Here is a 57,671-nt window from a genome sequence, read left to right on the forward strand (position 1 = left end):
AATGGTCAGCTGTACACGTGCCTGTTTAACGGGAACGGACATGATATAAGGGATTTTATGAGAAACGGCGCAACTGATGAACAGTTGCAGGAGCGAATTGTGAATATCTGGAATAATCGAAAGGACCGGTATTCTGATGAACGCACTGCAGAAACAGCAGCGCAGCAAAAAAAAATTGAGATGCCCTTTATTGGCGGCTAAACCTCCTGTTGAAAGGAGGTTTTGTAATAATTTCTGAAAGATTCTTTAGGAGCTGATGTTGATGGTTGAAAGGAGAACTCCAATTCCTGTCGGGGAAGCCGTAAAAAAAGTGATGGAGTTCGCAAAAAGCGGTGAAACTGAAATCATTTCTATTAACGACAGCCACGGCAGATTTCTTGCAGAGGATATAAAAGCAACACACGATGTGCCCCGTTTCGACCGTGCCCCGTACGACGGATTTGCCATCAGAGCGATTGACACAAAGGAAGCATCTCAAACCAATCCGGTTGAATTTGAAGTCATTGACCATATTGGAGCAGGAATGGTTTCTTCAAAAACGGTCGGTCCATTTCAGGCTGTCAGAATTATGACCGGTGCCGAAATGCCTGATGGGTGTGATGCGGTTGTTATGCTGGAACTGACAAAAGAAGTAGAGAGAGATGGAAAAAAGTTCATGTCGATAAAGCGCCCTTTTAAAAAAGGGGAAAATGTTTCGTTCCGGGGAGAGGATGCAAAAGAAGGACAAGTCCTTCTAAAGAAAGGAACGAAAATAAATCCGGGAATACAGGCTGTATTGGCTACTTTTGGGTACTCAAAAGTGCCTGTTGCAAAAAAACCCGTTATTGGGCTGTTTGCAACAGGAACAGAACTTCTGGAAGTTGATGAACCGTTGCAGCCGGGAAAAATCCGAAACAGCAATGCTCATATGATTGCCGCTCAAATCGACAGGGCCGGAGCGGAAGTGCGTTACTTCGGCAAACTCAATGATAATTTTGAAACGTGCTTTGAAGCAGTCCGGAAAGCGATCGATGAAGTAGATCTATTGGTTACGACAGGCGGAGTTTCCGTAGGTGATTATGATTATCTTCCTGCCATTTACGAAAAACTTGGTGCAGACGTATTGTTCAATAAAGTCGCGATGCGGCCGGGAAGTGTAACAACCGTTGCACAGTTTGAAAGGAATTTATTGTTTGGACTGTCCGGAAATCCATCTGCCTGCTATGTCGGTTTTGAGTTATTTGCTAGGCCGGTCATTAAAACAATGCTTTTTTCGGAAAAGCCTCATTTGAGAAAAGAAAAAGCAATTCTCGAGGTGGATTTTCCAAAAGCCAACCCATTTACCCGCTTTGTTCGAAGCACATTAACGATTCGGGACGGTAAACTTGCCGTTTCGCCAAGCGGGCTTGATAAATCAAATATAGTGACAAGCCTTGCAGAAGCCAATTCATTAACAATTCTTCCCGGAGGTACAAGAGGATTTAAAAGTGGAAGTGAAGTTGATGTTTTAATGCTTGAAGATGAAACCGGGAGCGAGTGGCCTTGGTAAGCTCTGTTGTCTTTCAGATTGCCGGGTTTCAAAACAGCGGCAAAACCACATTCATGGCAAAGCTCATTAAAGCACTGTCAATTGAAAAACAGCGTGTCGCAACGATTAAACACCACGGGCACGGCGGCAAACCCGATGTGATCGAAAATAAAGATTCAAGCAAGCATGCTGCTGCAGGAGCGGTAGCAACGCTTGTCGAAGGGGAAGGAAACATACTTCTTCATGCAGAAAATACGACTTTGACACTAAAGGACCAAATTAATCTTCTTTCTTTTTTAAATCCAGATGTCATTTTAATTGAAGGGCATAAAAAAGCAGAGTTTGAAAAGGCTGTTATTATTAGAGACGATGCTGACCTCCCGCTTATTAAGGAGCTGGCAAATATAAAACTGATCCTTTGCAGGGATTCACAACTCGCTTTAAAGCTAGCGGAGAAGAAAAATATTCCGGTTTTTTACATAGATGATGACAGCGGCTTATACTGGCTGCTCAATTATTTAAAATCCCGAATAATTGAAAACAGAAATTCAAATTAACTATAAAAAAATAAGTCGGCCTACTTTCGGCCGGCTTTTTCATTTAAAAATATTTTAAATTTCAAAATAATGATTGATTTTAGTTTCCTAAGTTTTTATAATAAGAGAAACAATTATACATAAATATAAAATTAATTGATTAAATATACAACATGACTGAAGGTGGAAAGAATGAAAGTTTCTATTATCGGGACGACAGGATATGGGGGTGGCGAACTCCTGAGGATCCTGAATCACCATCCTGTATATCATATACAATCTATTCATACAACGAGAGAAGAAATTGCAATAAATGAGGAGTATCCTCACTTGAGTGGAATTATCGAACAAAAGCTGGAAAAGATTGATCCATACAAAATCGCTAAAGAAAGTGATTTAGTGTTTCTTGCAACGCCATCAAGAGTGTCAGGGAAATTGGCTGAAGCTTTTTCAGAAACCGATATACAAATCGTTGATCTATCAGGAGACTTGCGTTTAACAGATCCGGATGAATATCGAATTTGGTATAAAGATGAACCTGTTAAAGAGGAACTTCTGCAAACAGCTGTCTACGGATTAAGTGAATGGAATCGAGCTAAGATTGCTTCAGCAAGAATTGTGGCCAATCCCGGATGCTATCCAACCGCTGCGCTTTTAGGGCTTGCACCGCTTGTAAAGGAAGAGCTTATTGATCCAGGCAGTATCATTATTGATGCAAAATCAGGTGCTTCCGGGGCGGGAAGAGGCGGTTCTAAAAGCATCAATTTTTCCGAAGTAAATGAAAACTTGAAGATTTATAAGGTGAATGAACACCAGCATATACCGGAAATTGAGCAGCAGCTAAAAAAATGGAGCCCAAAAGTGAAGCAGATCACCTTCAGTACTCATTTGCTTCCCATTACAAGAGGGATTATGGCAACAATGTATGTTCAGCTTTTAGAAGAAAAAAGTACCGGGGAAATTCTCGAACTGTACCGGGAAACATACGCGGACAGTCCTTTTATTCGCATTAAGCCTAGTGGCCGATATCCATCGATAAAAGAGGTCAGCGGTTCAAATTTCTGTGACATTGGCCTTCATGCAGATCAGAGAACAGGCAGGGTTACGATTGTATCCGTTATTGATAATTTAATGAAAGGAGCAGCCGGCCAGGCAGTGCAAAATGCCAATATTATGAATGGGATCGATGAAAAAGCAGGGCTCGGTTTTGTTCCTTTGTATCCGTAAAGAGGGGGGATTGTTCCAATGCAAACTTTAACAGAAAATGAAGAAATACAGTTCATAACTGGAGGCAATATTTTAACTCCGAAAGGATTTAATGCAGACGGAGTGCATGCAGGACTTAGATATTCAAAGAAAGACATTGGTGTAATTGTAAGTGAAATACCTGCTAATTGTGCAGCCGTATACACAACAAGCCATTTCCAGGCTGCTCCGTTAATAACAACGAAAGACAGTATTGCAAAGGAAGGTCTTCTGCAAGCTGTTGTCGTTAATAGCGCTTGTGCAAATGCATGTACCGGGGAAAGAGGTTTAAATGATTCCAATAGAATGAGAGAATTAACCGCAAAAAAATTTCATTTGAAGGAACATTATGTCGCAGTTGCCTCTACCGGGGTAATTGGAGAGTTTTTGCCGATGGACAAAATCGAGCAAGGGATTCAATTATTGTCGCCGGGAAATGACGATCAACATGCAGAAGCTTTTCAAACAGCGATTTTAACAACCGATCTAGTCCAGAAATCATGCTGCTATTCTGCCAATATTGACGGAAAAACCATTTACATGGGAGGCGCGGCGAAAGGTTCCGGTATGATTCATCCAAATATGGCAACGATGCTTGCTTTTATTACAACCGACGCTGCGGTCGAATCAAGTGATTTGCATATAGCTCTTAAGGAAGCAACAAACAAATCATTTAACCAAATAACCGTGGACGGAGATACATCAACAAATGATATGGTTTTAGTTATGGCAAATGGAAAAGCGGGAAACAGTCCATTGAACAAAAGCCACCCCGATTGGCCAATTTTCGTGCAGCTATTAACAAACACTTGCGAAAACTTAGCAAAGCAAATTGCAAGAGACGGTGAAGGGGCAACAAAATTGATTGAAGCAGTAGTAACAGGTGCTGAAACGGATGAGGATGCTAACAAAATTGCTAAGCAAATTGTCGGATCAAATCTCGTCAAAACAGCGGTTTACGGTGCGGATGCAAACTGGGGAAGAATCATTGGTGCTGTCGGCCAGAGCGATGCAAAAGTTGTTCCTGAAAAAATCAATGTATTAATAGGAGATATTGTTATGCTTCAAAACGGAGAGCCTCAAGCCTTCTCTGAAGAAGAAGCAACTGAATATTTGAAAAACGAAACGGTAAAAATTTCCGTCGATCTCCAAATCGGGAATGGAACAGGCCGGGCTTGGGGATGCGACTTAACCTATGATTATGTCAAAATTAATGCCAGCTATCGGACATAGGGGAGAGTGGAAATGAAAAGAATTTTGATTAAATGTGGAGGAAGTGTCATCGATTCATTAACTCCGGAGTTTTTTTCAAGTTTGCAAAAACTGATCTCTCAAGGCTATCAGTTAATTTTTGTCCATGGCGGCGGTCCAGATATAAATGAAATGCTTAATCTCTATCATGTTAAGCCGGAATTTCATAACGGCTTAAGAAAAACAACCGAACAAACAATGAAAGTAGTCGAAATGGTACTGTCCGGCCATACGAATCGAAAACTCGTTCATCTCCTTGAAGCAAATGGACTTACCGCTTTCGGATTAAACGGCAGCGACGGAAAATGCCTTCAAGCAAAATACATCGATAAAGAACAGCTCGGATTGGTAGGAGAAATTGAGGCTGTCAATCAGGAAGTCATCTTAATGCTGCTGCGGGAAAATATCATACCGGTTATTACTCCAATAGGCATTTCTAAAAGCGGCGAAAAATTAAATGTGAATGCTGACCATGCTGCAGCCGCTGTAGCGCGAGAGTTGAACTGTCAATATTGTTTATTTGTCACTGATGTTGACGGGATTTATATTAATGGAAACTTGCTTGCTGATGTAAGCGAAGAAGACATTTATACGTATATAAACGAAGGGGAAATCACCGGAGGAATGATTCCTAAAGTGAAATCTGCTCTTGCTGCAATTGAAAAAGGCCTTGAAAGAGTAATGATTGTTTCCGGAAAAAAGGCATTTTTTGACGGACAAAACTGGATGGGTACAAAAATACATGGAAAAGCGGGGATTTTACAATGAGCTATTTATTTCCGACCTATCAAAAGTGGGAGATCGAACCTGTTTATGCCAATGGGTGCAAATTAATGGATGCTGACGGAAAAGAATACTTGGATTTTTCATCTGGAATCGGGGTTTGCAATTTAGGCCACAGGCCAAAAACAGTTGAAGAGGCAATTGAAAAACAACTGAAAAAATTTTGGCATGTATCAAACCTTTTTCAAATGAAAGAACAAGAAGAAGCTGCAAAGCTCCTTGCGAAAAGTGCAGAAATGGATTTAGTTTTCTTTGCAAACAGCGGTGCGGAAGCGAACGAAGGAGCGATTAAACTCGCAAGAAAATATACGGGCAAACATAAAATTGTAACGTTTGAAAAATCGTTTCACGGCCGTACTTTTGCGACGATGGCAGCTACCGGACAGGAAAAAATTAAACAAGGATTCGGTCCGATGCTTGAAAGCTTCGTTTACGTGCCTTTTAACAACACGAAAATGTTAAAAAATGTTATGGATGACAGTGTTGCAGCGGTTATGCTCGAAATTGTTCAGGGCGAAGGCGGAATCCATATTGCCGATGAAGGATTTTTAAAAGAAACTGAAAAACTTTGTAAAGAGTATGGTGCATTATTGATTATCGATGAGATTCAAACGGGTATAGGACGTACCGGAAAACCGTTTGCATTTCAGCATTTCGGCCTTAAACCTGATATCGTTACAGCTGCAAAAGGTTTGGGAAGCGGTTTGCCAATTGGTGCCGTAATCGGAAATAAAGAGTTAGAGCAAGCGTTTGGTCCCGGAAGCCATGGATCTACGTTTGGAGGAAATCCGATTTCAGTTGCTGCCGCAATTGCAACAATGAAAACCATTTTTCAAGAGGAATTTTTGAAGAATGTAACCGAAAAAGGTGAGTACTTAACCACGAAATTAAAAACAGTTCTTGGTAAATTCCCCGTCATTTCCGAAATAAGAGGGATGGGGTTAATGATTGGGATTGAGATAAAGGCGGAGGTTCAGCCATTATTAACAGAAATGCGAAAAAAAGGGCTGATTGCACTTCCGGCAGGCAACAATGTTTTAAGGCTCTTGCCTCCATTAACAGTAACGGTGGATGAAATTGATGAAGCTGTTGCAAAAATTGAAGAAACCATTCAACAATTTGTGGATACTGCTGTAAAGGCATAATTTTTTAGTTCTTAATGTATAAAAATAATTTTGTTGTTATAAATATTCAAACATGAGGTGCGCTAAATGGACGGATACCTGCATTTGAAAAATGGAGAAACATTTAAAGGCATTTGGCTTACCGAATGTCCGCAAAACGATATCGAAGGAGAAATTGTTTTCTATACCGGAATGACTGGTTATCAAGAAGTATTGACAGACCCTTCATATAAAGATCAAATCATCGTTTTTACCTACCCGCTGATCGGCAATTACGGTATAAATGAACAAGATTTTGAAAGCAAGCAGCCCCATGTTGCGGGTGTGATTGTATATGAATCAAATGATGCGACAGGACATTATGAAGCGAAATATTCCCTTAAGCAATTTTTACAAAAATGGAACATACCAATGCTTGGGCATGTTGATACAAGGGCAGTTGTAAAGAAAATTCGCGATTTTGGAACAATGCCGGCTGTTCTGTCAGTAAAAAAAGAATCAAAACAGCTGAAATTTTTGTTAAATACAAGCCAAAAAGTGTGCAAAGTATCGGAACCGGAAACTCGCTCTTATGGAAAGGGCGACATTCATATTGTTCTTATTGATTTTGGTTATAAAAGATCGATTCTCGCTTCATTATTAAAAAGAAATTGCCGGGTAACAACAGTGCCATATAACACTTCTTATGAGACGATTAAACAATTAAATCCAAATGGGATACTTCTATCAAACGGACCAGGCGATCCAAAAGATTTATCCGCAATATTGCCGACATTGAAAAAGATAATAAAAGAATATCCTGTTTTCGGAATATGTCTCGGCCACCAATTAGCGGCTCTCGCTCTTGGGGCAGATACAAAAAAACTTCCTTTCGGGCACCGCGGTGCCAACCATCCGATCATGGATATGAAACAAAAAACTGTCTTTATGTCTTCACAAAACCACAGTTATGTTGTAGATGAAAAAAGTTTAACAGGAACCGGTTATAAAATTCGGTTTTACAATTTGCATGATCAGTCGATTGAAGGGCTTGTTCACGAGAATTTGCCGGTTCAAACCGTGCAATTCCATCCGGAAGCCAATCCCGGCCCGAATGATGCTGATTATCTTTTTGACGATTTTATTGAAATGGTTAAGGCTTACAATGGGAGAGAAATAGTATATGCCTAAAGATCACACTATAAAGTCTATCCTCGTAATCGGGTCCGGTCCGATCGTCATCGGCCAGGCCGCTGAATTTGATTATGCAGGAACACAAGCATGCCTTTCCCTTAAAGAGGAGGGTTACCGGGTAATACTTGTGAACAATAATCCTGCAACCATTATGACAGACCATACGTTTGCTGATTCGATTTATTTTGAACCGCTTACGGCAGATGTATTAGAAAAAATCATTGAAAAAGAACGCCCGGATGGACTCCTTGCGACGCTGGGCGGACAGACCGGATTAAATTTAGCCTTTCAGTTGAGTGAAAACGGAGTTCTTGATAAATATCAAGTGAAATTGCTGGGCACCTCTATTGAATCAATAAAAAAAGGTGAAGATAGAGATGCCTTCAGGCAATTAATGAAAGACCTCGGGGAGCCTGTTCCGGAAAGCAAAATTGTTCATAAAGCTGAAGAGGCTCTCCAGTTTGCGGAAGAAATCGGATTTCCTATCATCGTCCGTCCGGCTTACACGCTGGGAGGGTCAGGCGGGGGTATTGCCGGAGATATGAAGGAGCTTTCTGCTCTCATAACAAGAGGACTCAATGAAAGTCCAATCGGGCAATGCCTCGTTGAAAAGAGTATTGCCGGGTATAAAGAAATTGAGTATGAAGTGATGAGAGACTCAAGCGGCACTTGCATAACAATTTGCAATATGGAAAATATTGATCCTGTCGGCATTCATACCGGCGATTCAATCGTTGTTGCTCCCTCCCAAACATTAACGGATGACGAATATCAAATGCTTCGGTCAACAGCGATCAAAATTATTTCAGCACTGGAAATAATCGGAGGGTGTAATATCCAATTTGCACTTGATCCTAACAGCAAACAATACTATTTAATTGAAGTCAATCCTCGTGTAAGCCGTTCTTCGGCTCTCGCTTCAAAAGCGACAGGATATCCGATCGCAAGAATGGCAGCTAAGCTTGCGGTCGGCTATACTTTATCAGAATTGATTAATCCGGTAACCGGGGACACATATGCAAGCTTTGAACCAGCTCTTGATTATGTAGTTGTTAAATTTCCAAAATGGCCGTTTGACAAGTTCCCGAACATAAACCGAAAACTCGGAACACAGATGAAAGCAACCGGTGAAGTAATGGGAATCGACAGAAATCTTGAGCGTGCTTTATTAAAAGCTCTTCATTCTCTTGAAATAAATAATTCCGACTTAAAGCTTCCTGGACTGGAACTTAAGTCAAAAGAGCAATTGGCAGAAATTTTGAACGGACAAACAGATGAACGGTTCTTCGTTGTTTTGGAATGCATTCGCAGAGGTTTTACGTTGGAAGAAATCCATAAAGCAACGAAAATTGACTCATTCTTTTTACAATGTTTTGAACGGCTGATCGACCTTGAAAAACAAATCAAGTCAGTGACTATTGAAAGTGTTTCAAAGGAACAACTTGCTCTCTTTAAAGAAAAAGGTTTTAGTGACAGGTATTTAGCTGACGAATGGAACGTAACAGAGAAAGAGATCAGGAAAAAACGAAAAGAATTCGGAATATTACCGGTTTATAAAATGGTTGATACGTGCGCGGCAGAATTTAAAGCAAATTCAAACTACTATTATTCAACCTATTTTGGCGAAGATGAACAATTGCCTTCTAATAAAAGAAAAGTGCTTATTATTGGCAGCGGTCCGATCCGCATCGGCCAAGGCGTTGAATTTGATTATTGCTCTGTCCATGGCGTTTTTGCATTAAAGCAAGAAAATATTGAAACCATAATGGTGAACAATAACCCGGAAACAGTCAGCACTGATTTTGCAACGGCAGATCGACTTTATTTTGAGCCGTTGATTCTGGAAGATATTTTAAACATTATTGAATCCGAAGGTATTTCCGAAGTCCTTGTCCAATTCGGTGGACAAACGGCACTAAACTTGGCGAAAGAGCTTGAAGACAGTGGTGTAGAACTTCTCGGTACAAATTCTGACACAATTGATGTATTGGAAGACAGGGAACGTTTTTACGAACTGCTTGATCGAGTAAAGATCCCCCATATCAATGGAGATATTGCATACAGTTTAGAGGAATTGCCGAAAAAGGTAAAAGAAATCGGCTATCCTGTCCTATTGCGCCCCTCTTACGTAATCGGGGGCAAAGGGATGGAAATTATCAGAAATGACATTGATTTGAAATTGTTCCTGCAAAGAACGGATATTTCTTTCCCAATATTGGTGGATCAATTTTTGCACGCAAAAGAAGCAGAAATTGATTTAGCAGCTGACGGAGTAAACGTTTTAGTACCGACCATTATGGAACATATTGAAAAAACAGGCGTCCATTCTGGTGACAGCATGTCTGTCCTTCCTGCAAAAAATCTCTCTTCGATTGCTAAAGAAAAGATGCTGAAATATGCAGAAACAATTGTCCAAGAGCTTAAATATAAAGGTGTCATGAACATTCAATATATTATTGACGGTGATGATGTTTACGTTCTGGAAGTGAATCCGCGCGCAAGCAGGACCGTACCGATTGTCAGCAAAGTTACTGGCGTGCCATTGATCCAAATTGCGACAAAAATATTGCTTGGGAAATACACTTTGTCGGAAACGAATCTTAGCATGGAAACCGCTCCTTTCCATTGCATTAAGTATCCGGTTTTTTCAAACTTTGCTTTAAACGGACTCGACCCGAAAGTTGGGCCTGAAATGAAATCTACGGGTGAAGGAATATGTCTTGCTCAAGATTTCGAGGGAGCTTTAAGAAAAGTGTTCCATCCGGTTTTAAGAGACAGATCGAAGAAAAACCGAGTTATTTGCGGGACCGGGGAAAATCTTTCTGAACTCCGTCCATATGCTGAAAGTCTTGGAATTGAACTTAAGCCAGCAGACGAGTTACAGAAAGAAGATTACCAATCCGGCGTACTCGCGTTTTATAGTACAAATGAATCTCTTGAAGATTACAAATTGAGAGAAATTGCGACAAAAAACAGGATTCCAATCTTTAGCGAAAAAGAAACATTGATGGCCTTTTTCTCCGCATTGAATGCAACGAATTTGCAAGTGACTTCTATTAATGAATGGCACGATAACAGAATAAAGGATGTGACAATAGTATGATGTCAATTCAAGCAAATCCTATTGAGTCGGATTTAAAAGGAAAAGATTTCTTATCTTTAGCTGATCATTCTGCAGGCACAATTGAAGCTCTGCTTAAAAAAGCAGCAGAAATGAAAAGTGAACCGGAAAAATTTTCGTCTTTATTAAAAGGGAAAATACTTGGGATGATTTTTGAAAAACCGTCGACAAGAACACGCGTCTCTTTCGAAGCAGGGATGCTGCAGCTGGGAGGCCATGCATTGTACTTAAACAGCAATGATTTGCAGCTTGGCAGAGGAGAAACGATTGCAGATACTGCCAAAGTTTTATCCCAATACGTAGATGCAATTATGATCCGAACTTTTTCACACTCAATCGTGGAAGAATTGGCATATCATGCTGATATTCCGGTTATCAATGGACTTACAGATTTGTCACACCCATGTCAGGCTTTAGCTGATTTGTTAACAATTCAAGAGGTGAAAGGAACTTTTAAGGGATTAAAGCTTGTTTACATTGGAGACGGCAACAATGTCGCCCACTCTTTATTGATCGGTGCTTCGAAGATGGGCATTGATGTTACAGTTGCCAGTCCGCTTGGCTATGAACCTGATTCAAAGGTTGTTTCACTCGCGAAGGCGGCAGCAGCTGAAAATGGCTCCCAGGTTCACATTTTAAACGATCCATACGAAGCTGTCATAGAAGCGGACATTATTTATTCTGATGTTTGGACAAGTATGGGACAGGAACAGGAAAATCAGCAAAGATTAGAGGTATTCAAAGATTTTCAAGTTAATGAGCAGCTTGTAAAAAATGCAAAGGACGATTTTCTGTTTTTACATTGTTTGCCGGCCCACAGGGGAGAGGAAGTTACCGCCGAAATTATTGATGGCAGCCATTCAGCTGTTTTTCAGCAAGCCGGCAACAGGCTCCATGTCCAAAAAGCGCTATTGGCGGAAATATTGAAATAACAAACCAGGCCTTCTCTTCATCGGAGCAGGCCTGGTTTATTTTTTTAGGAAAAACAGTCCAGAGAATGAACTTGGAATGCAATGAAAATAATAAGCATGAGAAAGGCAAAAGGAGGTTTAGATAATGGGACAAAACCGTCATTTCCGTCCAGGCCAAAAAGCTCCCAATAATGGAATCTATATAGAAATCGGTGAAACAGGGAGCAATGTGAAAAATCCGCAGCTATTAAAGCTAAAAGCTGGAGATCGATTTCCGGAAACGTCAAACCATAATCGTATTTGGACATATCAACGAAAACCTTAATAATTCTTTTTCAGCCATCCAATGCGGGTGGCTTTACATATGTAAAAAGTTGTTTTTATAATATAGTTAATGGTCAAAAAAGGTCAGACAGGAGGTGCAACCATGGACATTAATCGCATGACTGAACGGATGCAGGAGGCTTTTTTTCGTGCTCAAACAATGGCGATTGAAAATCATCATCAGGAAATTGATGATGTGCATATATTTTTAGCTCTTTTGGAAGACGAGACTAGCCTAGTTCATTCCATTTTTGAAAAACTGCAACTTTCTGCCAGCGATATCAAGGACAGACTCGAAAGTTTATTAGCAAAAAAGCCTCAAGTAATTGGGAGCGGTGTTGATCATGGAAAAATTTATATTACTCCTGCATTACAAAAGGTGTTGGCAGAAGCTGAATCCCAGATGAAGATTTTTAAAGATGAATATTTGTCTGTTGAACATATCCTGCTTGCTGCTATTAATACAGATCAGTCAGCAGCAGGGCAAGTGTTAAAAGATTTTCGGGTCACAAATCAATCAGTATTAGAGGCAATTAAAGAAATTAGGGGGAATCAGAGAGTGACAACGCAAAACCCGGAATCTACCTATGAAGCATTAAAAAAATATGGAAGAGATTTAGTAGCGGAAGTAAAAGAAGGAAAAATTGACCCAGTGATCGGAAGAGACAGTGAAATTAGGAATGTAATTCGGATTCTCTCAAGAAAAACGAAAAACAATCCCGTTTTAATCGGGGAACCGGGAGTAGGAAAAACTGCGATTGTTGAAGGACTCGCACAGCGAATCGTTCGAAAAGATGTTCCAGAGGGACTGAAGGATAAAACCATTTTTGCTCTTGATATAAGCTCATTAATCGCAGGGGCTAAATTCCGGGGCGAATTTGAAGAAAGACTGAAGGCTGTCTTAAATGAAATTAAGAAGAGCGAAGGGCGCATTCTTTTATTTATTGATGAACTTCATACGATTGTTGGAGCAGGGAAAACAGAAGGGGCAATGGATGCAGGAAACATGCTGAAACCGATGCTTGCGAGAGGAGAATTGCATTGTATTGGAGCAACAACCCTTGATGAGCACCGGAAATATATTGAAAAGGATCCGGCACTGGAACGTAGGTTCCAGCCTGTGCTTGTTCAGGAACCGAATGTTGAAGACACGATTTCAATTTTAAGAGGGTTAAAAGAGAGATTTGAAATTCATCATGGAGTCAATATACATGATCGGGCGCTCGTTGCTGCCGCTACTCTTTCAGATCGTTATATTACCGACCGTTTTCTTCCAGATAAGGCAATAGATTTGGTGGACGAAGCATGTGCCATGATCAGGACTGAAATTGACTCGATGCCATCCGAGCTTGACGAAGTAACACGAAGAGTGATGCAGCTGGAAATTGAAGAGGCTGCATTAAGCAAGGAAACCGATGCAGCTAGTAAAGAACGACTAGAAGTTCTTCAAAAAGAATTAGCGGAAATGAGAGAAAAGGCAAACTCCATGAAAGCTAAGTGGCAGCTAGAGAAAGAAGCGATTCAAAGAGTGCGGGAAAAACGCGAAACACTTGAAAGACTCCGCAGGGAGCTTGAGGAAGCTGAGAATAATTATGATTTAAACAAAGCTGCCGAACTGAGACATGGGAAAATTCCTGCTTTGGAAAAAGAAATAAAAGAGCTAGAGAATGAGGAGAAAGAAAAACGGGGCACCCGATTGCTTCGAGAAGAAGTTACGGAAGAAGAAATTGCTGAAATTGTTTCACGTTGGACGGGTATACCGATCTCAAAACTTGTTGAAGGAGAAAGAGAGAAACTTCTCCGGCTTGAGAGTATTTTACACGAGCGAGTAATTGGCCAGGATGAAGCAGTAAACCTTGTATCAGATGCCGTTTTACGGGCCAGGGCGGGGATTAAAGATCCAAACCGTCCGATCGGATCGTTTATTTTCCTGGGCCCAACCGGTGTAGGGAAAACAGAGCTTGCCAAAACTCTTGCCCAGTCATTATTTGATTCGGAAGACCATATGATTCGTCTTGATATGTCTGAATATATGGAGAAACATGCCGTATCCCGGTTGATTGGTGCTCCGCCGGGTTATGTCGGCTATGAAGAAGGCGGCCAATTAACAGAAGCAGTAAGAAGAAATCCATATTCAGTTATCTTGTTAGATGAGATTGAAAAAGCGCATCCGGAAGTGTTTAATATCCTTCTGCAAGTGCTTGATGACGGACGGATTACGGATTCTCAAGGACGGACTGTTGATTTTAAAAATACGGTAATTATTATGACTTCAAATATTGGTTCATCTTTTCTGCTGGAAAGAACGAATATAGATGGTAAGATTACAGAAGAAACAAAAAATAAGGTGCTATCACAATTGCGCAGTCATTTTCGTCCTGAATTTCTGAACCGTGTTGATGAAATAATTTTGTTTAAACCGTTAAGACTTGAAGAAATAAAACAAATTGTAACAAAACTGATTTCTGATTTACAGAAAAGGCTTAATGATCGGGAAATCCGCTTAGTAATTACAAATGAAGCAATCGAATTCATTGCCGAAAATGGCTTTGATCCCATTTATGGAGCAAGACCGCTCAAACGTTTCATTCAGCGTCATGTTGAAACAAAACTTGCAAGAGAAATGGTGAAAGGCAGCATTAAGGAACAAGATAAAGTGGAAATCGGAATTGAAAATGGAGAGATAACTTTGAAAGTTAAGTAGAAAAGTCATCCTTTTTTAGGATGACTTTTTAATGTTTTTCAACAGGATCGTTCGGCAAAATTATCGGAACAATATAAATCAAAATCGTTGCCGCTACTGCTAAAATGGATCCGGTTCTTAAATCAAACTCGGTACCGATCATAGAACCAGTTACATAAACCAACATTTGAATAAGAAGAAAAGTCCAGAAAAATGTCCAGAAATATCGCACCGTATTCACCTCTTACGAATTAAAGTCCACTCTCATATTACCATATCACTATTAAATATTAAACGCTATTTTATTATTTTCACTTTTTTCAGGAAAATATGTTTCTTTACACACTTCTTTTTTGAATTTGGGCAATCTACCCTATCATCAACAGTAAACCTTCATACATTAATATGAACAAGTCTGTTAAAGGAGTGTTTGACATGGAGCACCGGAACTTTCAATTGGATACCGAATGGAATATCATCCATTATCCTGAAAGGCCTAAAGGTTTCGGTATCCTAATTCTTGGAGATGAACGGAATTTTGTGGATGAGAAAAGCAGTTTTTGGATTCAAAATGAAGGCAAAAAGGCGTTGCTTCGAACATTGAAGCGAGAGGGCTATACTGTATTTTATTCGAATTTGTACGGGAAGAACTGGGGAAGTCAAAAAGCGGTAAATCTGGCGAAACGACTATATAACCATATTATGAGAACGGAAATTATTAATGACAGAATCCATCTTCTAGCCGAAGGTATGGGAGCATTAACTGCTATAAAATTAATGGTGGAATTGAAACAAAATATTAGATCGGTTATTCTGTTGAATCCGATCCTATCTTTATCTCATCATTTAGAATATGAAAAGGAACGCAAGTTTTTTTACAAAAAGCTGCTAAAAGAACTTGCCGGAGCTTATGAAACAGAACCAAAAGAAATAGAGAAAATCATTCTTTCGGATAAGATTTTGACGGAGTTTCATTCTGGGCATCCAGTGAAAATCATTTACATTTTGTCAAGAAATCAAAACTTTTCCCAAAGAAACCTTTTAGATGATTTATCAACAAAATGGGAAAATGAAGATTCATCGATTTCGAAAACCTACCTAATCCCGGAAAAACAGCAACAGCTCGCCAATCAAATTGTAAGGTTTATGAATGAACATGAGAAAATCCTTTAATTCCACGGACTCCCTGAAAAGAAATAAATTATGTAAACCCGGCATAGGATAAAGAGAATGTGTTTCAGGGAGGCATAAATATGGACAAGGCAGTAGTAATTGGAACATACGAGTTTTTAGGTTTTAGTCTTTGTGAAAATTTGCTTGAAAAAGGTTATCAGGTTAAAGGGATTCATATAGACCTTGAAGAGGAAGATTTATTTCTTGAAGAAAAGCGTATGGAAGTAGGCAGAAATGCAAATTTCATCGAATTGTCATTGGAAGACTGGAAACAGCAAAACTTTATGGAGAGTGATTCGGTATTAATCATTTCAGTTTATGATTATTTTATAAAGAATAAAATCCAATCACTATTAAAAGACGAGCAGTTTTGGAACACAATTCTTCCTCGCATTGTTAAATCCGAAATTTTAATTCTTTGGCCAATTCAATTGTTAGCAAAAAATAAAGAAGAAGTTAGAGAAGAAGACGGATCGGACGAACTTCATGAATTTTTTGGGAAATTCACCCATCCGTCACTAACATCCATTTTTGTTCCCACTTTATTCGGTCCGTGGCAACCCCCAGAATTTATTTTTCAGAAAACCTTTCTTCATCGGCTTGGAAACAATGAACAGCCTGTTTTGAATAAGCGAGAATGGGTTTTTGACGCAATTTATATTGAAGACTGTGTAAATAAAATTATTGACATTTTTGAAAAAAAGAGGAACAAGTGCTGCTACTTAAGGAATACTGTTAATGACAGCTGGCTGAAATGCGCAATATCACTTGCGATTGAAACAAAAGGAGCCAGGGAAAATGGAAAAGAAGACCTTATAATTGATAGCAAAATCCCGGCTGAATCGGTCGAGGAAAGTGTAGAACTTTTAGACGGGATTAAGAAACAAAAAGACCATTTAGAACGCATTTTATCACTTAAGAATATGTGATTGAGAGTGCATTTTCAAACCGGGAGAGATGACCGGTTTTTATTTTAATTTGGAATAATATTGCAATAAAGGAAAAAAACTTTTCATTTTATTTGGTTGAAGGTAGAATGAAAGAAATAATTGTCTATATTGGGACGAATGTTTCGGTTTAAAAATATGTGGAAAAAGCTTTGTTTATTTCCATCTCTTCTTTAGCAGGAGAGGCTGAGTAAAGGAGATGCATTGGATGTTAAAACGATTCGGAGTCATTCTTATATGCCTACTTTTACTGGCTGGATGTGAGCAGCCGATCAAAACAGGAAAATTGGAAAAAGTGGGTTTGCTTGTGCCCGATACGGTAAACGACCAGGTTTGGGGTACAAAAGGCTATAAAGGAATGCTGAAAATCCAATCTCGTTTTAACGTAGATGTTTATATTAAAGAAGGAATGAATTCTGAAATGATTGTGGAACGTGCCGTAAAAGAATTTGACCAAAAAGGCGTTAACTTAATTTTTGGGCACGGAAATGAATACGCCGAGTATTTTAATAAAATTTCAAAAGATTATCCGCATATTCATTTCATTAGTTTTAATGGAGACGCTAAAAATAAAAATACAACAAGCTTAAGTTTCCAGGCTTTTGCGATGGGTTTTTTTGGGGGCATGGTAGCTTCTCATATGACAAAAAAGAATAAGATCGGTATTATTGCCGCTTATGAATGGCAGCCTGAAGTTGAAGGTTTTTATGAAGGAGCAATATTTGAAAATAAAAATGTAGACGTTAATATCCAATATGTTGGCCAATGGGATGATGACCAGACTGCAATGACGATCTTAGACAAAATGATCAAGAATGGTGTGGATGTCGTTTATCCTGCCGGTGACGGCTATAACGTACCGGTTATTGAAAAAGTCAAAGAAGAGGGGCTTTATGCAATCGGCTATATATCCGATCAGTCAGACCTTGGGAAATCAACGGTTTTGACAAGTACGATTCAGCATGTTGACAAGCTTTACGAATTAGCAGCAGAAAAGTATAACAACGGAAAACTCAAATCCGGAAATCTGCATTTTGATTTTAAAGATGGAGTCATATCTCTCGGGGAATTCAGCCCGCTGATAGATGATGACTTTAAAGCTGAAATAAAATCGTATATTGAAGATTATAAAAAAACCGGAAAACTTCCAAATGAGTAAGCATACGATGTAAAAAGCTGCCGCTTATTGATGGCAGCTTTACTTATTTTTTTTTATAAACTGATTAATAAAAGGTGTAATCTTATTTAAAAGAGGCTTTAATTGTTTGGCAGAATCCAGCAGCATATCGATATTTTCCATTAGCAGCATATAATCAATTTGATCCTCGGCATTATTTGAACGATTTTCCTGAGTTTTGCTTTCTGTTGGCCGTCTTCTCGTGCCAAACATGAACCTTTTGAAAGGATCCTCTTCCTGCTTATCAATTTCCGGTATATCCTTCGATACATTTTCCGTCGTTTTAATCTCAGGATTTTCTTTATGTGCATCTTCCAATGTCTGAACCTCCCTTAAATGAATTCCTTGTTAGTAAAATATGTAACAATCTATAGTTCGGTATAGACATTTGTTTGTAAAAAACGAATTGAGTCATAATATATTGCATCACAAATAAAAGATTTGATAAAATTAGTACCAAGTCATAATAATTGATAATAACCTGTACTGTTAATAATGTTTAAAATGAAAAAGGTAAAGGAGTTGTCTCCATGAACGCAGGAATCATTGGAATTGGCAGATGCTTGCCTGAAAAAATAGTAACAAACTTTGATTTGGAAAAGATAATGGATACCTCAGATGAGTGGATTCGGACTAGAACAGGAATTGAAGAACGCAGAATTGCTGACGACCAAACCGAAACATCGGATATGGCATACGAAGCAGCTGTAAAAGCAATTGAAAATGCAAACATATCCGCCGAAGAAATCGATCTTATATTAGTAGCGACTGTAACCCCGGATCAGCCATTTCCATCAGTAGCCTGTATGCTTCAGGAAAAATTGGGGGCGAAAAAGGCTGCTGCCATGGACATCAGTGCTGCGTGTGCAGGCTTTATGTACGGAATGGTAACGGCAAAACAGTTCATTGAGACCGGGGCTTATAAATACGTTCTTGTAGTTGGTGCAGAAAAACTCTCGAAAGTTGTGAATTGGGAAGACCGGAATACTGCTGTATTATTTGGAGATGGAGCTGGTGCTGCCGTCATGGGGCCTGTTTCGGAAGGAAGGGGCATTTTATCGTTTGAACTGGGGGCAGACGGTACAGGCGGAAAACACCTTTATCAGGATGAATATGTGATAATGAACGGCCGGGAAGTATTTAAATTTGCTGTTAGGCAAATGGGAGAAAGCAGCATAAATGTATTAGAAAAAGCCGGATTATCAAAAGAAGATGTTGACTTCCTGATTCCTCACCAGGCTAATATACGAATTATGGAGTCAGCACGCCAGCGTTTGGAGCTTCCTGAAGAAAAAATGTCGAAAACAGTTCATAAATACGGGAACACTTCAGCAGCATCGATTCCCATTTCAATCGTTGAAGAAGTGGAAGCTGGTAAAATAAAAGACGATGATCTCATCGTAATGGTAGGTTTTGGCGGAGGCTTGACATGGGGCGCCATTGCCATGCGCTGGGGTCTATAATCTACTTAAAAGCTGCTTATCTAAAATAAATTTTGGATTGCTCTTTTCACAAAGTCTGTTTCTATTGTTAAGATAGGAACAAAACTTCTATAATAAATATCAGAATCTATATAGGATTTTCCAATTTGCCGTGAAATGCACGCTGCGTTTGTTGCGGGATCAGACATCAAGCAACTCACAGGTTTTCAAAATGCAATCGTTTATTTGCAAAGGAATATTGTGCTCGATCGCAGGTCCGCGCCTTATGGTTTCTAAAAGCAAAAATTTTTTAGAAAAGAGCGTAAAAGGAGATGCAAAACAAATGGAAAAACGAAGAGTTGTTGTAACTGGAATCGGTGCTGTAACACCGCTCGGCAATGACGTTGATACGACTTGGAACAACATAATAGCCGGTGTATCGGGAATAGATCTTATGACGAGGGTAAACCGGGATGAATACCCTGCTAAAGTTGCCGCAGAAGTTAAAGATTTCAATCCGGAAACATTTATTGATAAAAAAGACGCAAGAAAAATGGACCGGTTCACTCAATATGCCGTAGCTGCCTCTTTAATGGCAGTTGAAGACGCCGGGCTTGTCATAAATGAAGAAAATGCGAACCGAATCGGAGTTTGGATCGGCTCGGGAATCGGCGGTATGGAAACCTTTGAACAACAGTTTGAAACGTTTTTAAGCCGCGGGTACAGAAGGGTGAGCCCGTTTTTCGTCCCGATGATGATTCCCGATATGGCAACCGGACAGGTATCGATCATTCTTGGGGCAAAAGGATTTAATTCCTGTACGGTAACAGCTTGTGCTACCGGTACAAACTCGATTGGAGATGCATTTAAGGTCATTCAGCGCGGAGATGCTGACGCAATGATCACAGGCGGGACTGAAGCACCGATTACAAAAATGGCGGTTGCTGGCTTCTGTGCAAACACTGCTTTATCAACGAATCCAGATCCAAAAACTGCGAGCCGCCCGTTCGACAAAAACCGTGATGGTTTTGTTATGGGAGAGGGTGCAGGAATTATTGTTCTTGAAGAGCTTGAGCATGCGAAAGCACGTGGAGCAAAGATTTATGCTGAAATTGTTGGTTATGGTGCAACAGGTGATGCTTATCACATTACGGCTCCTGCCCCTGCCGGTGAAGGCGGAGCACGTGCCATGAAAATGGCTATTGAAGACGGGGGCTTAAAACCTGAGGAAATTCAATATATTAATGCACACGGCACAAGCACGGAATATAACGATAAATATGAAACTCTGGCAATCAAAGAAGTGTTTGGAGATCATGCCTACAAATTGGCGGTTAGCTCAACGAAATCCATGACAGGCCATTTATTGGGGGCAGCCGGCGGAATTGAAGCGATTTTTACCATTTTAGCGTTAAAAGAAGGCATATTGCCGCCAACGATCAATTTGGAAACTCCTGATCCGGAATGTGATCTTGATTATGTTCCAAACGAGGCGCGCAAGCAGGAAATCGACGCTGCTATCAGCAACTCGCTTGGATTTGGCGGCCATAACGCGACGATTGTGTTTAAGAAATATAGGGACTGAAGTTGAACGGGGGTAACTCCCGTTCTTTTTATTTTGTCGAGCGGTTTTCACACACGAACGCAAATCCCCGGTTCACCATAAACTAGTATAAGCAATGCAGCAAGGGAGTGAATCGATCTGGGAATTATCCGCACTGACGAATGGCTGGAAAAGGATTTTGAACGTCCTGTGGACGTATGCAGCAAATTATTGGGGAAATTTGATGAACATGATTCCCGCAGCATCTATGAGTATTTGCAGCGGTTTGGAATGTACCGTCCGAATCCTCGCAGCCGAAGATGCTTTGAAGAATTGAAAAAGAAAGATTTTTGGACTAAAGCAGAACACATTTTTCAACGGTATAAAGTAAAATGGAGCGGACCGGACATTCCTGTCTATATTTTTCCGATCCATGTAAGAAGGAATATTTTTGGCGGAAATAGCGAAGGAAAGTCTGGGGTTTCTTTTAAAGACAAAATGTTTCTCTTTTTAACGCCCTTAAAAGAAGGAAAAGAATTAGAATCAATAATTGTTCATGAATATCACCATGTATGCAGGATGAACAGGCAAAAAAAGGACGCGGAAAATTATACATTGCTTGACTCGATCATTCTTGAAGGACTGGCTGAGCATGCTGTGCTGGAAAACTGCGGGAAAGAATATTTAGGTCCATGGTGCAATTACTATACAAAAAATGAGTTATCTTTCTTTTGGAAAAAATTTTTGTCTGACCACCTTTCTGCAAATCGAAATGAACACATACATGATCAATTATTATACGGTCAAGGAAGGTATCCGAAGCTGCTTGGGTATGCGTTCGGTTTTTACATGATTTCGCAATATAAAAGCAAACAGAAAAATTTCTCAGATAAAATTTCTTTTCTTTTGCCTTCGGAAAAATTCATAATTAATAAAGAGTATTAACAAATTGCTAAAACGCGTTAAAGGCCTAAACAATGGGCTTTTTTTATTTTTGACGGATTTTTGTTTGTTCCACAAGAAGAGATAAAAAAACCAATCACTTGCCATTATAGTAAAATTTAAGAAATTAATATTTCGAAATCCTTGAATACACCAATAGTTTGTAATATTATACAGTTAATAAATAAGAAAATACAAAAAATTTATACTTTTTTAGATTGTCAGAAAATCAAAAGTTTGATTTTTTCATATTTTGCCATATTGGCGGTGATGGTATATATGACAGTTTTATTGGAATTAAGAAACTTAAAAGTATATTTTAAGAAAAAAAATACCGATATTCCTGCTGTCGACGGAGTCGATTTAAAAATTCGGAAAGGAGAATCGGTTGCACTGGTGGGTGAATCCGGTTCAGGGAAAAGTATTACATCCCTTTCAATTATGCGTCTAATTCCAATTCCTCCCGGAAAAATTGTGGACGGTGAAATCTTTTTTGATGGAAAAGATCTTGTGAAGTTGCCGGAAGATGAAATGTGTAAAATCCGAGGAAATGATATTTCAATGATTTTTCAAGAGCCGATGACGTCATTAAATCCTGTATTAACAATTGGCGAACAAATTATCGAAATGTTGATATACCATCAGAAAATGTCTAAAGCATTGGCAAGAAAGAAAGCAATTCAAATGCTTGAAATGGTTGGTTTCTCGCGAGCAAATGAAATTATCGATGACTACCCTCACCGTTTGTCAGGCGGAATGAGGCAGCGTGTGATGATTGCCATGGCGATGAGCTGTAATCCAAAACTATTAATTGCCGATGAACCGACAACAGCACTAGATGTTACGATTCAGGCACAAATCTTGGAGTTAATGAAAGATTTAAGTAAGAAATTTGATACTTCGATCCTCATGATCACTCATGACTTAGGTATCGTATCCGAGGTTGCTGATAGAGTTGTCGTCATGTATGCAGGTCAGGTGGTAGAAGAGGCAACGGTTGATCATTTATTTGATGAGCCGCTTCATCCATATACAGATGCGCTTATCGGATCAGTTCCATTGATTGAGGGGGAGATTTCGAGATTAAAATCTATCGAAGGAAATGTTCCTTCACCGGAAAAGTATCCAAAAGGATGCCGATTTGCCCCGCGCTGCCCAAAAGCATTTGAGCGCTGTTTTAGTGAAATGCCGCAACTAATAAAGAAAAACGGTTCACGTTCTGTAAGATGTTTTTTACATGAAGGCAAGGGGGCTAACGAATGAATTCAACAAGCGAAGAAAAACAAAAACACTCCGCCGTAAACGATTCCAGCATAATACTGGAATTACAAAATGTAAAAAAACACTTTCCGATCAAAGCGGGGTTTTTGCAAAAAACAGTCGGCTTTATAAAAGCCGTTGACGGAATTAACTTAAAAGTGAAAAAAGGCGAGACAATAGGAATTGTCGGGGAGTCTGGATGCGGTAAATCTACCGCCGGAAGAACGATCATTCGTCTCTATGAACCTACTGAAGGAAAAATATTGTTCAAAGGAAGAGATATTTCCCATTTGAGCGAATCTGAATTGCGGAAAAGCGTTCGCAAAGATATTCAAATGATCTTTCAGGACCCTTTTGCTTCATTAAATCCAAGAAAAACATTACGGTCGATTATTCGTGAACCTTTAAATACACACAACATGTACTCTGGTAAAGAACGTGATCAAAAGGTAGAAGAGCTATTAGAAAAAGTCGGCTTGAATGCATCCTTTATTAACCGTTATCCACATGAATTTTCCGGAGGACAAAGGCAGCGCATCGGGATCGCCCGGGCGCTCGCATTAAATCCAGAATTAATTATTGCCGATGAACCGGTATCATCATTAGACGTTTCGATTCAAGCGCAAATTATTAATTTAATGGAAGATTTGCAAGAAGAATTTCGTCTGACTTATCTGTTTATATCCCACGATTTGAGTGTTGTAAGACATATTAGTGATAGAGTTGGCGTTATGTATCTTGGGAAAATGATGGAACTGGCTGATAAACATAAGCTTTACACCGATCCGCTTCATCCATATACACAAGCCTTGTTATCTGCGGTGCCGGTTCTTAGAAAAAAAGGAGAGGTCAGAAGGGAACGAATCATATTGAAAGGAGAAATTCCGAACCCCGCCAGTCCGCCAAATGGCTGTGTATTCCATACTAGATGTCCGGCTGCCACTGATTTATGTAGACAATTGGTTCCTGATTTCAAAGAAGTTAAGAGAAATCACTTTGTTGCTTGTCATCTTTACGAATAGGGAGAAGACATGCTCAATATACTTGCATTGAAAGGGGAAGGTAGATATTTTAAATCTTTTTCAGCTTTAATTTTCGAATAATTTAAAAAATAAGGGGGAAGTAAATTGAGTTTTAGAAAATTTTCATGGATGCTTTTGTGCCTAACATTTGTATTTTCATTATTCCTTTCAGCATGTTCAAGCAAGGAAACAAGTGAACACGAAGAAAATGACAATACTGGAAAAGAAAAAACAGTTGAACCGCAGAAAGGCGGAGATCTGATTGTAGGTTCTACCGGGTCACCAACTTTATTTAATTCTTTATATTCTACAGATACTGCAAGCGGTGAAATTGAAGATTTAATTTACAACGGATTAGTAAAAGCTGATACGAAGTTTAATGTTCAGTACGATTTAGCGGAAGATATTCAGGAATCAGAAGATGGATTAACATATACAGTAAAAATTAAAAAAGGAGTTAAATTCCATGATGGTGAAGAATTAACTGCTGACGACGTTGTATTTACGTACAGCATTCCGTTAAGTCCTGATTACGCAGGAGAGCGCGGCTCTAACTTTGAAATGATCGAAAGCATTAAAAAAGTTGATGACTACACAGTAGAATTTAAGTTAAAGAGAAAAGACGCAACTTTCGTTCCGACAACATTAGAATATGACATTTTACCTGAACATATTTTACAAGATGTTCCGATTGGTGAACTAGGTGAACATGAATTTAATACGAAAAAACCGATTGGAACGGGTCCATTCAAATTTGTTGAGTGGAAAGACGGCGAATATGTCAAAGTGGAAGCATTTGATGACTATTTTGAAGGCCGTCCATATTTAGACTCTATTACTTATAAAATTGTACCTGATGCAAATGCACTGATTGCCCAAATACAAGCTGGAGATATTGATTATTATGCAGCCGTTCCAGGTTCAGACCTAGAAACTGTGAAAGCGATTGATGGGGTAAAAGTAGTTTCAGATTTAGCTTTATCTTATACATTTCTAGGTTATAACGAGAAGAACCCGCTGTTCAAAGATAAAAAAGTTCGACAAGCCATTACACATGCCATTGACCGTGAGGCCATCGTTGAATCAGTCATGAATGGCGAAGGGAAAGTCGCCCACGTACCGGAGAGCCCGCTTTCTTGGGCTTATAGCGACGATGTGCCAAAGTTTGATTATGATCCTGAAAAATCAAAGAAATTACTTGAAGAAGCGGGCTGGAAAGATACGGATGGAGACGGCATCTTAGATAAAGACGGCAAAAAGTTTTCATTTACAGTCAAAACGAACCAAGGCAACAAAGTTCGTGAAGATATTGTCGTTGTTCTTCAACAACAATTAAAAGAAGTAGGTATTGAAGCAAAACCGGAAATCGTTGAGTGGAGTGCATTCATCGATCAAATTTCTGCACCGAACTGGAAATATGATGCACTTGTTCTCGGATGGGCTTTATCAACATTCCCTGACCAATATGATGTTTTCCATTCCAGCCAAAGGGAACAAGGATTGAATCTTGTTTGGTGGTCAAATAAGGAAGCAGATAAATTAATGGAAGATGCCCGGCAAATTCTTGATAAAGAAGAGTATAAGAAAGCATATAGCGAAATTTACAAAATTATCGCTGAAGAGCAGCCTTACACGTTCCTTTACTATCCAAAAGAGCATCGTGCAATGCCTGAAAACCTTCAAGGTTTTGAATTCCATGCAAGAAATCCATTCTGGAACGTTCATAAATGGTGGTTAAAACAATAAGCAGAACAAATCTTTGTTTCAAGCATAGGGAAGGGGAATTCTCTTCCCTCCTTTCATTGAAAATAGAAAACTAGACTATACACGGTCAGCATAATAAATAAGTTCGATTATTTTCAAAGGAGAAATTGCGATGTTATCATATATCCTCCGACGTACATTAACGGCCATCCCTTTATTGTTAGGAATTACCGTTATCTCCTTTGCGATTATTCAAATGGCTCCCGGTGATCCGGCAAGTCTTTTGATGGATCCTAATATAAGCGCTGCAGATAAAGAAAAATTTATCGAAAAGTACGGATTGAATGACCCGATACATGTCCAATATTTAAAATGGCTTGGAAATATGGTGCAGGGGGATTTTGGCACTTCATTAATAAGAAAGGGCACACCTGTCATCGAACTAATTATGAATCGTTTGCCGAACACGCTGCTGTTGATGGTAGTATCCTCTCTGATTGCACTCTTAATTTCGATTCCTTTTGGCATAATATCCGCTACAAAACGGTATTCAAAACTGGACTATTCATTAACAGTTGCTTCTTTTTTAGGGTTAGCTACACCAAATTTTTGGTTAGGTTTAATCTTAATTATGGTTTTTGCTGTTCATCTAAAATGGTTTCCAACAGGTGGTGTAGCGACATTAAATGCGCCGTTTAGCATATGGGATCGAATCCACCATTTAATCATGCCGGCGTTTGTCCTGGCTTCGGCTGATATGGCAAGTCTTGCACGTTACACCCGCTCAAGTATGATTGAAGTGATTAATCAAGATTATATAAGAACTGCCAGAGCGAAAGGTTTTAGTGAGCGAAAAGTCATTTACAAGCACGGATTGAAAAATGGATTAATTTCGATCATTACGATTTTTGGATTAATGATACCGGGATTTATTGGCGGTGCAGTTGTTGTAGAACAAGTATTCGGTTGGCCTGGTCTTGGAAAACTATTTTTTGATTCTGCATTCCAGCGCGATTATCCTGTAGTCATGGCATTAACGGTTATATCTGCAGTTTTTGTAGTAATAGGCAACCTTATCGCAGACATATTGTATGCGATATTTGATCCAAGAATCGAGTATTAAGGGGGGACAAGGAAAATGGCGCAAACAAATTTAACAAGAGATACAACAAAAGATATTTCATTACATGGTGTAAAAAGCAACCCCGATTCGCTGCTGAGAATTTTTGTACGTAAATTTATGAAAAATAAACTGGCTGTTGCCGGTGCAATTTTTCTCTTTATTGTAATCAGTGCTGCAATTCTTGCACCAGTCATTGCACCTTTTTCCCCTGAACAACAAAGTTTAGCAGATAAACTTAAACCGCCCAGTAAAGAACATTTACTGGGTACTGATAGATTTGGCCGTGATTTATTTACTCGATTATTATACGGTGCCAGGGTATCATTGTTAGTCGGTTTTGCATCAGTTATAGGTTCAATAACAATCGGAACGGTTGTCGGAGCTATAGCAGGTTATTTTGGCGGATGGATTGATGCTGTTCTTATGAGATTTGTCGATATTGTCCTTTCAATTCCCCAAATTTTTTTACTTATTACACTTGTAACGATTTTTCATCCTGGTGTAGATAAACTGATAATCATTTTTGCGTTGTTAGGTTGGACAACAACCGCTCGCCTTGTTCGAGGTGAATTCTTATCATTAAGATCAAGAGAGTTTGTATTAGCATCAAAAACGATTGGAACAAGAGCGCATAAAATTATTTTTTCTCATATTTTACCGAATGCGATGGGACCAATTATTGTTTCTGCTACATTGTCAGTCGGCAGTGTTATTTTAGCTGAATCAGCGTTAAGCTATTTAGGCCTTGGAATCCAGCCGCCAACAGCAAGTTGGGGAAATATGCTGCAAGATGGCCAAAGCATAACAATTCTGTTAAATGCCTGGTGGTACCCGCTTTTTCCCGGGTTAATGATATTATTTACCGTTCTCAGTTTTAACTTTTTTGGAGACGGATTAAGAGACGCGTTAGATCCGAAAATAAACGAGTAAAAGCCAAGAATTTCTTGGCTTTTATTTTTTTGTTTTATAAAAGAGAAAAAAGTAAGAAATGAAGGCGGACATGCATATGAATAGTAGAAAATAGGATTGGATAAGGGGCGATTGTTGCATGAAACGCGTTCTTGAAGAGTTGGAAAATGATAGTTAGATTAATTTTCTTTTTGCTTGGATTTAGTCTGGCAGTCTCCGGCGGAATCAGCACAATCGCCTATTTAAATTTGTTGGCAACTGGTCATGGGATGATCAATTATTTACAATTTATCAGTACTCGATTTGAATGCTATCTTCTTCCCTTCGGCTTAATTCTTATCTCACTAAGCATCTATTATGCACCGTTCAAAAAACAAGATAAATTTTAAAAATCGTTGTCAGGAAAAGAATAATTTGGAATATTTTTTTCCACCTCTGCCCATACTGATTGACAAACAGTTACTTGAAGTGAGGGGTTATGATCATGTTGTATCTTCATGATGTTTGGGTGAACTGGTTTGAAGGGGAAGAAAACGGATATAATGTCTGCCAATTTTATGAATGGAGAAAAGATGACTGTGTAGAATTATTAGACCAAGTACCGCTTTTAAAAATCGAAGCCGGTTTATTTCATTATATTGAAAACGATCTCTCTGAATTGCCTCAACAGTTTTTAGATGACATTTTCCAAAAAGCGTATTTACGGAGAAACCACGAAAGGATCCAACTTGATTATTGTTGTGTCGTCTCCGATGGGACAGGCATTATGGCCATTGATACAATAGGTTATAATATCCCAATCCGAAAAAGCCGGTTAATCCCAAGACAAGAGCAGTTAGTATATGAAATGATTGAAAATCAAGAAACCCTCTATTATGGATTTAATGATCAAACATCTTTGAAAAACTTCCATATTTTATCTCCTGAACCTGAATTAATGAGAGGCCTGACGAGGAAAGAAAGACAATTAAAACAATTGCTGTTTATGGCGCTCGATCAACTGAATTCTTCACAAAATGTCGCTGAAGTCCGCTACTGGTATACTGAGTGGTGTCCTGAAAAGTACTCGGAAATTCAGCAATTGCCATTCAATGATGTCTGGAAGATGCTATTTGAGGAAACAAAGCAAGGCTGGTCATACAAGCATGAGCAATTTTGTGAAAATATCATAAAAGGGCAGCCGTTCTTTGAAAAGTTGTGGGAAATGGAACACGGCCCAAAAGTAAATTAAAGGAGCTGAACATACAGCTCCTAATTTTTTTTGTACTCTTTATTTTCGTTTTCTTCCGAGGCCCATAGCATTTTCCATTTTCTTAAGCATTTTATTGGCAACATAATTCGCTTTTTCTGCACCTTGATCTAATATTTCGTCAAGCTCGCTCGATTCCATCAATTCATAATATTTTTGTTGGATAGGTGTGAGCGTATTTATAATTACTTGTGCAAGATCAGCTTTGAAGTCCCCGTATCCTTTTCCTGCATATTCCTCTTCGATTTCCGGAATCGGCTTATCGGTTAAAATCGAATAAATGGTAAGAAGATTGGAAATTCCCGGCTTATTGTCTTTGTCAAATTTTATGATTCCTTCTGAATCGGTGACGGCACTTTTAATTTTCTTTTCGATTTGTTTAGGGTCATCTAATAGAGTGATAAAAGCCTTTTGATTTGGATCAGATTTGCTCATTTTTTTAGTAGGATCCTGAAGAGACATGATCCGGGCACCTACTTTCGGGATTCGCACTTCAGGAATCGTAAAAATGTTATTGTATTTTTTGTTGAATCTTTCAGCTAAATCGCGTGTCAGTTCTAAATGCTGTTTTTGGTCTTCTCCAACCGGAACTAAATCGGTATTATACAGCAAAATGTCCGCAGCCATTAAAGGCGGATAGGTCAATAACCCTGCAGAAACAGCTTCCTTTCCTGCAGATTTATCTTTAAATTGGGTCATTCGCTCCAATTCGCCGATATAGGCAATGCATTGAAGCATCCACCCGGCCTGGGCATGTGCAGGCACTTCGGATTGAATAAATAAAGTTGCCTTTTTAGGATCGATTCCTACAGCTAAATATAGAGCTGCCAGACTTCTAATATTTTTCCTTAATTCGAGCCTGTCCTGTGGAACTGTAATCGCATGCTGATCCACAATGCAAAAATAACAATTGTATTCATGCTGCAATTCTACGAATTGCTTCATAGCACCAATGTAGTTTCCAAGCGTAATTGTGCCGCTCGGCTGAATGCCTGAAAATATTGTTTTCATTAAATTTCCTCCTTTAAATCCAGATCGCTGGCTTGAGCAGCAAGAGCTGTAAGGAGAGTAGGATGGAAACGAAATAAAAGAGACCATTCGTTCCTAAAAATAGGGACGAATGGTCCGCGTTGCCACCCTAATTACTCCTAAGAGTCACTCATACCCCTTTTATCAAGAAAAAGGGGGTCCCTTTTAACGCAAGGAACGCGCCGGAAAATACTTTATCGTAGGATAATTTTCTTCCCGGGGCTCAAAAGTCCATTCCGCTCGCCTGGTTGCTTGTTTCCACCTGCCACAAACTCTCTGAAAACCGATGGACGAACGTACTACTCTTTATCATTGCCGCTCTGTAATTATTAGTCTTAAGTAATAAATAAAATATCCTAAATAAGTAAAAAAATCAAGAGGAGCAATATTTATACGAGTTACAGGGAATATTTTCCTTTTATTATTTTACCACACTAAGTCCATAAAAATAAATTTTTTAAAAATGTTTTTAAAAATTTTGTCGAAAAAATTCTTGATTTCAAGATACTTTTGCCGATATTTTTGTCTATATAATATTTTCTGAAATGAAAACCTACTTGCAATAATTTTTTTAACTATTTATAATAAACCTATCAAACGCTTTCATTACGAAATTGTTACAATTTCTTCAAAAAACTGTAAATCTCAGAGGATACTAGAAAGTTTATAACTATTGATCACACTTTTAACTCTGAATTTTCAGAATAAAAAGTATGATTGATAGAATATTATAAACTTGTTTTTTCTGTATATTCTAAATAGTCTTGGAATTCATGTGATTTAAATTGACAGATTATTTAAGAAATATACCTGAGGCGTACAGTTGTTTATAGAAGAAAGGACATATCGTAAAGAGCGTTTGTGGAATTTTTATAGGGGGGTAAAACCGTGAAAAAAAGATTATCAATCTTTTTCAGCATGTTGCTTGTTCTGAGCATGTTCCTCGCTGCATGCGGCGGCGGAGACAGCGCGGACGGTGACAAAGGTAAAAAAGGAGACGGCGGGGCTAATCCTGATGTTCCTCAAGAATTTCGTGTAAACATTAAAACAGAGCCGTTCTCTTTACATCCTGGGTTGGCAAACGATTCTGTTTCCGGAAACGTATTACATCAAACTTTTGAAGGTTTAACTCGGATTGACAAAAATGGTGAGCCTCAGCCTGCTATGGCAGAAGAAATCACTACATCCGATGATTTAACAAAATACACTTTTAAAATTCGCGAAGATGCGAAATGGACAAACGGAGACCCAGTCACTGCCCAAGACTTCGTTTATGCTTGGAAATGGGCTCTTGATCCTAAAAATGAATCTCAATATGCCTACCAGCTGTACTACATAAAGGGTGCACAAGCTGCCAACGAAGGCAAAGGTTCCCTTGATGCAGTAGGCGTTAAAGCAATTGATGACAAAACGTTGGAAGTTACGCTTGAAAACCCAACTCCATATTTCTTGGAGTTAACAGCGTTCTATACTTATTTCCCTGTAAACAGCAAAATTGCTGAAAAAAATCCAAAGTGGCATACGAATGCCGGCGATCAATATACTTCTAACGGACCTTTCAAAATGGTTGAATGGTCTCACAGCGACAAAATCGTTCTTGAAAAGAACGAAAATTATTGGGATGCTGATTCTGTAAAACTTGAAAAAATTGAAATGTACATGATCAACGAACCTAATACGGAGCTTTCTATGTTTGATAACGGTGATTTGGATTGGGCAGGTAAGCCATTTGGAGAGCTTCCGACCGACGTTCTTCCGCAATTGAAGGATGAAGGAAAACTCCATGTGGAGCCAATTGCAGGTACTTATTGGTATAAATTCCAAACTGAAAAACCGCCATTAAACAACGTAAACATTCGCAAAGCTTTAGCATATGCAATCAACCGTAAAGCAATTGTAGAAAACATTACTCAAGGCGGAGAAATTCCTGCGATGGCAGCTGTTCCTCCTTCCATGTTCAAAGAAAACGAAAAAGGCTATTTCAAGGATCATGATGTGAAGAAAGCAAAAGAGTTCTTGGCTAAAGGATTAAAAGAACTAGGATTAAAAGATGTTTCTGAATTACCGCCAATCACGCTTTCTTATAACACAGATGAAGCACACCAAAAAATCGCTCAAGCGATCCAAGATATGTGGAAAAAAGACCTTGGCATTAAAGTAACTCTTGACAATGCTGAGTGGAATGTCTACATCGATAAACTTCACTCCGGTGATTACATGATCGGCCGTATGGGATGGTTGGGTGACTTTAACGATCCAATCAACTTCCTTGAACTTTACCGAGACAAAAATGGCGGTAACAACGATACATTCTGGGAGAACGCTGAATTTAAGCAGCTTCTAATTAATTCTCAAAAAGAAAGCGATCCTGAAAAACGTCTTCAAATGTTAAAAGATGCTGAAGAAATCTTTATCGATGAAATGCCGGTTGCGCCAATTTATTTCTACACTAACACATGGGTTCAAAAAGATAACCTTAAAGGCGCTGTGATGTCTGGTCTTGGCGAGGTCCAATTAAAGTGGGCTTATTTTGAATAATCACCAAAATTGAATGAAAAATCACCAAAGGTATATGGGCTTTATGTCCATATACCTTCGTTTCTGAATAAAGCTCTTTATTAGAAAAATATGGAGGTGTGTCTTTTGGCAAAATACATTTCAAAACGTTTGCTGTATATGGCAATTTCTTTATGGTTAATTATTACAGCAACGTTTTTCTTAATGAGATTAGCACCAGGAAACCCTTTTACATCAGAAAAGCAGCTGCCTCCTGAAATTGAGGCGAGCCTCAATGAGCACTACGGACTTGATAAGCCTTGGTATGTACAGTATGGGGATTATCTAAAAAGAATTGTTCAATGGGATTTAGGCCCTTCATTTAAATACAAAGCACGCACCGTCAATGATTTAATCAACGAAGGCTTTCCAGTATCATTGGCACTGGGAATAGAAGCAATCTTAATCGCAGTTGCATTCGGTATTGTATTAGGAGTAATTGCTGCACTGAAACATAATAAATGGCAAGACTATTCAGCCATGATTATTGCTGTTGCAGGAATCTCTGTTCCGTCTTTTATTATGGCAACGTTCTTGCAATACTTTTTGGCAATTAAAATGGGGATTTTCCCGGTTGCCCGATGGGAATCATTTATGCATTCTGTTTTGCCGGCACTGGCGCTAGCTTCAACGCCAATGGCATTTATTGCCCGATTAACACGCTCCAGTATGCTGGAAGTGTTAAGCAATGATTATATAAAAACAGCGAAAGCAAAAGGTCTAAGCCAATGGGCAATTACAATAAAACATACGATCCGAAATGCACTCTTACCAGTTGTATCTTATATGGGACCGCTTTCTGCAGGGATCATTACCGGAAGTTTCGTGATCGAACAGATTTTCGGTATCCCGGGCCTAGGTAATCACTTTGTCACTAGCATTACCAATCGCGATTACACTGTTATCATGGGTGTAACTGTTTTTTACAGTATTTTACTTTTAGCGTCTGTTCTCCTTGTCGACATAGTGTACAGTTTAATTGACCCGCGCATCAAATTGGCCGGCGGAAAGAAAGGAGAGTAACAATGCAGCAGATATCAAAAGAGAAATTTCAAATTGTTGGACCAAAAACATCAGACGCAGAAAAAATCTCAAAACCTAGTCTTTCTTTCTGGAAAGATGTGTCTATACGCTTTCGAAAAAACAAGCTTGCCATGTTTGGGGTCGTACTTTTGGTTTTACTTATTTTTATGGCAATCTTTGGACCATATATGACAGAATATGATTATGCAACAAACGATTTAACGAATACGAATAAACCGCCATCATCAGAGCATTGGTTCGGAACCGATGATCTCGGCCGTGACGTTTTTGCCAGGACATGGGAAGGTGCACGAATCTCTCTATTTATCGGAGTGGCAGCGGCACTTATCGACTTTTTTATCGGTGTTCTATGGGGAGGCATTTCCGGTTATAAAGGCGGACGCACTGATGAAATTATGATGCGAATCGCCGATATTTTATACGGTGTTCCTTATTTGCTCTTAGTTATTATTTTAATGGTAGTGTTAGGACAAGGTTTAGGAACAATGATTCTTGCCATGACGATTACCGGCTGGATTAATATGGCGCGGATCGTCCGCGGACAAGTATTGTCGCTAAAAAACCAGGAATATGTACTTGCCGCGAAAACGTTGGGAGCAAGCACATCACGCATTATGATGCGCCACCTGATTCCAAATGCAATGGGTCAAATTCTTGTTACTATGACCTTGACAATTCCTACAGCTATCTTTACAGAATCATTCTTAAGCTTTATAGGTCTCGGATTAACACCTCCGTTAGCCAGCTGGGGTACGATGGCATCAGAAGGTCTTCCGGCATTAAAATACTATCCGTGGCGTTTATTCTTCCCTGCAACGTTCATAAGCTTAACGATTTTTGCTTTTAACGTCATCGGGGACGGTCTACGCGATGCATTAGACCCAAGATTACGCAAATAAGGGAGTGAGAAAATGGAAAAATTACTCGAAGTTAAAAATTTGGAAGTCTCATTCCAGACATATGGAGGAGAAGTGAAAGCAGTTCGCGGTGTCAGCTTTGACCTTTATAAGGGCGAGACTCTTGCAATCGTTGGCGAATCAGGGTCAGGAAAAAGTGTTACATCGCAAACGATAATGAAATTAATTCCGATGCCGCCCGGCAAAATTACAGGCGGGCAAATTTTGTTTAATGGCGAAGACATTGTTACTAAAACAGATAAACAAATGGAAAAAATTCGCGGGAAAGAAATCAGCATGATTTTCCAGGATCCTATGACATCTTTGAATCCGACAATGAAAGTCGGACGTCAAATTATGGAAGTTCTCATCAAACATCAAAATATGCCGACTTCCCAAGCGAAAGAACGTGCAATTGAACTGCTTCGTTTAGTCGGGATTCCAATGCCGGAAAAACGCGTTAACCAATATCCGCATGAATTTTCCGGAGGAATGAGGCAGCGTGCGATGATCGCGATTGCACTTGCAGCAAATCCAAAATTGTTAATTGCCGACGAACCGACAACTGCACTTGATGTTACCATTCAAGCGCAAATTTTAGAGCTTATGAAAGACCTTCAGCAAAAAATGGGTACATCGATCATTTTTATTACACACGATCTTGGCGTTGTAGCCAATATGGCTGATCGAGTAGCAGTTATGTACGCAGGCCAAATTGTCGAAATGGGTACTGTTGATGAGATCTTTTATGATCCGCGCCATCCATATACATGGGGTTTGCTTGCATCAATGCCAAGCCTTGAGAATGATGAGAAAGCAGAGCTGGCTGCTATTCCGGGAACGCCTCCTGATTTAACGAACCCTCCAAAAGGAGATGCATTCGCACCGAGGAATAAGTATGCGCTGGCGATCGATTTTGAAGAAGAGCCACCAATGTTCCAGATTTCAGAAACGCATTTTGCAAAAACATGGCTTCTTCATCCGGATGCACCTAAGGTTGAACCGCCAGAAGCAGTAAAGAAACGTATGCGTAAAATATCCTCCGCTTTTGAAAAGCCGATTTTAGTGAAGGAGGGTAAGTAAAATGCCTGAAAAACTTCTTGAAATTAAGAATCTGAAACAATATTTTAATGTTGGAAAACCAAATATGGTAAAAGCGGTTGACGGGGTGACTTTTGATATTTATAAAGGTGAAACCCTTGGCCTTGTTGGCGAATCAGGGTGCGGCAAGTCAACAACCGGCCGGACAATTATTCGTCTTTATGAAGCTACAGACGGAGAAGTTCTTTTTAAAGGTGAAAATGTTCATGGAAAAAAATCACGAAAAGAATTGAAAAAATTCAACCGCAAAATGCAAATGATTTTCCAAGATCCGTATGCTTCCTTGAATCCAAGGATGACGGTTGCGGATATCATTGCAGAAGGAATCGACATTCATGGACTGGCGAAAAACAAACAAGAGCGGATGCAAAGAGTTTATGAATTGCTTGAAACCGTTGGATTAAACAAAGAACATGCAAACCGCTACCCGCATGAATTTTCCGGAGGCCAAAGGCAGCGTATCGGAATTGCCCGTGCTCTCGCTGTAGAACCGGAATTTATTATTGCGGACGAGCCCATTTCTGCGCTGGACGTTTCGATTCAGGCACAGGTTGTGAACTTGTTGAAAAAGCTTCAGCGTGAAAAAGGATTAACGTACTTATTTATTGCTCACGACTTGTCTATGGTGAAATATATCAGTGATCGAATCGGTGTTATGTACTTTGGAAAATTGGTGGAACTTGCACCTGCAAATGAACTTTATAAAAATCCGATGCATCCATACACGAAGTCACTTTTATCTGCGATCCCTCTTCCAGATCCGGAAACGGAAAGAACGCGGAAAAGAATACCATATGATCCTAGAGTGCATAATTATGCCGATGGTGAACAACTTGAAATGCGCGAAATAAGTCCGGGCCACTTTGTTTACTGCTCTGAAAAAGAATTTGCGCAATATAAGGCACAAATCAATAAATAAGGAAACAGGTATCGAAAAACGATCTCAAGTTTGAGATCGTTTTCTGTTTGTATAAGTTTCTTTCCATATTTAGCTAAATCATTTTAATACCGGAGAAAAAACGATCCTAAAATAAGAAAAATGATGTAAAAGAAATGAACCTTCTGTGTAAAGAAGTACCACTTAAATTTTTTTATCCGTTAATGCATTTACGTTTTTATTAATCATACAACAATTTGATAAAAAATACTATTATAAATTTTCGATCTTTTTCGCGTATCAGCCGTTTTTCGTACAATTGTTATTTATTTACGAGCGGAGTAGCTGGCGGGGGAAGACCCTTTTTAGTCAGTCCTATGAATACGTTTTCATAGTTGATTATGAATTAATTATCTTTCTGTCCTCCGACAGTTTTCCAACCAGTTTGCATTTTTAGAGACTGGTCTACAAATTCGGATTTACGTTTGCCGCCAAAAATTTTTTTGCCGATTCCATTTGTTAATACACCCATTATTGCCGTAATCCCGATGACAAGTAAAGCTACTATTGTAAAATCTGTTAGGTATTTAACCATGATAAAACCTCCAATTTCATTATCGCCGTTTAGGCTGTATTGAAAATTAAAAAGAATCCCTTTTATTTATATTCTAAAAGATGCTTGCTTGCATTAAAAGAGGGAAATCCGCAATACCTCCAGTGAGACACAGTATAGCAATTCATAACTTTATTTTCATTTTCAAGAACCAATTGAGAATATTAGTTTAGAATTAATATATTCGGGTATTAAGTGATTAAGCCTGTTTTTATTTTATATGTACATAATTGGCCGAATAATATAAAAAAGTAATAAAATCAAGAAAAAATGAAACTTTTTTGCTTCCTTTTCGTCTTATAAGTATGGATTACATATTATGATAATACACTTATATGACTTTTATCATTTTTATAAAAAAAAGATACAAAAGCAACAAACAGTAGTGTATAATAAATGATATAAATTACTTAATTAAAGTAATTTTAATTTTTAATAAGTTTTAATTAACACGCTTTATTTTGCTTTAATCAACATTGGTTTGTATATATATCTTTTTAAAGGGAGTGTGATTTCGAAATGGTCACATTATTCACTTCACCAAGTTGTACATCATGCAGAAAAGCCAAACAATGGCTTGAAGAGCACGATATACCTTATAGAGAAAGAAATATTTTTGCTGAACCTTTATCAATCGAAGAAATTAAAGAAATCCTTCGAATGACAGAAGACGGTACAGACGAAATAATTTCAACAAGATCAAAGACGTTCCAAAAACTTGATGTTAATTTGGAAACTATGCCATTACAGGAATTATTCGAGCTGATAAAGAATAACCCTGGTTTGCTAAGACGTCCGATCATTATGGATGAAAAACGCTTGCAAGTAGGCTACAATGAGGATGAAATCCGCAGATTTCTTCCAAGAAAGGTACGTACTTATCAGCTTCGTGAAGCGCAGCGCCTTGTAAATTAATAGATAAGCCTTCATTTTCAAGTTCATGAAAATGAAGGCTTTTTAATTTCTACGGATAAGAGCAAATATTATTGATTACGTCATATAATTTTGTTAATATATAAAGAATATATTATCAGCTTCAATAGGTTAATGACGGATTTTTTTAATATAACTGCATTTTGTTTCCCTTATGGCACTTTTTATCATAAAATAGGAGTACAAGGTACAATTTTTCTATTGCCTTTTACTTCTAAAGTGATTATCTTTAGGGGTATAAGAATTGAACAATATGTCTGTATGGGGGTATTTAGTCCCTTCAATCTATTTATCGGAAGGGAGAGTTTTCCAATGGAAATTGAACGCATAAATGAGAATACGGTAAAGTTTTATATTTCTTATGTAGATATAGAGGAAAGGGGCTTCGACCGGGAAGAGATTTGGTATAACCGGGAGCGGAGTGAAGAACTTTTCTGGGAAATGATGGATGAAATTCATCAGGAAGAAGATTTTGCAGTGGAAGGTCCGCTTTGGATTCAAGTACAAGCACTTGAAAAAGGGCTTGAAATTCTTGTCACGAAAGCTCAGATATCGAAAGACGGACAAAAATTCGAATTGCCGATACCGGATGAAAAATTTAGAGATCTCCCTGTAGATGAACGGATTGAAGACCTGCTTGACCAGCATTTTCATCCAAAGCTTGAAGAAGGCCACGATGAAATGGACGATGGCAATCTTGACTTTTTGCTGGCGTTTGCGGATTTTGAGGACTTAATTTCGCTCTCTCGCAATACTGAACTTGATTCTTTGGAAACGAAACTATATTCGTTTGAAGGGATATATTATTTATATATTGAATTTCCTGAAGAAGAGTATGAAGAAGATGAGATAGACAATGTTTTAAGTTTTCTTCTGGAATTTGGAACAGAGGCGTATACGACTATCCACCGTATTGAAGAGTACGGAAAACAGATTATCGCTCATGATGTATTCCGTACAATCAGACAATATTTTTCTTGAAATTTTACCGATTTCGGCAATGAAATCGGTATTTTTTCATGAATATTTTGATTTTATTTCGGCTGGAAAAATGGCGGTGAGTAAAGTTGAAAAATACGGTAAGAATCATATTGTATTTTATTATTTTAACCGGCGTTTACTATTTCTTTCAGGATAAAATATCTGGAGGGTTATTAGGTTACTTAAGTATAATAATCAGTCTCTCAGTCATTTTTATCGGATTTATTATTTTCCTGGAAAACCGCCATCCGGCTCAAACGGTAACATGGTTGGTTGTACTCGGTAGCTTTCCATTAGTCGGATTTATTTTTTATTTACTATTTGGCCGGAATTATCGTAAAGAAAGAATGTTTCGCAAAAAATATTTTCTAGATAAACAAGCTTTTCTTCAAGTTGAAGGGGAAACAGATCCGAAAAGTGAAGAAAAGATTAAACAAATGGGAGACCACCAGAAAAGGCTCTTTCGTTTGGCGCAAAAACTCGGAAATAGTCCAATTTCGTTTGCAACGGCAACAAAAGTATTAACGAACGGTCATGAAACGTTTGATCATATTCTAAAAGCGCTCGAACAGGCAACACATCATATTCACCTTGAGTATTATATTGTCCGTCATGATGGAATTGGACAGAAAATTAAAAATATTCTAATCCGTAAAGCGAAAGAAGGAGTGAAGGTCCGATTTTTATATGACGCTGTCGGATCGTGGAAACTATCGAAAAAATACATTAAAGAATTACGAAATGCCGGAGTTGAAATGGTTGCCTTCGGACCTGTTAAGCTGCCGTTTTTAAATAGTAAGTTTAATTTCCGAAACCACCGCAAGATCATCGTCATTGACGGCACGGTTGGATTTGTAGGTGGATTGAATATCGGAGACGAATATTTAGGGCTTGATAAAAATTTTGGTTTTTGGCGAGATACACATTTAATGGTCGAAGGGGAAGCAGTTAGGACTCTGCAGCTAATCTTTTTGCAGGATTGGTATTATATGACTAACCACAGCTTTTTGACTGCTGAATATTTGTCACCTGAACTAAAGGAAAATATTTATGGCGGCGTTCAGCTGATTGCTGGGGGGCCGGATAATGAATGGAGCGTTTTGAAAAATATCTTCTTTTCCATGATTACATCAGCGAAAGAATCTGTATGGATTGCTTCACCATATTTTATCCCGGATGAAGATATTTTTTCTGCTATTAAAATTACTGCGTTAAGCGGCATTGATGTTCGATTGCTTGTTCCGAAAAATCCGGATAAACGAATTGTTTTTCATGCGTCGCGTTCCTATTTTCCTGAGCTTCTTGAAGCAGGAGTGAAAATTTATCAATATGAAAATGGATTCATGCACAGCAAAATTATTATTGTTGACCATGAACTTGCTTCAATTGGAACGTCTAATATGGACATGCGCAGCTTTCATTTGAATTTTGAAGTAAATGCATTTTTGTACAGGACTAAAAGCACTCAAGCACTTGTGAGGGAATACTTGAATGATTTGGAACACTCGTCCCAAATTGATCCGGAAGAGTTTAATAAACGCCATTTAGGATATCGACTATTAGAATCGACATCAAGACTCTTGTCGCCTTTACTGTAAAGAAAGCCGGTTTTTTGAACCGGGTTTCTTTTTTCAAGAGGATTTTTTAGAATAATAGCGAAATGTATGAGAGAAAGGAGGTTATATGATGCTTGTAGCCAGAAGAAAAAATGGAGAGTTATTTTCTTTAGGAGATTGCCCGAATCGGGACTTGCTCCGTCAGACTTTCAAAAAGGAGGAATTTTACTGCCCGGTATGTAAACAAAAGGTCATTTTAAAAATCGGGTCAAAAAAGATCGCCCATTTTGCACATCAAAAGGACCAGTCTTGCAAAAGGAATTTTTATGAACGGGAATCGGATTACCACTTGGCAGGCAAGCTGAAGTTATATGAGTGGCTAAAAATGGAAGGAGCAAAACCAGCTCTTGAGCCGTATCTTCCGGAAATTAGGCAAAGACCTGACATCTTATTTCTATATGACAATAAAAAATACGTAATTGAATTTCAATGCTCGGCTATACCGGAGGAAATTATCAGAAAAAGAACGGAAAGTTACGTTCAAAATGGCTTCATTCCTTTATGGATCGTAGGAGCAAATCAACTTAACCGCAAAGGAAAGAATACTGCCTCTATTTCAAGCTTTCATTATCTCTTCTTGCGAAAAATGGACCGCACCATGTACATTCCGTTTTTTTGCCCCAATAGTTGCCAATTCATATATCTTCACTCAATTGTTCCGCTTTCTATAAGGAATACGATCGTATCATTATCTTTATTCCACCTCGCAACAGCCTCTTTAAATGAGATTATTTATCCAGTATTGAATAATAATTTTTCAAGTTTTGATTGGAGAAAAGGAATAGAAAATTTTAAACGGCAGCTTGTCATGAGACCTAGAGCCTTCTCTGATCCGTTTCTAAAAGAGATATATAAGAATCATTTAAACGTCTCATATCTTCCTTCGTATATCGGCCTTCCTGTCTTTCACAGTCCCTATATTGAAACTTCCCCAATTATTTGGCAATGTTATATTTGGATTGATATTATAAATAAATGCCAACCCGGTGATATGATTACCTTTGATCAAGTTTACTCATCTTTTGTCTCAAGGGTAAAAAGAAAGCACGTTAAAGTTCGGGAATTTCCATTAATCAAAAATGGACATCCTTCTTTTGCAGTTTGGGAATATTTATCTCTACTTTCTATAACAGGAGCATTAACAAAAGCCGGTCAAAGATCATACCGTGTTTCAACAATCAACATACCGGAAAATTCATTTCAAAAATCAACACTCGAAGAAGACTTTTATCGACAATATGGCAAGATCATTGAACGAAACCTTTAATTTTTGTATGTTTAATATCATAGAACATACAATAGGGAGTGGATATTCACACATTTAGGAAGGATTTTTCAGGCGAAGGTTGAATGTATTTCATTATTTGAAAAGTTGAACGGAGGTTGCTTATGTCAAACAATACAGCAGCAAAAAAATTGCCCGCAAGAAATGAAATCCCGGTCGAATACACCTGGAGGCTTGAGGATATTTTTGCAACGGATGATGAATGGGAAAAAGAATTCAAAGAAGTGAAGGAGTTAATTCCAGGTATTAACCGTTTTAAAGGGAAGCTCGGTGAAAGCGCAGAAGAGTTATACAATGCATTAACTTTCCAAGATCAATTGTTGGAACGCCTCGGGAAATTGTATACATATGCGCATATGCGTTATGACCAAGATACAACCAATTCTTTTTATCAAGGAATGGATGACAGAATCAAAAACCTTTATACACAGGCAGCGAGTGCCCTCGCGTTTATTGTTCCTGAAATATTGGCAATTGACGAACAAAAGGTTGCTTCCTTTTTAGAAGAAAAGCAAGAATTAAAGTTGTATGAACATGCATTAGAAGAAATCAATTTACAAAGGCCTCATGTCTTGTCTGCCGAGCAGGAGGCGCTATTGGCAGAAGCTGCAGAGGTCATGAATGCATCAAGCAATACATTCGGAATGTTAAACAATGCAGATCTTGAGTTTCCGAGTATAAAAGATGAAAACGGGGAAGAAGTGGAAGTCACTCATGGCAGATACATCCGGTTCCTTGAAAGCAGCGACCGCAGGGTTCGAAAGGATGCATTTATGGCGGTATACAGCACTTACGGGAAGTACCGGAATACATTTGCCAGCACATTAAGCGGTACGGTGAAAAAAGATAATTTCAATGCACGCATCCGGAAATACAACTCAGCCCGCCATGCTGCACTGGCTGCAAATAACATTCCCGAAAGCGTGTACGATAATCTTGTGAATACAATAAATGACAATCTTCATTTATTGCACCGCTATGTCAAGCTGCGCAAGAAAGTTCTCGGTTTAGACAAACTTCATATGTATGATTTATACACTCCTTTAGTGAAAGACGTAAAAATGGAAATCTCATACGACGAGGCAAAGGACATCATTGTAAAGGGATTGGCCCCGCTAGGTGAAGATTACGTAAATGTGCTGAAAGAAGGATTTGAAAACCGCTGGATTGACGTTCATGAAAACAAAGGCAAGCGAAGCGGAGCATACTCTTCCGGTGCATATGGAACAAACCCATATATTTTAATGAACTGGCAGGATAATGTAAACAATTTATTTACGCTTGCCCATGAACTCGGCCACTCAGTCCATAGTTACTATACACGCAAAAGCCAGCCATATCCATATGGCAACTATTCAATTTTTGTGGCAGAGGTCGCCTCAACATGCAATGAAGCACTGTTAAATGATTATCTTTTAAAAACAATTGATGACGAGCAAAAACGCCTCTACTTGCTGAATCATTATTTGGAAGGATTCAGAGGAACGGTGTTTCGCCAAACAATGTTTGCAGAATTTGAACATCTTATTCATCAAAAAGCGCAAAATAATGAGCCGTTGACAGCTGAAACGTTAACGAAAGAATATTATGAACTGAATAAGAAATATTTTGGTCAAGAAGATATTGAAATTGATGAAGAAATTGGCCTTGAGTGGGCAAGAATTCCTCATTTTTATTACAATTATTATGTGTACCAATATGCAACCGGCTTCAGCGCTGCAACAGCATTAAGCAAACAAATTGTTGAAGAAGGGAAGCCGGCGGTAAGCCGTTATATTGAATTTTTAAAAGCGGGCAGTTCCGATTATCCGATCGAAGTGCTTAAAAAAGCAGGAGTGGATATGACGAGTCCAAAACCGATCGAAGAAGCATGTAAAGTTTTTGAAGAAAAACTAAATGAAATGGAAAGTTTGCTTTCATAGTGTTTTGCTGCCATCTCATTTTTCAATAAAATAGAGAAACAATCACAACGAATTTTTATCTCTTTTCACCTTGTTTTGTTACCTTTTCAATTTTCTGCATAGAGAAACAGCCGAATGAAAAACCAGCCGCAGATCCGTATTTGCGGCTGGTTAATTTCTAAACCCTTTAAATCGATTGCGGTTGTTTAAATAATAGACGAATAAAAATAAGGAGAAAAACAAAATCGGACCAGTAAATAAGACCGAGATCAGATTCATTAAACCAAATAGATGAAAAACAAAAGAGAAAAAAATAAACAGGATGATTAAAATCATGTTAAGATTATGCAACACCGCTTCCCCTCCAATCAATAACATTTTATGCCCATGTCCAATGGTTCATGCAGTGATTTTGACAATATTGTGAAATAAAACACAATCTTATTGTCATACATATTTTTTTCATGTTATAGTACAGATGTGAAGTTGATCACAAGCAAACAAATACCCCTTTGTTTGACCGTGAAAAATTTCTCCCATCCCCTTTGTTCGTATTTAATATATGAAAAAGACCATGCAATGAGATCGCTGCATGGTCTTTTTCATATTACTCTTCTTTGTACCTCCAAAACGTTCCGTGTTTTGCAGGAATTTGTTCAACCTTTTGCTTTAATACAAGCTTCTTCATTTCTTTTTCTACTTCATTGATTGATAAGTTATACACGACTGCCACTTCCTTGGATGCGACAAGCTTAAAATGCTTTAGAAAAGCTTCCAAGGAAGGAGGTTCAGCCCGTTCCGGCTTTTCTTGGAGCATTTCTTCGAGGATTTGTTCATAAATTTCATAAGGATAACAGCCCGTTATTTTAATTCCTTCGTCTTCAATGCGCTCATTAAAAAAGACAAGAGCAGGAATTTCATTAATATCCATTTCTGATGTGATTTTTAAATCACACTGAAAAGCTTTAGCTGCACTGTTCGAATGAATATCTGATAAAAATTCTTCAACATCAAGACCGACGCTTTTGGCACATTCCTTTAGTACATCTATATCGGAAACATTTTGCTTTTCCAAAAACATTATTTCCTGAATTTTTCGCAAAAAACGGATGCCGGCTCTTCTTCCTTGAAGCTCAGCAGCTTTAATCGCCATTGCTGCAAGATATGGGGAAGAAATCGGGTTTTCAAGCCAAAGGCTGCCGTCACATGACATCCCAGAGCGACTCGCAGTTTTTTCCCAAAGTTCCGCTACAGATTCGTAATTTTTCTTTCTTCCTAAATTCAACGAAGTTAACCGGACGCTTAAAACATGTTTTATCGAAAAATAGCGGCCATACTCTATTTGAAGCTTTTTTATTACCGGTTCTAGAGCCCAGCATTTCGGACAAAGCGGGTCCACGAACATGTAGAGTTCTATCGGTTTATTTTCTATTCCGTGGCAATGATGAGAGGAAGCCTGGCTATTGAATGTTTGCTTCTGTTCTCTCACGTTTTTTCACCATGAACTTCATTTTTATCAGGTGTGTTAATCATGTGCTGGGCGGTTAATACAAGCCTGGAGAAAAAATCTTCTCTGATTTCTCCTTCCAAACCGACTTCATCCATTGCTTCATTCATACATGCAAGCCATGCTTTTGCACGGACAGGGGTGATTTCAAATGGCAGATGGCGGGCCCTAAGCATCGGATGTCCATGTTCATTCGTGTATAAAGGAGGTCCCCCTAAATATTGAGTAAGAAACTGCTCTTGTTTTCTTGCAGTTTCAGTCAAGTCATCTGGAAAAATTGGAGCGAGATCCGGATGCTCTTTAACTCGGCGATAAAACGCAGCAACAAGCCGGTGAAGCGTTTCCTTACCGATGGCATCAAACGGTGTATGCATTCTCTCGACCATAATAACGACTCCTTTAACGTATGTTTTATTTATCAAGCTTAAATCGCCAGGGCCTTTGGATCGTATAATGGCTCCTTGCGGAAATAAGGGTTATTTGTTCTCGTGTTTTCTTTATTTTATCAGCCGGAAATTCTTATCTCAAACAAATAGCCTTGCACCTTCATTATGTCCAATTTTATAGCGAATCCCGCTTGCTACGAGTAACAAAGCGGGATTATCGATTAACAATATTAGGCAAAGAATAAACTAGCAACTTTTTTTACATAATTTTGCGTTTCTTTAAATGGCGGAATTCCTCCATACTTATCAACGTTTCCTGGTCCGGCGTTATAAGCTGCCAATGTGAGCTCAATATTTCCGTTATATTTATTAAACAACTGCTTTAAATACTTGCTGCCTGCAAGAATGTTTTCTTCCGGATCAAATATGTTTTTAACGCCTAGTTCCCTGGCAGTTTCAGGCATAAGCTGCATAAGCCCTGAAGCGCCTACACGGCTTACAGCATTAGGATTAAAATTCGATTCTTGTTTAATAACTGCTTTAATCAGCTTTGCCGGAAGCTGGTAGAGGGTCGCTGCCTTTTCAATCAAGCTGTCATAATCGGTGCTTGAGCCTGACAGTTTTGTTAACTTGATTGGCGGTAGAGTGGGACCATTTAATACAGGAAAGGCTGAATTTGCTTTTTGTGCCGATGTCGGCAAATCCTTTTGTGTATCTGAAAGTGTTGAAAGTTCTTCTTCCAGAAAATCATTAAACAGCTCTTGAAATAGTGAATTATTTTTCAAAATTTGCGAAGGCTGGCTAAAATTCTGAAGAGCCTGTAATTCGAGCATAACTTTTAACATTTCCGCATTCATCCATCTATTTCTCCTTACGAAATGATAAATTGTTTTTTGCTGCAAAAAAACGTTTTATTTTGTTTTCAGTATTTCGCAACGGAATCTTAAGTTCGCTTAGCAAATCCATAAAGATTTTCTGCCCTTCTTCTCTGTTGGTTACCTCATATTCTATCTCAAAATCTTCTGTATTTAAATAGCAGCTGTGGTCAAATACGAGCAAACCTCCTTTATATATTTGTTCTGCTCTAAAGGTTGTTAAAGAACCGAGGTATTTTAATTCTGAAAGGTTTATGTTTAAATTCTGCAAAATTGTCTTAATCGTTCCTTCAGGAAATATCAAGTGATGAAGCATTTTTTCTGCCTCAACCGAATTGATTTTCTGATTTGTTTCAAGCAGACCCTCTTTGGCAGGCTGCTTTAATGTCAATTCAATAAAGCCTTCTTTTTCCCTTATTCGCAAAGCTGAACCATGTTCTTTTAACGAAAATTTGCTGGTGTCAAAATAATGATTGATTTGTTTGGAAAAATCATTGCTTTTAATTTGAAATACTTTCTGAATTCGCTGAAATTCGTCTTTTGTAAGCACGTTTTTAAATTCAATTTCAATTTGCTGTGGCAATCCTATTCTCTCCTCACGATTTCATTCACTATTATAATATCAAAAATACAGGAAAAAAATTGCTTTCATGTTTCAATTTTGGGAGAAATGAAATCTATGTGATAAAATAGGAAATAGCATGGAGGTTGATGAAAACATGAAACATAAAATACATATACAAAGTGTGCAAATAAAGGAAAATCAATTGCTTCTCGAGACAGATTTACCAATTACGAATTTAAAAGCTGTCGGCCGGATTCTGGTCGATTCTGATAACTTTTCTTTTATTTATTTAACAGAAAATAAGGATGATTATACATATATTGTACTTTCTGAGCCATGCTGGGATCAATTAAAGGAGTCGCTCCAATCAGAGATTCCTGCCTATTTAGTCAGCCGCGGTGAAACACTTGAGTTGATAAATTTTCATAATGAACTAAAATACTTGATCGAAAACATAAAGGGGAATAGTAACTACGGAGAAGATATGGTTGAAAAAGTGGAAAACACTTTTAAATCTGTTTGATAGACATCCGTTCATAAATTATTTTACGATAACCGGATGAGGTGATTTTATAAGTGAAGCATTGGGATTTGTTTTTAGCACCATACAAGCAAGCGGTTGAAGAACTGAAGGTAAAACTAAAAGGTATGAGAAGCCAATTTGAACTGAATTCCACTCATTCGCCAATAGAATTTGTTACGGGAAGAGTGAAACCAATTGCAAGTATTTTAGATAAAGCAAACCAAAAAGGCATCCCGCTTGATAGATTGGATGAGATGCAGGATATTGCCGGCTTGCGCATGATGTGCCAATTTGTTGACGATATAATGCGGGTTGTCGAGCTTTTAAGGAACAGAAATGATTTTGAAATTGTTGAAGAGAAAGATTATATCTCACACAAGAAGGCAAGCGGTTACAGATCTTATCACGTCGTGATCCGTTATCCAGTTCAAACAATTGAAGGGGAAAAGAAAATCTTGGCGGAAATTCAGATTCGTACACTTGCGATGAATTTCTGGGCAACCATTGAACATTCTCTGAATTATAAATATAAAGGCCAATTTCCTGAAGATATAAGAATTCGATTGCAAAGAGCAGCCGAAGCGGCTTTTCTCCTTGATGAGGAAATGTCGCAAATTAGGGGAGAAATCCAGGAAGCCCAGGCATTTTTTACACGGAAGAAAGAAATGCAGCAGGATGGAGACAGTAACGGTTTTCCGATTTGATTATTAATGAAAAGAGGAGTTTTTGTTCAATGAAATTTGCGTTTACGACTAAAGGAGATCCAAAATCGAACACTCTCATGCATAAAATGAGATCTCATTTATTGGATTTTGATCTTATTTACGATGAAGATCAGCCAGATATTGTTATTTCTGTAGGAGGAGACGGTACATTATTATATGCTTTTCACCGGTACAGCAGCCGTCTTGACAAAACCGCGTTTGTCGGTGTTCACACGGGGCATCTTGGTTTCTATGCCGACTGGGTGCCTGATGAAATCGAAAAGCTTGTGATTGCCATTGCGAAAACTCCTTATCAAGTAATTGAGTATCCTCTATTGGAAGTCATCATACGCTACCGGCACGGTGGAAAAGAAACACGATATTTGGCATTAAATGAATCAACGGTAAAAGCGGTGGAAGGCACACTTGTTATGGATGTTGAAATCCGCGGCGATCATTTTGAAAGGTTCCGCGGCGACGGGCTGTGCATTTCCACGCCTTCTGGAAGTACAGCATATAATAAGGCGCTGGGAGGTGCCATTCTTCATCCTTCTATCTCAGCTATTCAGGTGACGGAAATGGCGTCGATCAACAATCGGATATTTCGGACAGTCGGTTCTCCGCTCATATTGCCTTCTCACCATACATGTATGCTGAAGCCGGTCAATGAACCGGATTTCCAAATTACGATTGATCATTTGACGCTTCTTCACAAGGATGTTAAATCAATCCAATTCAGAGTGGCAGATGAGAAAATCCGGTTCGCCCGATTCAGGCCTTTTCCTTTTTGGAAAAGGGTACGTGATTCATTTATTTCAGATAAAGACTAATCATAAAACAGGGCTGATATATGAAAACAAAATGTTTTACTCTTACATGGAAAATCGACAGCAATGAAAAAGGCATCTTAGTCAGAGAGTTTTTAAAGGAGCAGAATATTTCGAAAACGGCTTTAACAGATATAAAATATCATGGTGGAAAAATACTCGTTAATGAAAAAGAAGTGACTGTTCGTTATCAATTGGTGACGGGAGACGAATTAACAGTTATTTTTCCGGAAGAGAAGCCGAGTGAAGGGGTATCAGGCGAGGAAATTCCTCTAGATATCCTTTACGAAGACGAGTACCTTCTTGTCATCAATAAGCCTTCCGGCATGAATACCATACCTTCACGTGAACACCCTTCAGGAAGCCTTGCTAATGCGCTAGTCGGATATTATAACAAAATAGGTCTTATTTCGACTTCTCATATCGTAACCCGCCTTGACCGGGATACGTCGGGAATTGTATTGGCTGCAAAACACCGCCATGTCCATCACCTGATAAGCAAACAACAAAAGAGCGGGCTCGTGAAAAGAACTTATGAAGCGTTTGCTGAAGGTTTTCTTAAGCAAGAAAGCGGAAAAATAGAAGAACCGATTGCAAGAAAATCAAACAGCATTATTGAAAGGGAAGTCAATCCTGACGGGCAATATGCTTGTACATACTACAAAGTGATTAAAAAATATTCATCTTTTTCACATGTCCAATTGCAGCTGGAAACAGGGCGGACCCACCAAATCCGCGTCCATCTTTCTTATTTGGGGCATCCGCTTCTTGGCGATGATCTGTACGGAGGAGACACTTCAATAATAAAAAGGCAGGCATTGCATTGCAGCCAGCTTGTTTTCTTTCACCCGTTTCGAAAAAAAGACATGGAATTTCGTGCCGAGCTGCCTGAGGACATGAGAAAATTGATAGTGGAAGGGTGATAAGAGGCTGACTCATAGGGTCTGGCACTTTCCAACAATGACAATTTATTGAATGGTTTTATTACTGTATTAGAGGGGATTGACCCCTCTTTTTCTTTTTCAATCTCAAACATTAGTCGAAACTCCTGAATTTTTCCGCGATATAAGGCATTGATGATGGAACTGAAACGATTTCCATCTCCGGATATTTAAGTGCGGTAAGCTTTCCACCAAACACAGCACCCGTGTCGATATTATACGTTTTGTTTATAATCCTTACTTCTTTCACAGGGGTGTGTCCATAGACAATGTACGCATCCCCGTTATATGATTTAGCCCAATCCCTTCGGACAGGTGTTCCATCCGGGTTCGTTTTTCCGGTAATATCACCATATAAAACAAATGTCTTTACTTTTTCATTGTTTTTTCCGATTAAATCCTCCGTGATTCCGGCATGGGTGATCACTAATTTCCCATTATCAAGCGCGTGATAAAGAGGGGCATTTTCGTATAATTCGATAAATTTATTTCTAATGCTTTTTTGTTCATTCTCAGGCAATGATTTGTACTCTGCAACGGTTGTTTCGAGCCCGTGCGTAATCTGCACCTTATTTCCTAAAAAATAGCGGTAAAGTTTATTGCAGTGATTTCCGGGAACATAAAAGGACAGCTTTCTTTTTACCGCTAATTCCCACACGGTTTCGATCACTTTTAAACTTTCCGGTCCGCGATCCGTTAAATCCCCGACAAATGCAAGTTTTCTTTCATCCTTATGCAATGGAACCCCTTCTGACCAATCATATCCGAGTTTCTTAGTTAAATGAACGAACTCGTTATAACATCCATGAATATCACCAATAATATCAAGTTTCATATTCGAGTTTCCTTTCATGTTTATTCGCCAGTATAAGAAACCTAGTTTGAAATATCCTTAATCAGTATTAAAACAAATTTTTCTTCTTATACAAAATGAATTAGTAGAGAAAGTTCAGAGGATTTGCTAAATATTTTGGCCACAATGTTTGGAAAAACTTAAGAGGACAGAATGAATTCTTTTCATTTTACGAAAAATGTATTAAAATTAGTACTAGGTATTAATAACATGTAATAAATAGGAGGATATATTCAATGACTCTTTCTTTAGCCGGAAAAAATATTGTAGTAATGGGAGTAGCAAATAAGCGCAGTATAGCATGGGGTATTGCTCGTTCACTACATAATGCCGGGGCCCGTTTGATTTTTACATATGCAGGAGAACGAATAGAAAAAAGCGTCCGCGAACTCGTAGAAACATTGGAAGGTGCTGAATCACTTGTTTTACCGTGTGATGTCACAAGTGATGAAGATGTAGCTAAATGTTTTGCTGAAATCAAAGAAAAAGTCGGAACGATTCATGGTGTTGCACACTGTATTGCTTTTGCGAATAAAGAAGAGCTTCAAGGCGAATATTTGAACACAACAAGAGAAGGTTTCTTGCTCGCCCATAATATCAGCTCTTATTCATTGACTGCTGTTGCAAAAGAAGCAAGAGGATTAATGACAGAGGGAGGAAGCATAGTCACTCTAACTTATTTAGGCGGTGAGCGTGTAATTCAAAACTACAACGTAATGGGAGTCGCAAAAGCATCTTTAGATGCAAGCGTTAAATATTTAGCGGCAGACTTAGGAAAAGACGGGATTCGTGTGAATTCAATTTCAGCTGGCCCAATCCGAACTTTGTCTGCAAAAGGAATCAGCGACTTTAATTCCATTTTAAAAGAAATTGAGGAAAAAGCTCCGCTCAGAAGAACAACAACACAGGAAGAAATAGGAGATACAGCCCTCTTCTTATTTAGTGAACTCTCCCGCGGCATTACCGGGGAAAATATTCATGTTGATTCAGGCTACCACATTCTTGGATAAGCTCGAAACGAGGCCCGCTTCAAACCGAAGCGGGCTAATTTTTTTATTGAAAAACCTAGTTATTAAAAATGGCTCATAAAAAGAGAAAAGTGGCTTATAAATCTTAAAAAGTCGCACATAAAAAACGAAAAGCGGCTCATAAAACTTTAAAACTTGCTCATAAATGCTTAAAGTTCGGCGCATAAAACAGTTCAAAATTTTAGGGAAATGAATAAACAACCTCCACTCATTCATTGCATACATATAATGAAGTATCATTATTTCGTTTAGGCAGGGGGATATGATGGAGAAAAAAAAAGAATCAAGCAGACCCTTATTATATCCATTTCAGCTTAAATTTCATATGCAGGAAACATTTCACAAAACATTACTGGATGAAATAGAATCCGATGAAGAAAAAAGCGGTGAGGGTGCCGAAAAGGTCCTGAATGAAGAATTTTTTTCAACAAAAATAAATATGGATGAAGTTGTGGAAAAGCTTAGGAAAATGCTTGGAGACAAACTTACCGTTGAGGTAGAGAAGGATCTATTGACGCCATGGTTAGTAACAATAGAAAGCATGGAGACATCGAGCAGTGGATCAGAAAATAGAGAAGAAACCCTAATAGAAGAGCAATCAATGGAGGGGGTATAAAAAATGGGTTCAGATATTACAATTTGGAACGTTATTTTGATGGGTTTAGCTTCTTTTCGCCTTACAAGACTGATTGTTTTCGATCAAATCACTTATTTTTTCAGAAAGCCCTTCTTCGATGAGATTACAGAAATCAACCAAAATGGAGAGAATGAAGTTTATTTAGAGCCAAAACAATATGGCTTTAAAAAATGGATGGGTGAATTATTAAGCTGTTATTGGTGTACTGGGATTTGGGTAAGTATGTTCGTTATTTTTCTTTATTTTTTTGCACCAGTTGCCGGAAAAGTAATCATTTTAATTATGGCCGTTGCAGCGATCGGATCGATCATAGAAGTCATTATAAGCAAAATTTTAGGCAATTGAAATGATATCATAAAAATCTGCAGGGAAAACAAAGTTTTTTAAATAGTATTCCAAAAGAGTAAAAATTGCGGATGCGGCAAAAAAATTTATTAATTAGCTGTCCAGTATTTCTGAGACAAGCTTTTTTTTTTGGAAATAAAAGTTGACCAGCTACAATTTATCTTCATAAAAAAAGCATTCTTGCAAACAATAAGAAGCGCAGGTAATAACATAATTTATTTTTTACATAGGAAGGGAAACGAATGAGGACAAGACGAAAAATTAAGTTTCTAATGTTAAAAATGATTGCGATTGTATGTTTATTTGCAACAGGCTGCAAGGGTGAGGAAGTGGAGAAAGAGAGCAGTTTGGCTCTTATAAAGACAACCAATCCGTCACCACAAATTATTGGCAGCAATCAAAAGGATCAAGACCTTGTAGAAAAAGTGAAAAAAGATGTTATGTCATATAAAGAAATTTATGATGTGGCTGTTGTGAAAGGAAAGGAAGATATTCTCGTCGTTTATAAAGTGAAGCATTTGCAGCGGTTCAGAATGAAAAAAATTGAAAAAAACATTAATAAGCTTCTTGAAAAAAAATATCCGGACGAAAAATTTACGGTTTCTAGCGATTATAAAATTTTTCTTGAAGCTGTTCAATTAAAGGAAAAAATGAAGGATCCCGACTATCCGGAGAAGGATGCCGAAGATCGTCTAAAACGAATTATCAGCTTAAAGAATGAATTGACATAGGAAGGGGATAAGTGCATGGGGAAAAAGAAAATGGAAAAAATGACACCTCAGCAACAGCAGTACCAGCAGCTTGAACAAAAACATGAGCTGAAGCGTCCAGTGCTGAAAAACTGCATAAAAGCATTTTTTGTCGGCGGCATTATTTGTGCAATTGGTCAAGCGATTACTTATTTTTATATTTATTTTTTTAATTTTACAGAACAAACAGCAGGAAATCCAACGACTGCTACATTAATATTTCTTTCTATGCTGCTGACTGGATTCGGCGTCTACGACAGACTCGGGCAATTCGGCGGAGCAGGAAGTGCTGTACCGGTAACAGGATTTGGAAATGCGGTTATATCAGCGGCAATCGAACATCGGACAGAAGGGTTTGTTCTTGGAGTAGGAGGAAATATGTTTAAACTAGCGGGTGCGGTTATTTTATTTGGGGTTTTTTCAGCCTTTGTAGTTGCTTTAATAAAAACATTATTAATTACGTGGGGGGTTTTATAATGCTTGCGGGAAAACAATCGTGGGTATTTTCAAACCGGCCCGCAATCGCGTCGACAGGTGTGTCCGGGGGCCCGTTTGAAGCCAACGGTAAGCTTGCTGAAGATTTTGATATCCTCCATGAAGACCTGTGGATGGGGAAGGATTCTTATGAAAAGGCGCACAGCCTTTTGCTTGAAGAGGCAATCGAAGCCGCATTGAAAAAGAGAAACTTACAGAAGGATAAAATTCATTTTTTGCTTGCCGGCGATCTTATCAATCAAATTACCCCAACAAGTTTTGCAGCGAGAACAATGCAAATCCCATATTTAGGGATGTTTGGTGCTTGTTCCACTTCTATGGAAGGACTTGCTTTAGCTTCATTTATTGTCAATTATGGCGGGGCGGAATATGTGATAACAGGCGCCTCAAGCCATAACGCTGCGGTGGAAAAGCAATTTCGCTATCCGACAGAATATGGCGGCCAAAAGCCTCCGACTGCTCAATGGACGGTCACCGGAGCTGGTGTAGGGCTCATAACTGCGAAATCCAATCAGCAGGAACCTGTACCAGTAACAACTTCGGCGACAATTGGCAAGGTGGTTGACATGGGGTTATCAGACCCTTTTAATATGGGCGGCGCAATGGCTCCTGCAGCAGCTGATACAATCATTGCCCATTTTAGAGACTTACAGCTCGAACCTTCCCATTATGATTTGATCGTAACGGGGGACCTTGGCAGAATCGGCCAGGGAACCACGTATGAACTATTGACGAAAAGCGGATTGGAAATCAAGAAAGAACAGTTTCAAGATTGCGGTTTGATGATTTATAAAGAAGATCAGCCAGTTCAGTCTGGAGGAAGCGGAGCCGGCTGCTCGGCGACCGTTTTATACGGGCATTTATACAATCAAATGAAAAGCGGAAAATACAAACGGATACTTCTTGTAGCAACGGGTGCGTTATTGTCACCATTGTCATTTCAACAAAAAGAATCTATTCCATGTATCGCTCATGCAGTCTCAATTGAAATGCAAGTATAAAGGAGGGAGTTTACAATGCTTGCGATGTTTTTTTGGGCATTTGTAGTAGGAGGTCTTATTTGTGTTTTTGGGCAGTTGTTATTTGATGTAGCGAAATTAACTCCAGGCCATACATTGAGTTTGCTTGTTGTAATCGGAGCTATTTTGGATGGATTTGGATTATATGAACCCTTGATTGATTTTGCCGGAGCAGGCGCGACCGTGCCGATAACAAGCTTCGGCAACTCTTTAGTTCATGGGGCTCTCCAAGAAGCAGAACAACATGGCTTAGTCGGGGTGCTTACAGGCATGTTCGAAGTAACAAGTTCAGGGATTTCGTCTGCAATTGTTTTCGGCTTTCTAGGAGCTCTTTTGTTTAAGCCAAAAGGGTAAAGAATGGAGAAAAGAAATGCAGTTGCCCTCAAAGTGGGAATGCGCTATTGATGAATGGCAGAAACGGAAAGAACATGCAGTTATTTTAAAGTGATAAATATCCTCTTTGGATAAATTTAAACGTGTTTCAGGCGTACGTTCGCATGGAATCAAGTGATTTAATTTGCATTCAATTAGTAGCTAGCATTAGTGTCGTACCAAAAAAAAGCGATTTGAGAATAATACAAATGATCATACAGACATATCAATTATTGCAAAAAATTCCTTTTGAGCCGCCTATACACAATATAGTTGCCTCACATATGTTATTAAAGACTAAATCCAAAGTGAGGTGACAGATATGGGTTTTTGCGGCTACGGTGGATACGGTGGCGGATGCGGCTACGGCGGCGGGTATGGTTCAACATTTGTGTTAATCGTCGTATTGTTCATATTGTTAATTATTGTTGGAACTAGCTTTTTCCATTAATATTCAGTTTTAATTGCAGCAACTGAAAAAGATGCCGTCTCAATTAGAGACGGCATTCTAGTTTTTTCTAAAAAAGCACCTTTTCTGCCTCTATTCATACTATATAAGTAGTTTAAAAAGAAGGCGTGGTGTTCTATATGGAAAATGGATTTTTTAAAAATGTTGAAAAGAAGACCGGTGTAAACATGAAAGATATTTTGGATTTAGCAAATTCTTTGCAAAACGCAAACTTTAATGACGAAAAAACAGTAAGAGGCGTTATCCAAAGAGTTTGCCAAATTGCAAACAAGTCTGTTTCAAAAGATATGGAAGATAAAATCGTTCAATCTATAATTAAAGATGGCAAAAGCCTTGATTTTAACTCAATATCAAAAATGCTTAACAACAAAAATTAACTAAACCATGCGGGCCAATCCTTCATCGCTTTACCGCTTTAAAACAGTGCGGGCCAGACCCGCTCTGCTTTAAAGCGGTAAAGCAGAGCGGGTCTGGCCCCTATTGCTTTGTTTAACAATCATTGAAATAGGGTATAGAAAAGTATCAAATAGCATAGTAAGTAAAAACTGCGTGTTATAAAAGGAGGGGTGTAAGATGATGGGATATATATTGCCGGTTGATCATGGTCAATATCATCAATATGCAGTACGTGGACTTGGCAACAGTGGCCATTCAATTCAATTTAATCCAATTGCAAGGGTAAACAGAGAAGGAAACGGTTTAACCCAATATCGAGCACTCTCTGCGTATAAACGAGTTTTTACAGAATCGGAAATTTCTGCAAGCATTAAGAATAATATAAGCAGAAAAACGATTGAAAAGACGTACTCAGAAGTAACAGGGAAAGGAAAATATTTTAGTGAAAGGATTTAACACTTGATGAATCCCATGGTAATTGCTAGTGGATTCATCGTTTTTTTTTGCAAGAGATGAAGTTTTTGAAAAATTACAAATTTATCTTTTAAACATAGAGGAGAATATGGTAATATTAGAAAAAAGTTTTTTATATTAAGGTCATCAGATGACCGGTTTATCTGTAAAGTTTAGTTCGGTTAAGAGAAAAATTGTAAAATAGAAAAGGGGGTAAGCAATGAAAATAGCTATCTTTGCAACGAAATAACAATATACATCGAAAATCGCTCTTTATGAGCAAAACTTGGCTCGTAAAAATTCAAAATTTTTCAATTATACGAAATTAATTTGAAGAAAGGGAGAGAGAGAATGGATAAAAGCATGAGGAGAGTTCTTATTGCAAGTTTAGTAGGAAGTGCGATCGAGTGGTTTGATTATTTCTTATATGGTACAGTAGCCTCTTTAGTTTTTAATAAGTTGTTTTTTGTAAATGAAGATCCTACTGTCGGTTTATTGTTTGCTTATACATCTTTTGCTTTGGCATTTTTTCTTCGACCAGTTGGTGGAATTATTTTCAGTCATATA

General features: G+C 38.5%; 59 protein-coding genes and 1 other annotated feature (2 of these 60 cut by a window edge). Of the genes, 50 read left to right on the plus strand and 9 right to left on the minus strand.

Translation table 11 applies throughout. The features are described from left to right. The 12 genes from moaA to clpB all read left to right on the plus strand — a co-directional run. Positions 1-201: the 3' end of a GTP 3',8-cyclase MoaA gene (moaA, locus tag C0966_RS02210; RefSeq protein ID WP_274853533.1), read on the plus strand. Its footprint begins 816 nt before the window's first position; only the last 201 of its 1,017 coding nucleotides appear in the window; the start codon falls outside the window, past its left edge; the stop codon is at positions 199-201. A gap of 61 nt (positions 202-262) precedes the next feature. Beyond that, a complete protein-coding gene (locus tag C0966_RS02215; protein ID WP_274853534.1) occupies positions 263-1,528 on the plus strand; it encodes a molybdopterin molybdotransferase MoeA in 1,266 nt (421 codons plus the stop codon). Beyond that, positions 1,516-2,064: a molybdopterin-guanine dinucleotide biosynthesis protein B gene (mobB, locus tag C0966_RS02220; protein WP_274853535.1), complete on the plus strand. Its 549-nt coding sequence runs from the start codon at positions 1,516-1,518 to the stop codon at positions 2,062-2,064. The genes C0966_RS02215 and mobB overlap by 13 nt, the downstream gene beginning before the upstream one ends. A 171-nt stretch (positions 2,065-2,235) precedes the next feature. Next, positions 2,236-3,270, plus strand: a complete 1,035-nt coding sequence (gene argC, locus C0966_RS02225; RefSeq protein ID WP_274853536.1) for an N-acetyl-gamma-glutamyl-phosphate reductase — start codon at positions 2,236-2,238, stop codon at positions 3,268-3,270. Between the two features lie 18 nt (positions 3,271-3,288). Further along, positions 3,289-4,521 (plus strand): bifunctional ornithine acetyltransferase/N-acetylglutamate synthase, encoded by a 1,233-nt coding sequence (gene argJ, locus C0966_RS02230; protein ID WP_274853537.1) that lies wholly within the window; start codon positions 3,289-3,291, stop codon positions 4,519-4,521. Positions 4,522-4,533: 12 nt separating this feature from the next. Then, positions 4,534-5,307 (plus strand): acetylglutamate kinase, encoded by a 774-nt coding sequence (gene argB, locus C0966_RS02235; RefSeq protein ID WP_274853538.1) that lies wholly within the window; start codon positions 4,534-4,536, stop codon positions 5,305-5,307. Then, positions 5,304-6,467, plus strand: a complete 1,164-nt coding sequence (locus tag C0966_RS02240; RefSeq protein WP_274853539.1) for an acetylornithine transaminase — start codon at positions 5,304-5,306, stop codon at positions 6,465-6,467. Before argB ends, C0966_RS02240 begins: the two co-directional genes overlap by 4 nt. A 66-nt stretch (positions 6,468-6,533) precedes the next feature. Continuing rightward, on the plus strand, positions 6,534-7,616 hold the full coding sequence (locus C0966_RS02245; protein ID WP_274853540.1) for a carbamoyl phosphate synthase small subunit: 1,083 nt from the start codon (positions 6,534-6,536) through the stop codon (positions 7,614-7,616). Beyond that, positions 7,609-10,722 carry a carbamoyl phosphate synthase large subunit gene (locus C0966_RS02250; protein ID WP_274853541.1) on the plus strand — a complete coding sequence of 1,038 codons (3,114 nt, stop codon included), beginning with the start codon at positions 7,609-7,611 and terminating at the stop codon, positions 10,720-10,722. Before C0966_RS02245 ends, C0966_RS02250 begins: the two co-directional genes overlap by 8 nt. Continuing rightward, positions 10,719-11,672 carry an ornithine carbamoyltransferase gene (gene argF, locus C0966_RS02255; protein WP_274853542.1) on the plus strand — a complete coding sequence of 318 codons (954 nt, stop codon included), beginning with the start codon at positions 10,719-10,721 and terminating at the stop codon, positions 11,670-11,672. The genes C0966_RS02250 and argF overlap by 4 nt, the downstream gene beginning before the upstream one ends. A gap of 124 nt (positions 11,673-11,796) precedes the next feature. Beyond that, a complete protein-coding gene (locus C0966_RS02260) occupies positions 11,797-11,976 on the plus strand; it encodes a YjzC family protein (RefSeq protein ID WP_274853543.1) in 180 nt (59 codons plus the stop codon). Positions 11,977-12,078: 102 nt separating this feature from the next. Next, a complete protein-coding gene (gene clpB / locus C0966_RS02265; RefSeq protein ID WP_274853546.1) occupies positions 12,079-14,679 on the plus strand; it encodes an ATP-dependent chaperone ClpB in 2,601 nt (866 codons plus the stop codon). 28 nt (positions 14,680-14,707) lie between these two features. On the opposite strand, the gene C0966_RS02270 is transcribed toward clpB, so the two are convergent. Next, positions 14,708-14,890, minus strand: a complete 183-nt coding sequence (locus C0966_RS02270; protein WP_274853547.1) for a YjzD family protein — start codon at positions 14,888-14,890, stop codon at positions 14,708-14,710. Between the two features lie 203 nt (positions 14,891-15,093). On the opposite strand from C0966_RS02270, the gene C0966_RS02275 reads away from it, so the two are divergent. The 3 genes from C0966_RS02275 to C0966_RS02285 all read left to right on the plus strand — a co-directional run bounded on the left by C0966_RS02275 (position 15,094) and on the right by C0966_RS02285 (position 17,937). Beyond that, positions 15,094-15,831: a hydrolase gene (locus C0966_RS02275; RefSeq protein ID WP_274853548.1), complete on the plus strand. Its 738-nt coding sequence runs from the start codon at positions 15,094-15,096 to the stop codon at positions 15,829-15,831. 80 nt (positions 15,832-15,911) lie between these two features. Continuing rightward, the gene (locus C0966_RS02280; protein WP_274853549.1) at positions 15,912-16,760 is read left to right on the plus strand and encodes a hypothetical protein; all 849 of its coding nucleotides are present in this window, start codon (positions 15,912-15,914) and stop codon (positions 16,758-16,760) included. Positions 16,761-16,986: 226 nt separating this feature from the next. After that, on the plus strand, positions 16,987-17,937 hold the full coding sequence (locus tag C0966_RS02285) for a BMP family ABC transporter substrate-binding protein (protein ID WP_274853550.1): 951 nt from the start codon (positions 16,987-16,989) through the stop codon (positions 17,935-17,937). A 39-nt stretch (positions 17,938-17,976) separates the two neighbouring features. Here C0966_RS02285 and C0966_RS02290 read toward each other — a convergent pair whose 3' ends face one another. After that, complete coding sequence (locus C0966_RS02290) at positions 17,977-18,273, minus strand: hypothetical protein (RefSeq protein WP_274853552.1); 297 nt, start codon at positions 18,271-18,273, stop codon at positions 17,977-17,979. Positions 18,274-18,485: 212 nt separating this feature from the next. Here C0966_RS02290 and C0966_RS02295 point away from each other — a divergent pair, with 212 nt between their 5' ends. From C0966_RS02295 to C0966_RS02340, 10 genes are all read left to right on the plus strand, one after another. Then, positions 18,486-19,418 (plus strand): beta-ketoacyl-ACP synthase III, encoded by a 933-nt coding sequence (locus C0966_RS02295; RefSeq protein WP_274853554.1) that lies wholly within the window; start codon positions 18,486-18,488, stop codon positions 19,416-19,418. Positions 19,419-19,719: 301 nt separating this feature from the next. After that, the gene (fabF, locus tag C0966_RS02300) at positions 19,720-20,961 is read left to right on the plus strand and encodes a beta-ketoacyl-ACP synthase II (protein ID WP_274853557.1); all 1,242 of its coding nucleotides are present in this window, start codon (positions 19,720-19,722) and stop codon (positions 20,959-20,961) included. A 189-nt stretch (positions 20,962-21,150) separates the two neighbouring features. Then, entirely contained in the window at positions 21,151-21,864 is a 714-nt protein-coding gene (locus tag C0966_RS02305) for a DUF2268 domain-containing protein (RefSeq protein WP_274853558.1), read from the plus strand. Positions 21,865-22,140: 276 nt separating this feature from the next. Next, positions 22,141-23,124, plus strand: coding sequence for an ABC transporter ATP-binding protein (locus C0966_RS02310; RefSeq protein ID WP_274853560.1), 984 nt, complete (start codon positions 22,141-22,143; stop codon positions 23,122-23,124). Then, positions 23,121-24,143, plus strand: coding sequence for an ABC transporter ATP-binding protein (locus C0966_RS02315; RefSeq protein WP_274853561.1), 1,023 nt, complete (start codon positions 23,121-23,123; stop codon positions 24,141-24,143). Before C0966_RS02310 ends, C0966_RS02315 begins: the two co-directional genes overlap by 4 nt. A 105-nt stretch (positions 24,144-24,248) precedes the next feature. Further along, complete coding sequence (locus C0966_RS02320; protein WP_274853562.1) at positions 24,249-25,889, plus strand: peptide-binding protein; 1,641 nt, start codon at positions 24,249-24,251, stop codon at positions 25,887-25,889. A 130-nt stretch (positions 25,890-26,019) separates the two neighbouring features. Then, the gene (locus C0966_RS02325) at positions 26,020-26,970 is read left to right on the plus strand and encodes an ABC transporter permease (protein WP_274853563.1); all 951 of its coding nucleotides are present in this window, start codon (positions 26,020-26,022) and stop codon (positions 26,968-26,970) included. Positions 26,971-26,985: 15 nt separating this feature from the next. Beyond that, complete coding sequence (opp4C, locus tag C0966_RS02330) at positions 26,986-27,900, plus strand: oligopeptide ABC transporter permease (RefSeq protein ID WP_274853564.1); 915 nt, start codon at positions 26,986-26,988, stop codon at positions 27,898-27,900. Positions 27,901-28,046: 146 nt separating this feature from the next. Then, positions 28,047-28,268, plus strand: a complete 222-nt coding sequence (locus C0966_RS02335; RefSeq protein WP_274853565.1) for a hypothetical protein — start codon at positions 28,047-28,049, stop codon at positions 28,266-28,268. A 95-nt stretch (positions 28,269-28,363) separates the two neighbouring features. Further along, positions 28,364-29,110 (plus strand): YjbA family protein, encoded by a 747-nt coding sequence (locus tag C0966_RS02340; RefSeq protein ID WP_274853566.1) that lies wholly within the window; start codon positions 28,364-28,366, stop codon positions 29,108-29,110. A gap of 39 nt (positions 29,111-29,149) precedes the next feature. On the opposite strand, the gene trpS is transcribed toward C0966_RS02340, so the two are convergent. Next, a complete protein-coding gene (gene trpS / locus C0966_RS02345) occupies positions 29,150-30,139 on the minus strand; it encodes a tryptophan--tRNA ligase (protein ID WP_274853567.1) in 990 nt (329 codons plus the stop codon). 98 nt (positions 30,140-30,237) lie between these two features. Continuing rightward, positions 30,238-30,479 (minus strand) — a binding site (T-box leader). 566 nt (positions 30,480-31,045) lie between these two features. On the opposite strand from trpS, the gene C0966_RS02350 reads away from it, so the two are divergent. From C0966_RS02350 to C0966_RS02370, 5 genes are all read left to right on the plus strand, one after another. After that, complete coding sequence (locus C0966_RS02350; RefSeq protein ID WP_274853568.1) at positions 31,046-32,695, plus strand: peptide ABC transporter substrate-binding protein; 1,650 nt, start codon at positions 31,046-31,048, stop codon at positions 32,693-32,695. A 105-nt stretch (positions 32,696-32,800) separates the two neighbouring features. Then, positions 32,801-33,736 carry an ABC transporter permease gene (locus tag C0966_RS02355; RefSeq protein WP_274853569.1) on the plus strand — a complete coding sequence of 312 codons (936 nt, stop codon included), beginning with the start codon at positions 32,801-32,803 and terminating at the stop codon, positions 33,734-33,736. A gap of 2 nt (positions 33,737-33,738) precedes the next feature. After that, on the plus strand, positions 33,739-34,656 hold the full coding sequence (locus C0966_RS02360) for an ABC transporter permease (protein ID WP_274853570.1): 918 nt from the start codon (positions 33,739-33,741) through the stop codon (positions 34,654-34,656). Positions 34,657-34,668: 12 nt separating this feature from the next. Continuing rightward, complete coding sequence (locus tag C0966_RS02365) at positions 34,669-35,736, plus strand: ABC transporter ATP-binding protein (protein ID WP_274853571.1); 1,068 nt, start codon at positions 34,669-34,671, stop codon at positions 35,734-35,736. A 1-nt stretch (position 35,737) separates the two neighbouring features. Next, entirely contained in the window at positions 35,738-36,673 is a 936-nt protein-coding gene (locus C0966_RS02370; RefSeq protein ID WP_274853572.1) for an ABC transporter ATP-binding protein, read from the plus strand. 364 nt (positions 36,674-37,037) lie between these two features. Here the strand turns inward: C0966_RS02370 and C0966_RS02375 are convergent, their stop codons facing one another. Continuing rightward, complete coding sequence (locus C0966_RS02375) at positions 37,038-37,226, minus strand: hypothetical protein (protein WP_274853573.1); 189 nt, start codon at positions 37,224-37,226, stop codon at positions 37,038-37,040. 537 nt (positions 37,227-37,763) lie between these two features. On the opposite strand from C0966_RS02375, the gene spxA reads away from it, so the two are divergent. The 5 genes from spxA to pepF all read left to right on the plus strand — a co-directional run bounded on the left by spxA (position 37,764) and on the right by pepF (position 43,981). Further along, positions 37,764-38,159, plus strand: a complete 396-nt coding sequence (gene spxA / locus C0966_RS02380; RefSeq protein ID WP_274853575.1) for a transcriptional regulator SpxA — start codon at positions 37,764-37,766, stop codon at positions 38,157-38,159. Positions 38,160-38,489: 330 nt separating this feature from the next. Continuing rightward, positions 38,490-39,158 carry an adaptor protein MecA gene (mecA, locus tag C0966_RS02385; RefSeq protein WP_274853576.1) on the plus strand — a complete coding sequence of 223 codons (669 nt, stop codon included), beginning with the start codon at positions 38,490-38,492 and terminating at the stop codon, positions 39,156-39,158. An 86-nt stretch (positions 39,159-39,244) separates the two neighbouring features. After that, the gene (gene cls, locus C0966_RS02390; protein WP_274853577.1) at positions 39,245-40,756 is read left to right on the plus strand and encodes a cardiolipin synthase; all 1,512 of its coding nucleotides are present in this window, start codon (positions 39,245-39,247) and stop codon (positions 40,754-40,756) included. Positions 40,757-40,844: 88 nt separating this feature from the next. Next, positions 40,845-42,041 carry a competence protein CoiA gene (locus C0966_RS02395; RefSeq protein WP_274853578.1) on the plus strand — a complete coding sequence of 399 codons (1,197 nt, stop codon included), beginning with the start codon at positions 40,845-40,847 and terminating at the stop codon, positions 42,039-42,041. A gap of 122 nt (positions 42,042-42,163) precedes the next feature. Then, complete coding sequence (pepF, locus tag C0966_RS02400) at positions 42,164-43,981, plus strand: oligoendopeptidase F (protein WP_274853579.1); 1,818 nt, start codon at positions 42,164-42,166, stop codon at positions 43,979-43,981. A 586-nt stretch (positions 43,982-44,567) separates the two neighbouring features. On the opposite strand, the gene C0966_RS02405 is transcribed toward pepF, so the two are convergent. From C0966_RS02405 to C0966_RS02420, 4 genes are all read right to left on the minus strand, one after another. Beyond that, positions 44,568-45,449, minus strand: a complete 882-nt coding sequence (locus C0966_RS02405) for a ClpXP adapter SpxH family protein (RefSeq protein WP_274853580.1) — start codon at positions 45,447-45,449, stop codon at positions 44,568-44,570. Next, entirely contained in the window at positions 45,446-45,853 is a 408-nt protein-coding gene (locus C0966_RS02410; RefSeq protein ID WP_274853581.1) for a globin, read from the minus strand. The genes C0966_RS02405 and C0966_RS02410 overlap by 4 nt, the downstream gene beginning before the upstream one ends. 230 nt (positions 45,854-46,083) lie before the next feature. Beyond that, positions 46,084-46,710, minus strand: coding sequence for a lytic transglycosylase domain-containing protein (locus tag C0966_RS02415; protein WP_274853583.1), 627 nt, complete (start codon positions 46,708-46,710; stop codon positions 46,084-46,086). A 4-nt stretch (positions 46,711-46,714) separates the two neighbouring features. Next, entirely contained in the window at positions 46,715-47,311 is a 597-nt protein-coding gene (locus C0966_RS02420; protein ID WP_274853584.1) for a CYTH domain-containing protein, read from the minus strand. Between the two features lie 136 nt (positions 47,312-47,447). Here C0966_RS02420 and C0966_RS02425 point away from each other — a divergent pair, with 136 nt between their 5' ends. Genes C0966_RS02425 through C0966_RS02440 form a run of 4 tightly spaced genes read left to right on the plus strand, consistent with a single transcriptional unit; the run spans position 47,448 to position 50,270 of the window. Further along, positions 47,448-47,816, plus strand: a complete 369-nt coding sequence (locus C0966_RS02425) for a hypothetical protein (protein WP_274853585.1) — start codon at positions 47,448-47,450, stop codon at positions 47,814-47,816. Positions 47,817-47,869: 53 nt separating this feature from the next. Next, complete coding sequence (locus tag C0966_RS02430) at positions 47,870-48,520, plus strand: GTP pyrophosphokinase (protein WP_274853587.1); 651 nt, start codon at positions 47,870-47,872, stop codon at positions 48,518-48,520. Between the two features lie 29 nt (positions 48,521-48,549). Then, positions 48,550-49,350, plus strand: coding sequence for an NAD kinase (locus C0966_RS02435; RefSeq protein WP_274853588.1), 801 nt, complete (start codon positions 48,550-48,552; stop codon positions 49,348-49,350). Between the two features lie 20 nt (positions 49,351-49,370). Continuing rightward, positions 49,371-50,270, plus strand: a complete 900-nt coding sequence (locus C0966_RS02440; RefSeq protein WP_274853589.1) for an RluA family pseudouridine synthase — start codon at positions 49,371-49,373, stop codon at positions 50,268-50,270. Between the two features lie 112 nt (positions 50,271-50,382). On the opposite strand, the gene prpE is transcribed toward C0966_RS02440, so the two are convergent. Then, the gene (gene prpE, locus C0966_RS02445) at positions 50,383-51,123 is read right to left on the minus strand and encodes a bis(5'-nucleosyl)-tetraphosphatase PrpE (protein ID WP_274853590.1); all 741 of its coding nucleotides are present in this window, start codon (positions 51,121-51,123) and stop codon (positions 50,383-50,385) included. 254 nt (positions 51,124-51,377) lie between these two features. Here prpE and fabI point away from each other — a divergent pair, with 254 nt between their 5' ends. From fabI to C0966_RS02500, 11 genes are all read left to right on the plus strand, one after another. Then, positions 51,378-52,151 carry an enoyl-ACP reductase FabI gene (gene fabI / locus C0966_RS02450; RefSeq protein ID WP_274853591.1) on the plus strand — a complete coding sequence of 258 codons (774 nt, stop codon included), beginning with the start codon at positions 51,378-51,380 and terminating at the stop codon, positions 52,149-52,151. Positions 52,152-52,434: 283 nt separating this feature from the next. Continuing rightward, positions 52,435-52,785 carry a hypothetical protein gene (locus C0966_RS02455; protein ID WP_274853592.1) on the plus strand — a complete coding sequence of 117 codons (351 nt, stop codon included), beginning with the start codon at positions 52,435-52,437 and terminating at the stop codon, positions 52,783-52,785. 3 nt (positions 52,786-52,788) lie between these two features. After that, a complete protein-coding gene (locus C0966_RS02460; RefSeq protein WP_274853593.1) occupies positions 52,789-53,151 on the plus strand; it encodes a DUF1360 domain-containing protein in 363 nt (120 codons plus the stop codon). Between the two features lie 242 nt (positions 53,152-53,393). Then, a complete protein-coding gene (locus C0966_RS02465; protein WP_274853595.1) occupies positions 53,394-53,882 on the plus strand; it encodes a YhcN/YlaJ family sporulation lipoprotein in 489 nt (162 codons plus the stop codon). Positions 53,883-53,897: 15 nt separating this feature from the next. Continuing rightward, positions 53,898-54,377 (plus strand): stage V sporulation protein AC, encoded by a 480-nt coding sequence (gene spoVAC, locus C0966_RS02470; protein ID WP_274853596.1) that lies wholly within the window; start codon positions 53,898-53,900, stop codon positions 54,375-54,377. Next, the gene (spoVAD, locus tag C0966_RS02475; RefSeq protein ID WP_274853597.1) at positions 54,377-55,396 is read left to right on the plus strand and encodes a stage V sporulation protein AD; all 1,020 of its coding nucleotides are present in this window, start codon (positions 54,377-54,379) and stop codon (positions 55,394-55,396) included. Before spoVAC ends, spoVAD begins: the two co-directional genes overlap by 1 nt. A gap of 15 nt (positions 55,397-55,411) precedes the next feature. Continuing rightward, positions 55,412-55,768, plus strand: a complete 357-nt coding sequence (gene spoVAE / locus C0966_RS02480; RefSeq protein WP_274853598.1) for a stage V sporulation protein AE — start codon at positions 55,412-55,414, stop codon at positions 55,766-55,768. A 340-nt stretch (positions 55,769-56,108) separates the two neighbouring features. Beyond that, positions 56,109-56,237, plus strand: a complete 129-nt coding sequence (locus C0966_RS02485) for a YjcZ family sporulation protein (protein WP_274853599.1) — start codon at positions 56,109-56,111, stop codon at positions 56,235-56,237. Between the two features lie 137 nt (positions 56,238-56,374). Further along, positions 56,375-56,632 carry a stage VI sporulation protein F gene (locus C0966_RS02490; protein WP_274853601.1) on the plus strand — a complete coding sequence of 86 codons (258 nt, stop codon included), beginning with the start codon at positions 56,375-56,377 and terminating at the stop codon, positions 56,630-56,632. A 196-nt stretch (positions 56,633-56,828) separates the two neighbouring features. Next, positions 56,829-57,107 (plus strand): hypothetical protein, encoded by a 279-nt coding sequence (locus C0966_RS02495; RefSeq protein WP_274853602.1) that lies wholly within the window; start codon positions 56,829-56,831, stop codon positions 57,105-57,107. Between the two features lie 348 nt (positions 57,108-57,455). Then, positions 57,456-57,671: the 5' portion of an MFS transporter gene (locus C0966_RS02500; RefSeq protein WP_425535912.1), read on the plus strand. 84 nt of this gene lie beyond the right edge of the window; 216 of the gene's 300 nt are visible here — the first part of the coding sequence; the start codon lies at positions 57,456-57,458; its stop codon lies off the right edge, out of view.

This window comes from Bacillus methanolicus (assembly GCF_028888695.1).
Taxonomy (GTDB): domain Bacteria; phylum Bacillota; class Bacilli; order Bacillales; family Cytobacillaceae; genus Bacillus_Z; species Bacillus_Z methanolicus_B.

Bases quoted from the DNA above. Each gene is read 5' to 3' on its own strand.
- C0966_RS02215 (WP_274853534.1), top strand. From the start codon at position 263: ATGGTTGAAAGGAGAACTCCAATTCCTGTCGGGGAAGCCGTAAAAAAA.
- argC (WP_274853536.1), top strand. From the start codon at position 2,236: ATGAAAGTTTCTATTATCGGGACGACAGGATATGGGGGTGGCGAACTC.
- argJ (WP_274853537.1), top strand. From the start codon at position 3,289: ATGCAAACTTTAACAGAAAATGAAGAAATACAGTTCATAACTGGAGGC.
- argB (WP_274853538.1), top strand. From the start codon at position 4,534: ATGAAAAGAATTTTGATTAAATGTGGAGGAAGTGTCATCGATTCATTA.
- C0966_RS02240 (WP_274853539.1), top strand. From the start codon at position 5,304: ATGAGCTATTTATTTCCGACCTATCAAAAGTGGGAGATCGAACCTGTT.
- C0966_RS02245 (WP_274853540.1), top strand. From the start codon at position 6,534: ATGGACGGATACCTGCATTTGAAAAATGGAGAAACATTTAAAGGCATT.
- C0966_RS02250 (WP_274853541.1), top strand. From the start codon at position 7,609: ATGCCTAAAGATCACACTATAAAGTCTATCCTCGTAATCGGGTCCGGT.
- argF (WP_274853542.1), top strand. From the start codon at position 10,719: ATGATGTCAATTCAAGCAAATCCTATTGAGTCGGATTTAAAAGGAAAA.
- C0966_RS02260 (WP_274853543.1), top strand. From the start codon at position 11,797: ATGGGACAAAACCGTCATTTCCGTCCAGGCCAAAAAGCTCCCAATAAT.
- clpB (WP_274853546.1), top strand. From the start codon at position 12,079: ATGGACATTAATCGCATGACTGAACGGATGCAGGAGGCTTTTTTTCGT.
- C0966_RS02275 (WP_274853548.1), top strand. From the start codon at position 15,094: ATGGAGCACCGGAACTTTCAATTGGATACCGAATGGAATATCATCCAT.
- C0966_RS02280 (WP_274853549.1), top strand. From the start codon at position 15,912: ATGGACAAGGCAGTAGTAATTGGAACATACGAGTTTTTAGGTTTTAGT.
- C0966_RS02285 (WP_274853550.1), top strand. From the start codon at position 16,987: ATGTTAAAACGATTCGGAGTCATTCTTATATGCCTACTTTTACTGGCT.
- C0966_RS02295 (WP_274853554.1), top strand. From the start codon at position 18,486: ATGAACGCAGGAATCATTGGAATTGGCAGATGCTTGCCTGAAAAAATA.
- fabF (WP_274853557.1), top strand. From the start codon at position 19,720: ATGGAAAAACGAAGAGTTGTTGTAACTGGAATCGGTGCTGTAACACCG.
- C0966_RS02310 (WP_274853560.1), top strand. From the start codon at position 22,141: ATGACAGTTTTATTGGAATTAAGAAACTTAAAAGTATATTTTAAGAAA.
- C0966_RS02315 (WP_274853561.1), top strand. From the start codon at position 23,121: ATGAATTCAACAAGCGAAGAAAAACAAAAACACTCCGCCGTAAACGAT.
- C0966_RS02325 (WP_274853563.1), top strand. From the start codon at position 26,020: ATGTTATCATATATCCTCCGACGTACATTAACGGCCATCCCTTTATTG.
- opp4C (WP_274853564.1), top strand. From the start codon at position 26,986: ATGGCGCAAACAAATTTAACAAGAGATACAACAAAAGATATTTCATTA.
- C0966_RS02335 (WP_274853565.1), top strand. From the start codon at position 28,047: ATGATAGTTAGATTAATTTTCTTTTTGCTTGGATTTAGTCTGGCAGTC.
- C0966_RS02340 (WP_274853566.1), top strand. From the start codon at position 28,364: ATGTTGTATCTTCATGATGTTTGGGTGAACTGGTTTGAAGGGGAAGAA.
- trpS (WP_274853567.1), bottom strand. From the start codon at position 30,139: ATGAAAACAATATTTTCAGGCATTCAGCCGAGCGGCACAATTACGCTT.
- C0966_RS02360 (WP_274853570.1), top strand. From the start codon at position 33,739: ATGCAGCAGATATCAAAAGAGAAATTTCAAATTGTTGGACCAAAAACA.
- C0966_RS02365 (WP_274853571.1), top strand. From the start codon at position 34,669: ATGGAAAAATTACTCGAAGTTAAAAATTTGGAAGTCTCATTCCAGACA.
- C0966_RS02370 (WP_274853572.1), top strand. From the start codon at position 35,738: ATGCCTGAAAAACTTCTTGAAATTAAGAATCTGAAACAATATTTTAAT.
- C0966_RS02375 (WP_274853573.1), bottom strand. From the start codon at position 37,226: ATGGTTAAATACCTAACAGATTTTACAATAGTAGCTTTACTTGTCATC.
- spxA (WP_274853575.1), top strand. From the start codon at position 37,764: ATGGTCACATTATTCACTTCACCAAGTTGTACATCATGCAGAAAAGCC.
- mecA (WP_274853576.1), top strand. From the start codon at position 38,490: ATGGAAATTGAACGCATAAATGAGAATACGGTAAAGTTTTATATTTCT.
- C0966_RS02395 (WP_274853578.1), top strand. From the start codon at position 40,845: ATGCTTGTAGCCAGAAGAAAAAATGGAGAGTTATTTTCTTTAGGAGAT.
- pepF (WP_274853579.1), top strand. From the start codon at position 42,164: ATGTCAAACAATACAGCAGCAAAAAAATTGCCCGCAAGAAATGAAATC.
- C0966_RS02410 (WP_274853581.1), bottom strand. From the start codon at position 45,853: ATGGTCGAGAGAATGCATACACCGTTTGATGCCATCGGTAAGGAAACG.
- C0966_RS02415 (WP_274853583.1), bottom strand. From the start codon at position 46,710: ATGAATGCGGAAATGTTAAAAGTTATGCTCGAATTACAGGCTCTTCAG.
- C0966_RS02425 (WP_274853585.1), top strand. From the start codon at position 47,448: ATGAAACATAAAATACATATACAAAGTGTGCAAATAAAGGAAAATCAA.
- C0966_RS02435 (WP_274853588.1), top strand. From the start codon at position 48,550: ATGAAATTTGCGTTTACGACTAAAGGAGATCCAAAATCGAACACTCTC.
- C0966_RS02440 (WP_274853589.1), top strand. From the start codon at position 49,371: ATGAAAACAAAATGTTTTACTCTTACATGGAAAATCGACAGCAATGAA.
- prpE (WP_274853590.1), bottom strand. From the start codon at position 51,123: ATGAAACTTGATATTATTGGTGATATTCATGGATGTTATAACGAGTTC.
- fabI (WP_274853591.1), top strand. From the start codon at position 51,378: ATGACTCTTTCTTTAGCCGGAAAAAATATTGTAGTAATGGGAGTAGCA.
- C0966_RS02455 (WP_274853592.1), top strand. From the start codon at position 52,435: ATGGAGAAAAAAAAAGAATCAAGCAGACCCTTATTATATCCATTTCAG.
- C0966_RS02460 (WP_274853593.1), top strand. From the start codon at position 52,789: ATGGGTTCAGATATTACAATTTGGAACGTTATTTTGATGGGTTTAGCT.
- C0966_RS02465 (WP_274853595.1), top strand. From the start codon at position 53,394: ATGAGGACAAGACGAAAAATTAAGTTTCTAATGTTAAAAATGATTGCG.
- spoVAC (WP_274853596.1), top strand. From the start codon at position 53,898: ATGGGGAAAAAGAAAATGGAAAAAATGACACCTCAGCAACAGCAGTAC.
- spoVAD (WP_274853597.1), top strand. From the start codon at position 54,377: ATGCTTGCGGGAAAACAATCGTGGGTATTTTCAAACCGGCCCGCAATC.
- spoVAE (WP_274853598.1), top strand. From the start codon at position 55,412: ATGCTTGCGATGTTTTTTTGGGCATTTGTAGTAGGAGGTCTTATTTGT.
- C0966_RS02485 (WP_274853599.1), top strand. From the start codon at position 56,109: ATGGGTTTTTGCGGCTACGGTGGATACGGTGGCGGATGCGGCTACGGC.
- C0966_RS02490 (WP_274853601.1), top strand. From the start codon at position 56,375: ATGGAAAATGGATTTTTTAAAAATGTTGAAAAGAAGACCGGTGTAAAC.
- C0966_RS02495 (WP_274853602.1), top strand. From the start codon at position 56,829: ATGATGGGATATATATTGCCGGTTGATCATGGTCAATATCATCAATAT.